The 57,671-nt window shown below is 62.2% G+C and carries 54 protein-coding genes and 2 pseudogenes (1 of these 56 only partly in view); 21 read left to right on the top strand and 35 right to left on the bottom strand.

What is annotated here, in order from left to right; all coding sequences use genetic code 11:
• Window positions 1-105: 105 nt before the first annotated feature.
• The 6 genes from RA302_RS02365 to RA302_RS02340 all read right to left on the bottom strand — a co-directional run bounded on the left by RA302_RS02365 (window position 106) and on the right by RA302_RS02340 (window position 6,778).
• Window positions 106-1,557, bottom strand: a complete 1,452-nt coding sequence (locus tag RA302_RS02365) for a catalase (RefSeq protein ID WP_019746589.1) — start codon at window positions 1,555-1,557, stop codon at window positions 106-108.
• A gap of 31 nt (window positions 1,558-1,588) precedes the next feature.
• Window positions 1,589-2,143, bottom strand: coding sequence for a Fur family transcriptional regulator (locus tag RA302_RS02360; protein WP_019746588.1), 555 nt, complete (start codon window positions 2,141-2,143; stop codon window positions 1,589-1,591).
• Between the two features lie 286 nt (window positions 2,144-2,429).
• The gene (locus tag RA302_RS02355) at window positions 2,430-3,077 is read right to left on the bottom strand and encodes a hypothetical protein (RefSeq protein ID WP_020968243.1); all 648 of its coding nucleotides are present in this window, start codon (window positions 3,075-3,077) and stop codon (window positions 2,430-2,432) included.
• Window positions 3,061-4,776, bottom strand: coding sequence for a GMC family oxidoreductase (locus tag RA302_RS02350; protein WP_166501708.1), 1,716 nt, complete (start codon window positions 4,774-4,776; stop codon window positions 3,061-3,063). The genes RA302_RS02355 and RA302_RS02350 overlap by 17 nt, the downstream gene beginning before the upstream one ends.
• Window positions 4,773-6,257 carry an NAD(P)/FAD-dependent oxidoreductase gene (locus tag RA302_RS02345; protein WP_166501707.1) on the bottom strand — a complete coding sequence of 495 codons (1,485 nt, stop codon included), beginning with the start codon at window positions 6,255-6,257 and terminating at the stop codon, window positions 4,773-4,775. The genes RA302_RS02350 and RA302_RS02345 overlap by 4 nt, the downstream gene beginning before the upstream one ends.
• On the bottom strand, window positions 6,254-6,778 hold the full coding sequence (locus RA302_RS02340; protein WP_020968240.1) for a TetR/AcrR family transcriptional regulator: 525 nt from the start codon (window positions 6,776-6,778) through the stop codon (window positions 6,254-6,256). The genes RA302_RS02345 and RA302_RS02340 overlap by 4 nt, the downstream gene beginning before the upstream one ends.
• 183 nt (window positions 6,779-6,961) lie before the next feature.
• Here RA302_RS02340 and RA302_RS02335 point away from each other — a divergent pair, with 183 nt between their 5' ends.
• The 5 genes and pseudogenes from RA302_RS02335 to RA302_RS02315 all read left to right on the top strand — a co-directional run bounded on the left by RA302_RS02335 (window position 6,962) and on the right by RA302_RS02315 (window position 10,745).
• The gene (locus RA302_RS02335) at window positions 6,962-7,666 is read left to right on the top strand and encodes a response regulator transcription factor (RefSeq protein ID WP_019746583.1); all 705 of its coding nucleotides are present in this window, start codon (window positions 6,962-6,964) and stop codon (window positions 7,664-7,666) included.
• 211 nt (window positions 7,667-7,877) lie between these two features.
• Window positions 7,878-8,099: pseudogene (locus RA302_RS02330) on the top strand (helix-turn-helix transcriptional regulator); the annotation flags it as partial.
• Window positions 8,042-9,298, top strand: coding sequence for an ATP-binding protein (locus tag RA302_RS02325; RefSeq protein WP_230587471.1), 1,257 nt, complete (start codon window positions 8,042-8,044; stop codon window positions 9,296-9,298). The pseudogene RA302_RS02330 and the gene RA302_RS02325, both read left to right, overlap by 58 nt.
• Window positions 9,295-10,392 (top strand): hypothetical protein, encoded by a 1,098-nt coding sequence (locus RA302_RS02320; protein WP_021334222.1) that lies wholly within the window; start codon window positions 9,295-9,297, stop codon window positions 10,390-10,392. Before RA302_RS02325 ends, RA302_RS02320 begins: the two co-directional genes overlap by 4 nt.
• A 47-nt stretch (window positions 10,393-10,439) precedes the next feature.
• The gene (locus tag RA302_RS02315; protein ID WP_166501706.1) at window positions 10,440-10,745 is read left to right on the top strand and encodes a hypothetical protein; all 306 of its coding nucleotides are present in this window, start codon (window positions 10,440-10,442) and stop codon (window positions 10,743-10,745) included.
• Window positions 10,746-10,751: 6 nt separating this feature from the next.
• On the opposite strand, the gene RA302_RS02310 is transcribed toward RA302_RS02315, so the two are convergent.
• From RA302_RS02310 to RA302_RS02295, 4 genes are read right to left on the bottom strand one after another with little or no spacing between them, the layout of a single operon-like run.
• Window positions 10,752-11,663 (bottom strand): hydroxymethylglutaryl-CoA lyase, encoded by a 912-nt coding sequence (locus RA302_RS02310; protein WP_166501705.1) that lies wholly within the window; start codon window positions 11,661-11,663, stop codon window positions 10,752-10,754.
• Between the two features lies 1 nt (window position 11,664).
• Window positions 11,665-12,879, bottom strand: coding sequence for a CoA transferase (locus RA302_RS02305; RefSeq protein WP_166501704.1), 1,215 nt, complete (start codon window positions 12,877-12,879; stop codon window positions 11,665-11,667).
• 36 nt (window positions 12,880-12,915) lie between these two features.
• On the bottom strand, window positions 12,916-14,682 hold the full coding sequence (locus RA302_RS02300) for a multicopper oxidase domain-containing protein (protein ID WP_166501703.1): 1,767 nt from the start codon (window positions 14,680-14,682) through the stop codon (window positions 12,916-12,918).
• A 56-nt stretch (window positions 14,683-14,738) separates the two neighbouring features.
• The gene (locus RA302_RS02295; RefSeq protein WP_029537443.1) at window positions 14,739-15,578 is read right to left on the bottom strand and encodes an alpha/beta hydrolase; all 840 of its coding nucleotides are present in this window, start codon (window positions 15,576-15,578) and stop codon (window positions 14,739-14,741) included.
• A 65-nt stretch (window positions 15,579-15,643) separates the two neighbouring features.
• On the opposite strand from RA302_RS02295, the gene RA302_RS02290 reads away from it, so the two are divergent.
• The gene (locus tag RA302_RS02290) at window positions 15,644-16,420 is read left to right on the top strand and encodes a TetR/AcrR family transcriptional regulator (protein ID WP_092765724.1); all 777 of its coding nucleotides are present in this window, start codon (window positions 15,644-15,646) and stop codon (window positions 16,418-16,420) included.
• 49 nt (window positions 16,421-16,469) lie between these two features.
• Window positions 16,470-17,769: pseudogene (locus RA302_RS02285) on the top strand (DUF222 domain-containing protein).
• An 84-nt stretch (window positions 17,770-17,853) separates the two neighbouring features.
• On the opposite strand, the gene RA302_RS02280 reads toward RA302_RS02285, so the two are convergent.
• Together RA302_RS02280 and RA302_RS02275 are read right to left on the bottom strand one after the other, a co-directional pair.
• On the bottom strand, window positions 17,854-18,786 hold the full coding sequence (locus RA302_RS02280) for an oxygenase MpaB family protein (protein WP_238054112.1): 933 nt from the start codon (window positions 18,784-18,786) through the stop codon (window positions 17,854-17,856).
• A gap of 1 nt (window position 18,787) precedes the next feature.
• The gene (locus RA302_RS02275; RefSeq protein ID WP_166501702.1) at window positions 18,788-20,569 is read right to left on the bottom strand and encodes an acyl-CoA dehydrogenase; all 1,782 of its coding nucleotides are present in this window, start codon (window positions 20,567-20,569) and stop codon (window positions 18,788-18,790) included.
• Between the two features lie 159 nt (window positions 20,570-20,728).
• On the opposite strand from RA302_RS02275, the gene RA302_RS02270 reads away from it, so the two are divergent.
• Both RA302_RS02270 and RA302_RS02265 read left to right on the top strand, forming a co-directional pair.
• On the top strand, window positions 20,729-21,370 hold the full coding sequence (locus tag RA302_RS02270) for a TetR/AcrR family transcriptional regulator (protein WP_020905924.1): 642 nt from the start codon (window positions 20,729-20,731) through the stop codon (window positions 21,368-21,370).
• 43 nt (window positions 21,371-21,413) lie between these two features.
• Window positions 21,414-21,755, top strand: coding sequence for an Imm51 family immunity protein (locus tag RA302_RS02265; protein ID WP_021332919.1), 342 nt, complete (start codon window positions 21,414-21,416; stop codon window positions 21,753-21,755).
• Between the two features lie 62 nt (window positions 21,756-21,817).
• On the opposite strand, the gene RA302_RS02260 is transcribed toward RA302_RS02265, so the two are convergent.
• The 4 genes from RA302_RS02260 to RA302_RS02245 are packed head-to-tail and all read right to left on the bottom strand — an operon-like array spanning window position 21,818 to window position 25,492.
• Window positions 21,818-22,852: an aspartate-semialdehyde dehydrogenase gene (locus RA302_RS02260; protein ID WP_019746568.1), complete on the bottom strand. Its 1,035-nt coding sequence runs from the start codon at window positions 22,850-22,852 to the stop codon at window positions 21,818-21,820.
• A gap of 6 nt (window positions 22,853-22,858) precedes the next feature.
• Window positions 22,859-24,124 (bottom strand): aspartate kinase, encoded by a 1,266-nt coding sequence (locus RA302_RS02255; protein ID WP_019746567.1) that lies wholly within the window; start codon window positions 24,122-24,124, stop codon window positions 22,859-22,861.
• Between the two features lie 49 nt (window positions 24,125-24,173).
• Window positions 24,174-25,127, bottom strand: coding sequence for a hypothetical protein (locus RA302_RS02250; protein WP_166501701.1), 954 nt, complete (start codon window positions 25,125-25,127; stop codon window positions 24,174-24,176).
• The gene (locus RA302_RS02245) at window positions 25,127-25,492 is read right to left on the bottom strand and encodes a hypothetical protein (RefSeq protein WP_338479228.1); all 366 of its coding nucleotides are present in this window, start codon (window positions 25,490-25,492) and stop codon (window positions 25,127-25,129) included. The genes RA302_RS02250 and RA302_RS02245 overlap by 1 nt, the downstream gene beginning before the upstream one ends.
• A gap of 270 nt (window positions 25,493-25,762) precedes the next feature.
• Here RA302_RS02245 and leuA point away from each other — a divergent pair, with 270 nt between their 5' ends.
• Complete coding sequence (leuA, locus tag RA302_RS02240; RefSeq protein ID WP_019746565.1) at window positions 25,763-27,571, top strand: 2-isopropylmalate synthase; 1,809 nt, start codon at window positions 25,763-25,765, stop codon at window positions 27,569-27,571.
• A gap of 248 nt (window positions 27,572-27,819) precedes the next feature.
• Window positions 27,820-28,197 (top strand): PLDc N-terminal domain-containing protein, encoded by a 378-nt coding sequence (locus RA302_RS02235; RefSeq protein WP_020968226.1) that lies wholly within the window; start codon window positions 27,820-27,822, stop codon window positions 28,195-28,197.
• Window positions 28,198-28,292: 95 nt separating this feature from the next.
• On the opposite strand, the gene RA302_RS02230 is transcribed toward RA302_RS02235, so the two are convergent.
• Window positions 28,293-29,186, bottom strand: a complete 894-nt coding sequence (locus RA302_RS02230; RefSeq protein WP_069147130.1) for a LysR family transcriptional regulator — start codon at window positions 29,184-29,186, stop codon at window positions 28,293-28,295.
• Between the two features lie 90 nt (window positions 29,187-29,276).
• On the opposite strand from RA302_RS02230, the gene RA302_RS02225 reads away from it, so the two are divergent.
• Genes RA302_RS02225 through RA302_RS02210 form a run of 4 tightly spaced genes read left to right on the top strand, consistent with a single transcriptional unit; the run spans window position 29,277 to window position 33,979 of the window.
• Window positions 29,277-30,218, top strand: coding sequence for an EamA family transporter (locus RA302_RS02225; RefSeq protein ID WP_058038234.1), 942 nt, complete (start codon window positions 29,277-29,279; stop codon window positions 30,216-30,218).
• Between the two features lie 25 nt (window positions 30,219-30,243).
• Entirely contained in the window at window positions 30,244-31,497 is a 1,254-nt protein-coding gene (locus RA302_RS02220; protein WP_097387976.1) for a MurT ligase domain-containing protein, read from the top strand.
• Window positions 31,490-32,203, top strand: coding sequence for a hypothetical protein (locus RA302_RS02215; RefSeq protein ID WP_020968224.1), 714 nt, complete (start codon window positions 31,490-31,492; stop codon window positions 32,201-32,203). The genes RA302_RS02220 and RA302_RS02215 overlap by 8 nt, the downstream gene beginning before the upstream one ends.
• A 57-nt stretch (window positions 32,204-32,260) precedes the next feature.
• Entirely contained in the window at window positions 32,261-33,979 is a 1,719-nt protein-coding gene (locus RA302_RS02210; RefSeq protein ID WP_166501700.1) for a VWA domain-containing protein, read from the top strand.
• A 4-nt stretch (window positions 33,980-33,983) separates the two neighbouring features.
• On the opposite strand, the gene RA302_RS02205 is transcribed toward RA302_RS02210, so the two are convergent.
• The 11 genes from RA302_RS02205 to RA302_RS02155 form a co-directional block, all read right to left on the bottom strand.
• Complete coding sequence (locus RA302_RS02205; RefSeq protein WP_166501699.1) at window positions 33,984-35,147, bottom strand: low temperature requirement protein A; 1,164 nt, start codon at window positions 35,145-35,147, stop codon at window positions 33,984-33,986.
• 66 nt (window positions 35,148-35,213) lie between these two features.
• On the bottom strand, window positions 35,214-36,341 hold the full coding sequence (locus RA302_RS02200; RefSeq protein ID WP_097387977.1) for an acyl-CoA dehydrogenase family protein: 1,128 nt from the start codon (window positions 36,339-36,341) through the stop codon (window positions 35,214-35,216).
• 1 nt (window position 36,342) lies between these two features.
• Window positions 36,343-37,548 (bottom strand): acyl-CoA dehydrogenase family protein, encoded by a 1,206-nt coding sequence (locus RA302_RS02195; protein WP_166501698.1) that lies wholly within the window; start codon window positions 37,546-37,548, stop codon window positions 36,343-36,345.
• 17 nt (window positions 37,549-37,565) lie between these two features.
• Complete coding sequence (locus RA302_RS02190) at window positions 37,566-39,776, bottom strand: acyl-CoA dehydrogenase (protein ID WP_166501697.1); 2,211 nt, start codon at window positions 39,774-39,776, stop codon at window positions 37,566-37,568.
• Window positions 39,777-39,803: 27 nt separating this feature from the next.
• On the bottom strand, window positions 39,804-40,934 hold the full coding sequence (locus RA302_RS02185) for a steroid 3-ketoacyl-CoA thiolase (RefSeq protein ID WP_166501696.1): 1,131 nt from the start codon (window positions 40,932-40,934) through the stop codon (window positions 39,804-39,806).
• A complete protein-coding gene (locus tag RA302_RS02180) occupies window positions 40,931-41,767 on the bottom strand; it encodes an SDR family NAD(P)-dependent oxidoreductase (RefSeq protein WP_166501695.1) in 837 nt (278 codons plus the stop codon). The genes RA302_RS02185 and RA302_RS02180 overlap by 4 nt, the downstream gene beginning before the upstream one ends.
• A gap of 1 nt (window position 41,768) precedes the next feature.
• Window positions 41,769-42,977, bottom strand: coding sequence for a DegT/DnrJ/EryC1/StrS aminotransferase family protein (locus tag RA302_RS02175; protein WP_019746553.1), 1,209 nt, complete (start codon window positions 42,975-42,977; stop codon window positions 41,769-41,771).
• 32 nt (window positions 42,978-43,009) lie between these two features.
• Window positions 43,010-44,191: a lipid-transfer protein gene (locus tag RA302_RS02170; RefSeq protein WP_020905910.1), complete on the bottom strand. Its 1,182-nt coding sequence runs from the start codon at window positions 44,189-44,191 to the stop codon at window positions 43,010-43,012.
• Entirely contained in the window at window positions 44,188-44,601 is a 414-nt protein-coding gene (locus RA302_RS02165; protein WP_021332909.1) for a beta-hydroxyacyl-ACP dehydratase, read from the bottom strand. The genes RA302_RS02170 and RA302_RS02165 overlap by 4 nt, the downstream gene beginning before the upstream one ends.
• A complete protein-coding gene (locus tag RA302_RS02160) occupies window positions 44,598-45,026 on the bottom strand; it encodes an OB-fold domain-containing protein (protein ID WP_003943933.1) in 429 nt (142 codons plus the stop codon). The genes RA302_RS02165 and RA302_RS02160 overlap by 4 nt, the downstream gene beginning before the upstream one ends.
• Complete coding sequence (locus tag RA302_RS02155) at window positions 45,023-45,601, bottom strand: MaoC family dehydratase N-terminal domain-containing protein (RefSeq protein WP_031331173.1); 579 nt, start codon at window positions 45,599-45,601, stop codon at window positions 45,023-45,025. The genes RA302_RS02160 and RA302_RS02155 overlap by 4 nt, the downstream gene beginning before the upstream one ends.
• 65 nt (window positions 45,602-45,666) lie before the next feature.
• Here RA302_RS02155 and RA302_RS02150 point away from each other — a divergent pair, with 65 nt between their 5' ends.
• Window positions 45,667-46,380 carry a TetR/AcrR family transcriptional regulator gene (locus tag RA302_RS02150; RefSeq protein ID WP_175413859.1) on the top strand — a complete coding sequence of 238 codons (714 nt, stop codon included), beginning with the start codon at window positions 45,667-45,669 and terminating at the stop codon, window positions 46,378-46,380.
• Here the strand turns inward: RA302_RS02150 and RA302_RS02145 are convergent.
• From RA302_RS02145 to RA302_RS02130, 4 genes are all read right to left on the bottom strand, one after another.
• Entirely contained in the window at window positions 46,367-47,839 is a 1,473-nt protein-coding gene (locus tag RA302_RS02145) for an MFS transporter (protein ID WP_166501694.1), read from the bottom strand. The genes RA302_RS02150 and RA302_RS02145 overlap by 14 nt on opposite strands.
• A gap of 86 nt (window positions 47,840-47,925) precedes the next feature.
• Complete coding sequence (locus RA302_RS02140) at window positions 47,926-48,495, bottom strand: TetR family transcriptional regulator (RefSeq protein ID WP_020905905.1); 570 nt, start codon at window positions 48,493-48,495, stop codon at window positions 47,926-47,928.
• Entirely contained in the window at window positions 48,495-49,115 is a 621-nt protein-coding gene (recR, locus tag RA302_RS02135; protein ID WP_003943917.1) for a recombination mediator RecR, read from the bottom strand. Before recR ends, RA302_RS02140 begins: the two co-directional genes overlap by 1 nt.
• 12 nt (window positions 49,116-49,127) lie before the next feature.
• The gene (locus RA302_RS02130) at window positions 49,128-49,466 is read right to left on the bottom strand and encodes a YbaB/EbfC family nucleoid-associated protein (RefSeq protein WP_003943929.1); all 339 of its coding nucleotides are present in this window, start codon (window positions 49,464-49,466) and stop codon (window positions 49,128-49,130) included.
• 109 nt (window positions 49,467-49,575) lie between these two features.
• Between RA302_RS02130 and RA302_RS02125 the strand changes: the two genes are divergently transcribed.
• The 3 genes from RA302_RS02125 (at window position 49,576) to RA302_RS02115 (ending at window position 52,268) form a co-directional block, all read left to right on the top strand.
• Entirely contained in the window at window positions 49,576-50,376 is an 801-nt protein-coding gene (locus RA302_RS02125; protein ID WP_047888073.1) for an Rv3717 family N-acetylmuramoyl-L-alanine amidase, read from the top strand.
• An 84-nt stretch (window positions 50,377-50,460) separates the two neighbouring features.
• A complete protein-coding gene (locus RA302_RS02120; RefSeq protein ID WP_020905903.1) occupies window positions 50,461-50,757 on the top strand; it encodes a hypothetical protein in 297 nt (98 codons plus the stop codon).
• Window positions 50,757-52,268, top strand: a complete 1,512-nt coding sequence (locus RA302_RS02115; RefSeq protein ID WP_166501693.1) for an alpha/beta hydrolase — start codon at window positions 50,757-50,759, stop codon at window positions 52,266-52,268. The genes RA302_RS02120 and RA302_RS02115 overlap by 1 nt, the downstream gene beginning before the upstream one ends.
• A gap of 54 nt (window positions 52,269-52,322) precedes the next feature.
• Here the strand turns inward: RA302_RS02115 and RA302_RS02110 are convergent, their stop codons facing one another.
• Window positions 52,323-52,757, bottom strand: coding sequence for an SRPBCC family protein (locus RA302_RS02110; protein WP_019746544.1), 435 nt, complete (start codon window positions 52,755-52,757; stop codon window positions 52,323-52,325).
• A gap of 338 nt (window positions 52,758-53,095) precedes the next feature.
• Here RA302_RS02110 and RA302_RS02105 point away from each other — a divergent pair, with 338 nt between their 5' ends.
• Together RA302_RS02105 and RA302_RS02100 are read left to right on the top strand one after the other, a co-directional pair.
• Window positions 53,096-54,499: an FAD-binding oxidoreductase gene (locus tag RA302_RS02105; RefSeq protein WP_019746543.1), complete on the top strand. Its 1,404-nt coding sequence runs from the start codon at window positions 53,096-53,098 to the stop codon at window positions 54,497-54,499.
• Window positions 54,496-55,797, top strand: coding sequence for a class I SAM-dependent methyltransferase (locus tag RA302_RS02100; RefSeq protein WP_003943932.1), 1,302 nt, complete (start codon window positions 54,496-54,498; stop codon window positions 55,795-55,797). Before RA302_RS02105 ends, RA302_RS02100 begins: the two co-directional genes overlap by 4 nt.
• Window positions 55,798-55,820: 23 nt before the next feature.
• Here the strand turns inward: RA302_RS02100 and RA302_RS02095 are convergent, their stop codons facing one another.
• Together RA302_RS02095 and RA302_RS02090 are read right to left on the bottom strand one after the other, a co-directional pair.
• Window positions 55,821-56,873: a hypothetical protein gene (locus RA302_RS02095; RefSeq protein WP_166501692.1), complete on the bottom strand. Its 1,053-nt coding sequence runs from the start codon at window positions 56,871-56,873 to the stop codon at window positions 55,821-55,823.
• Between the two features lie 108 nt (window positions 56,874-56,981).
• Window positions 56,982-57,671, bottom strand: the 3' portion of a protein-coding gene (locus tag RA302_RS02090; RefSeq protein WP_003943799.1) for a 3-hydroxyacyl-CoA dehydrogenase NAD-binding domain-containing protein. Its footprint extends 1,452 nt past the window's final position; the window shows 690 of its 2,142 coding nt (coding positions 1,453-2,142); its start codon lies beyond the right edge, outside the window; its stop codon occupies window positions 56,982-56,984.

Here is a 57,671-nt window from a genome sequence, read left to right as displayed (position 1 = left end):
TCGCACTGCTGTAGTTGGGCAGACAAAAACGGACCGCTGCCGGGAAGTGATTTCCCTTGCAGCGGTCCGCATTCGGTAAACCTAGGCGATGCTCATGTCAGCGGGTCACTGACCTGCGCGTACACCTTCTTCGACGCGCTTACCCAAATCTGCGTCGACGTTCTTCCAGTACTCGAAGACACGCAGTAGAACTTCTTCGCTGACGCCGGCAAGGGCGTGGCCGACGATGTTGCTCACCAGGCGCTCACGAGCTGCGTCGTCGAGAACTTCACGGACCAGCGTTCCGGCCTGCGTGAAGTCGCCGTCCTCGGCGTGCTCGATGTATCCGGCGCGCACTGCCTTGCCGTCGAACGACCACAGGCCTTCGTCACCGGCAACAGACGGATCGGCGTGAGGTCCGCCGTACGAGTTGGGTGCATACACCGGCGTCGACGGGGAATTGAAGCTGTAACGCATGGCGCCCTCCTTGGAGTAGGAGTTCACCTCGTTCTTCGGGGCGTTGACCGGCAGGTCGGCGTAGTTGGTGCCGATGCGGTAACGATGTGCGTCGGCGTAGGAGAAGACGCGACCCAGAAGCATCTTGTCCGGGCTGAATCCGATGCCGGGCACCACGTTCGACGGCTCGAAGGATGCCTGCTCGATCTGCGCGAAGAAGTTCTCCGGGTTACGGTTCAGCGTCCACTTACCGACCTCGATCAGCGGGTAGTCCTTCTGGGACCAGACCTTGGTGAGGTCGAACGGGTTGAAGCGGTAGCCTTCGGCCTCGTCGACCGGCATGATCTGAACCTTGAGGGTCCAGCTCGGGAAATTACCGGCTTCGATGGCGTTGTACAGATCCGCGCGGTGGTAGTCGGGATCGCTACCGGCGAGGCTGTCTGCTTCTGCCTGCGTCAGGAACTCGATGCCCTGATCGGTCTTGAAGTGGTACTTCACCCAGAAGCGTTCGCCCGCAGCGTTGACCCACTGATAGGTGTGCGATCCGAAGCCGTCCATGTTGCGCCAGGTCTTCGGGATACCGCGGTCACCCATCAACCAGGTCACCTGGTGAGCCGTTTCGGGACGCAGAGTCCAGAAGTCCCACTGCATGTCGTGGTCACGAAGACCGGAGCCTGGCAGTCGCTTCTGCGAACGGATGAAGTCGGGGAACTTGATGGCGTCCTTGATGAAGAACACCGGGGTGTTGTTGCCGACGAGGTCGTAGTTTCCCTCTTCGGTGTAGAACTTCATCGCGAAACCGCGCGGATCGCGCCAGGTGTCCGGGCTGCCCTGCTCACCGGCGACGGTGGAGAAGCGGACGAGCGACTCGGTCTTCTTACCCGGCTGCAGGAACGCGGCCTTGGTGTACTTGCTGACGTCGTGTGTGATGACGAGTTCACCGAAAGCGCCGCCGCCCTTGGCGTGGACGATGCGCTCCGGGACACGCTCGCGGTTGAACTGCGCGAGCTTCTCGATCAGGTAGTGGTCGTGAAGGAGCACCGGCCCCTGAATACCCGCGGTCAGCGATTCGTCATCACTTGCGACCGCGATACCGAAATTGTTGGTGGTGGGCTTGGTCATGGCGAAGCCTCCTAGCGTTGTGGGCTGGGCGTCAGAGGAGCGGGGCTGCATCCGAGCCGAACGCATGGGCTGCATGCGAAGGGGCTGGCTCGGAGGTTCTGGACGCATCAATTCGATTCTGCGAGACCGTGTCCGACGCGGTGTCGGATTCGGCAGAATTCTTCAGGCAATCTTCGCAACGGCCCCAGAACACGACCTCGGCTTCGTCGATTTCGAAGCCGTGATTATCGGAAGGTTCGAGGCAGGGAGCTTGGCCGACAACACAATCGACGTCGACGACCTTGCCGCAGCCGCGACAGACGAGGTGATGGTGGTTGTCACCAGTTCTCGTCTCGAACCGTGCGGGTGAACCCGCCGGCTCGATGCGTCGCAGCAAACCTGCGTTCACGCATGCCTTGAGCACGTCGTAAACGGCCTGTGTGGATACCGATCCGAGCTGCTGCCGCACGAGTGCTGCAACAGAATCGGCGTCTGAATGCGGTTGGGCTGTAACCGCATCCAGCACGGCGAGGCGCGGAGCAGTGATCCTCAACCCGACGGCGCGAAGTTGCGCTCGGGGGTCGAAGTCATGCTCTCCGTCTCGCATGTTTCCCAGTATGCCGCTTTTCTGGAATTAGTCAAGAAAAGGATTGCCTAAGTTGAATCGAGACCGGCGTCACATACCCGGGACGGGAACAAATGCGGGGCGACCACCGTTGAACACCCTGTCGGCGTCCGAACAAGCCCCGGGCCCCACCCCTTTTGTCGCTGCGAGCGACCACCCGCCGAGAGGCGCCTGTGGGACGTCGACACCTAACTTTTTACACAACACGAGCAAGGCCGCCCAATCACTGAGGGCGGCCTTGCTCGTTCTTTCGCAGGTCAACCCCCTGCTATCGGTGCTTGGCTGCTCCCGTAGTCATTTTTCCGCCCAGAATCACGACGCCGTGATGAGTGCCCGATGCCAACCAGTTCGGCAGTGTCGGCCCCTCTGCCTCGACGCTCACGCGCGCATATCGGAACGACCCCGTCAGCCTGGCCGACGCGATCGCCAGACCTCCACCGGATTCCGGCTGCGCAAATCCCAACGCCCCGACAATCGGCAGACGCGGCCCGAGCATCCGCGTGTCCGAACGCACCCGCCATCCGTCGCCGGTTGCAATGAATTTCTGCTGCACGTCTCCGTCGAACTCGGCCAGGACCTTGGGTAGTTGCCAGTGGAACCGTCCGCCGTGCACCGACGGTTCCGAATCCACCGCGATGAAAGGGACCGCCATCCGCGGCATAGGCCCGATCCGTTTCCCTGGCGCATGCAAGACCGGACTGGCGAGGATCTCGCGATACGGGCCGACCGGCGAATCGAGGTAGTCCACCATCATTGCTACCGTCACCGGAATCGTTCGACCGTCTGGCCCGAGTTCCCGCGCCGCCGGCGTACTGCGGTGCCACCACAGTGTTGCGCGAACGGAAGCGGGCCACGGCGGCGGATCGCTCACCGGCCAGTCGACGCGGTCACTTGTCGATTCAGGCACGCTCCACATCGGACACCTTCTCAGCTCGAACGGTCAGGGGAAGCCGCAAAGCACCTGGTGCATGCGTCGGCACCACCGGGTTGGACGGCAACGTCGGATCGATACGTACGTATGGTTCGCCGGTCTTCGGGCGGGCGTCTGCGGCACCTCTGTTCGGCCACATCGCGCACGCTCGTTCCGCCTGCGCAGTGATGGTCAGGGAAGGATTCACGCCGAGATTCGCGCTCACCACCGAACCGTCCATGACGTGCAGGCCGGCATGTCCGTAAGCACGGAGATACGGATCCACGACGCCACTCGCCGCGCTGTCACCGATTGCGCAGCCACCCAGAAAGTGCGCCGTCATCGGGATATTCACGATCTCGGCGATGGAGCCGCCCGGGTCACCGTCGATCTTCTCGGCGACCTTGCGAATAGCTGTATGGCCCTGCGGAATCCACTGGGGAGGCGGATCACCCGGTCCCGGCCTACTGGTGAGGGAACGCCCGAATCGTTTGGTGTTCTTGGAAAGCTCGAGGGAGTTGTCGTCGGTCTGCATCACCAGCGCGATGACGGTTCGCTCGGACCAGTTCCGTACCGACAAGGACCGGAAGAACGCACCTGGGTGCCGTGCCGCGACCGCCAGAGTCTTCAGCACCCGGGGAGTTCGCCCACCGCCGTCACTCAGGACGGTCTGCAGAAGTCCTATTGCATTGCTGCCCTTGCCGTATCGCACCGGCTCGATGTGCGTGTGATCATCCGGGTGAAAGGACGATGTGATCGCTACGCCCTGCGTGAAGTTCCGTCGACGCGACTTCGACGTTGCGGCCAGTACGGCTTCGGAATTGGTACGTACAACGGTGCCCAGAGTGTCCGACAGGTCAGGCAGGGCACCGGATTCCTTCATACCGAGCAGCAGTCTCGCCGTTCCGTACGTTCCGGCGGCTACCACCACCTGATCGGCGGTGAACCGAACTTCTCGCCGGCGGACGCCGTCCGTTCGCCTCGCGAGCAGGTGATAACCACCGCTTGCGCTCGGCCGAAGTTCGGTGACGGTCGTGAGCGGATGAACCCTGGCGCCCGCTTGCTCGGCGAGATGGAGGTAGTTCTTGACCAGCGTGTTCTTCGCCCCGACTCGGCACCCGGTCATGCATCCCCCGCATTCGGTGCAACCGGTGCGTTCGGGCCCTTTTCCGCCGAAGAACGGGTCCGGCACGGAAACTCCTGCCTCCCCGAAGAAAACACCGACGGGGGTGGACGTGAAGGTCTCCCCCACGCCCATCTCTTCGGCTACGTCTTTCATCACCGCATCGGCCGGAGTGAAGGACGGATTGGTGCGAACACCCAACATCCGTTTGGCCTGGTCGTAGTACGGCGCCAGTTCGTCGTGCCAGTCCGTGATGTGCGCCCACTGACGGTCTTCGAAGAACCGCTTGGGTGGCTGATACAACGTGTTGGCGTAGTTCAACGATCCGCCCCCGACGCCGGCTCCCGCCATCACGAGTACGTCCGGAAGAAGGTGGATACGCTGAACCCCATAACATCCGATCCACGGCGCCCACAGGTACTTTCGCATCCGCCAACTGGTTTCGGGCAACTCGTCGTCGGCAAACCGTCGACCGGCTTCGAGCACCCCGACACGGTAGCCCTTCTCCGTCAGGCGAAGAGCGGCGACACTGCCACCGAATCCCGATCCGATTACCACCACGTCGTAGTGCGTCGTGGTCATGCCTGGACGCTTTCGATCTTGCGAGCGGAGTAGTTCTCACGATCGAAATGCTCCAGCAGCGAACGGAATTTGAATGTGAACGTCGGCCACTGCACCGAGTTGCGCCCCTCCGGATCGATGTACCAACTCGAGCATCCGCCCTTGTTCCACACCGTGTGCTGCAACTCGTGCTGAATTCCCTTGTTGTAGTGCACCTGTACCGACTCGTTGACATCAAGAGCGTCCAGTCGCTCACGTTTCATGGTGTTCAACGCGTCGTTGACGTACTCGGCCTGGGACTCGAGCATGTACACGATCGAACTGTGTCCGAGGTTGGTGTTCGGACCGTACATGAGGAACAGATTCGGGAACCCGCTGACCGCAGTGCCCTTGTAGGCATTGGGGCTACCGTTCCAATGCGCGGCCAGCGTTTCGCCACGTTTTCCGGTGATCAGATGCGCCACAGGCGGTTCCGTCGGCGTGAACCCCGTGGCGAAGATGATGGTGTCGACCTTGTGCTCGACTCCGTGCCCGTCGACCACCCCGCCCTCGGTGACCGAGACGAGCCCGCTGTCGACCAGGCTCACGTCCGCGCGGTCGAGGGTGCGCAACCAGTCGTTGGACAGAAGCATGCGCTTGCAACCGATCGTGAAATCGGGAGTCAGTTTCCGGCGCAACTCCGGATCTTTCACCTGTCTGCGCAGATGGAGGCGCGCGGCCGCCTCGAAGGCCGGCAGGACCCACGTCGCATGTGACATCGCGGCACCGAGCAACTCGCGAAAACCGTAAACCGCTCCGCGAACAACTTTCTGCGTAGCGGGAATCCGCGAGTAGACGGCCTTCTGCGCCGCAGGCAGGGTGCGATCCATTCGCGGAATCACCCAGGCCGGAGTTCTCTGGAACACGGTGACATGGGCAGCAGGGTCGGCAATTTCGGGAACGAACTGAACCGCCGACGCTCCCGTTCCGATCACGGCTACGCGCTCACCACGCAGTTCGTGTTCGTGGTTCCACGTCGCCGAATGGAAAGTGGTACCGGAGAATTGGTCGAGACCGGGAAAATCCGGGATCTTGGGTGTCGACAACGCCCCGGTCGCAGCGACCAGCGCTTTGGCTGTCAACGACCCCAGGGATGTCCGGACACGCCACAGCGCCGCATCCTCGTCCCACACAGCGGCTTCGAGTTCGCAGTTCAGGATTACGCGATCCCCGATGCCGGTGTCTGCGGCCACTTTCTTCAGATAGTCGTAGATCTCGGGCTGACGAGCAAAGGTATGACTCCAATCAGCGCTCGGCGCAAAAGAATACGAGTACAGCGCCGTCGGCACGTCACAGGCACAACCTGGGTAGGTGTTGTCTCGCCAGGTGCCACCGATATCAGCTCCGCGCTCGATCAACACGACGTCCGCCGTTCGGTTGTCACGAAGCATTCTGGCCGCCAAGCCCATACCGGCGAATCCGGCACCGACGATCAATGTTTCGACATGTTCGGGAAGCTTCACTTCTTCTCCACTCGGGATTGCCAGGCCGGCAACAGTCGCGCTCTGAGCGCGTCGTCGGCTTCGGGTGTACGGAAAAGGGCTGAGACTGCAAGACCGCGGACGAGTTCGATAGTGAGTTCGACCGACTCGGAATCGAATCGATCGCCGAACAACTCGGCGCTACCGAACTCGAGTGCCTCACTGACCTTGCGTTCGAGGGGCACCGTCGCCGCATGCAGAACAGGATCGGTTCGCGCCGCGACCCACAATTCGAGGGCGGCGTAGAACAGTGGCCCGGAGAACGCGTCCGCCAGGACCTCGAGACCTCGGCCGCGATCCACTTCAGCGGTGAGGATTTCTTCCAGTCGCTTGTCGACCAGATACTCGACGGCCGCAACGACCAGCGATTCCTTGGTCGGAAAATGATGCAGTTGCGTACCTCGCGAGACCCCTGCGCGGCGGGCGATCTCCTGGGTGCTGGTCCGGGCGTAGCCCAGTTCGACAAGCGATTCGACAGCGGCGTCGAGCAGGCGCCCACGCATCGCGGCAGTTCGTTCGGCCTGCGTACGGCTTACTTTCGCATCGGAAGTGGTCTCGGTCACAAGACAACTGTAGAGCCGAAACGTAAAACAGTCCAGGCTGACTTCAAATCTTGATACGTAACATACCGATCAGTCAGCTCGCCCTGATAACGTCCTCGCATCGAGCGGAGGGAAACAATCGCTATGCCAGAGCAAACTGCATTTCCACACCGCCGTGTCGGACTGGTGGAAGACCACGAGTCGGTGGCTATCGGCTTGTCCGTGATGCTGAAGGACGAGCCAGATATCGAGTTGGTGTGCATCGCGACCACTGTGTCCGAGATGCTCGCTCAGAACGTCAGCTTGGATCTGGCAATTCTCGACCTCCGACTGGCCGACGGTTCATCGCCCAAGAGCAACGTCGAGGAACTGCGGGCCGCGGGGCTCGAGACATTGATCTTCACCGGGGCGGAAAACCCGTTCCTCGTTCGCTCGGCCGCCCGTGCCGGCGTACTGGGCGTCGTGCGCAAGTCCGAACCGACTGCCGTCGTGATTGATGCAATACGCGCCGCCGCGTCGGGAAGGCAGGTTGTGACGACAGAGTGGGCTGCCGCAATCGACGGGGATCCAGGTCTCGACGAGGTGGGTCTGAGCCCTCGACAACTCGAGGTCCTCGAACTTTACGCATCCGGGGAGAAGGCAGATCGGGTTGCGCGACTCACCGGTTTGGCGCCGCAGACGGTCAACGATTACCTCCAACGCATCAGGCAGAAATATGCGGCTGCCGGACGGCCGGCCCCCACAAAGACAGATCTGTACAAACGCGCGGTCGAGGACGGGGTGCTACCGATTCCGGAACGCAGAAATCTCGGTAGAAATCTGACCTTGACTAACAATGACCTTCAGTAATGAAAAAGTTCGGTAACGATTGCTTTCGCTAAGGCTGCCCCTGGAAATATGGGCAGAGGAATTGATGTCTGGGAAAAATGGCCAACTTCGACTTACATTCACCTGGTAAGAAGACGGCACTGTCGGGGAGTCTGTCATTCCGCTAGACGAAAGAAAGACGAAACTCATGACCGTCACTGTGGAAAACTGCATGACACAAGAGCCTGTCGGACCGCACCTTTCGGAGCGCGAAGTCGAGGTTCTCAGGGAATGGCTACTGAGTGATTCGAAGTCACGCGTCGCTCAAAACCTCTACATAAGCGTGGGAACGGTGGGAACCCACCTGTCCCGGATTCGCGAGAAGTATGCCGACGTTGGAAGGAACGCACCGACGAAATGCGAACTACTCGTGCGAGCGATACAAGATCAGATAGTGACGATCGACGAACTCTGATCGACAAAGTTGCTTTCGACAAAACAGCCACTGCTTCTGACGAAATTCTCAGGCTCTTCGGCCGTTTCATCGGCGCAGGCTATGTCTGCTATCTGATATTGCTCGCCCCTGCCATTGCCGAAGCCACTGCGATGTCCGCGTCTTGGTGGACCCCGCTGGCAGTGGTCGCAACTTTCGGTAGTGGACTGGCATTAGGAGCATCGACGTTTCACGCAGACACCCGGTGGGTGAAACGAGCCGCGAGTGCAAATGCGCTCCTCTACGTCGTGGTCATCCTCCTGTGGTGGCCGGCCTGGAATGGTGAGCACGTCACGGATTTCACCTTGTGGATTTCCAATTTCCCCGGCGTCGCCAGCCTTGCGGCAGCTGCGGCTTGGCGACCGGCCGCTGCCGTCGTGCACCTTTTCGTGGCGGCAACACTCGCACAGTTGACCAATCACATAATCCGGACGAGTCCCACGACGCACCTGCTTGTTCCCGACCTCGCCTTCGCCTGGACATTTTGCGCGGTATTCGTCGCAGCGGCCGTCATGGCCTTGCGCACCGGTCGCGTGCTGGATGCAACTATCGCCACCACTCATGCCGCCGCGGCAGGCGCCGCAGCGGCCGAGGCCAAGTCCGTCGAACGCGAGAGATTCGACGCACTCATCCACGACACCGTGATGTCCACCCTGCTCGCTGCTTCGAGAAACGATGCCGATCCCTCGGTCATCGCTCAGGCACGAAGGACTGTCGAGAGGCTTGACGAACTCCGCTCCGGAACCGATCACGAGACGAGTTTCGACTTCGACGGAATCCTCGCTCAGTTGCGTTCAGCCGCTTCGGAAGTAGACGAAAACATCACGTTCGAGACCGCCCTCTCAGTCGGGTCCGATCCGAGCGGATACGCGCCCGACTCGATTCGTGCGATGGCCGGTGCGATGGCCGAGGCGCTGCGCAACAGCGTCAAGCACGCCGGAAGCAGTGCACGGCGTTCGGTCACGGTCACGGCAACCACCACCCACCTCGAAGTAGTCGTCGCGGACGACGGCGTCGGCTTCGATCCGAGCTCCGTCGAGACGCATCGCCTCGGAATCACTGTCAGCATCCGCGGCAGAATGCGCCAACTCGACGGCGGATCGGCAACCATTCGATCGTCACCCGGCCGCGGCACTTCGGTGACTCTGACCCTGAGCTTGCCCGCAGCGGTGATGACATGACCAGACCGGACGGACGAGATGTCCGCGATCTCCTCGGCATGCACAGCCGTGCTGCTCGATTCATGGCTGCATGCTTCGCGCTCACCTGCGTGATCTCGGTCGCGTACACCTCCTCCGACGTCCGCGCAGTCTGGCCGATGGTCTTGGCAATTATCGTGTGCTCAACTGCGGCTTTCACACTCGTTCTGAGCCGAGGCGACCCGATGCCGCTGGGGCAGAGCGTTCTGGTGTCTCTGACTGGCGCCGTCACGAGTGGCCTCGTGTTGTCAGTGGTTCCAGTGCCCGTCAACGACATGACTCAATTGTGGATGTTCGGGATGTCTACGGCCGTTTTCACCTTCATGTGCGTTCGTGGGCGTACAGCACTCGCGTGGCTCGGGCTTGGGCTCATGGTGTTGGTGACCGCCATCTGGTCCTCCACTACCGGCCAGGGGGCCATGTACGGAGTGTCGTTGACGGTCATCAACGCGGGCCCTGTTCTGATGTCGACCTTCTTCGCGTACACCATCCGTCCTCAAGCCAGGGTTATCTACGAACTTCGGGAGCAGTCCACCCAACGAATTGCCTCCGCATCCGCTAGCGCTGCGATTCTCGAGGAACGCGACGCGCAACTCGACAGGCTCGATCTCCTTGCGCGCCCACTCCTCGAACGGGTCGCTTCCGGGATTCCGCTGACAACCGCCGAGCGGCAAGAATGCGAACTCCTCGAGGCGCAACTCCGAGATTCGCTGAGGGCGCCTGGCTTACAACAGACAGATGTCATCGATGCTGTGCATGCCACTCGAAACCGCGGCGTCGAGGTAGTCCTGCTCGACGACCACGGAATGGATGGCGCTGACCCCGCCGTGCGCGACCGAATCCACGCGAGCATTGTCCGGGAACTCACCGCGATCACGCGAGGCAAAGTGACCATTCGGATCCTTCCACCTCGGCGCACCGCAATGGCCACGATGCTGGTCGACACTGAAGACGTTCGACGAATCGAGTTCGATCACAACGGAATGCAGCTGTTACGGCAGGGAGATCAGAGGGAACTCGGCGCCTCGTCGATGTCCGTCGATCCGACTACAGACAGCGCCGTCTATCCCGAATAGCTTTCGAGGAGAGTGAGATTCACCGCGTCGATCACCAGGAGAAATGAATGATCTTCGAACTGCGTCCAGCACATGTTGCACGCACCCTTGCCGCACTGTGTGCCCTTCCGATTCTGTGGACCTTCGCAGTCGAGGGAATCACCACGACAACGGAATACGACTACAGCACGGGCGAAGTATCCTCATCGAGCGACCTGGGCTCTCAGATCGGAAGCGTAGCGATCTGGATCGTCCTCGCGATCGCATGTGCCGCCGGTGCATGGTATCTGGAGAAACAGCGCATCGGTTGGCCGCCGGCGGCACACGAGCAGCTGGTCAAACTGCAGCTGGCATCACCCCACCGAGAAGAGTAAAGGTCCCTATCGCTTCCGATCGCCGGCGCGGAGAAGATTACTGGGAACCGTATGGCCCACTATCTCCTCAGCAACGGCAGCGGCACGAATGCTCGCATCCAGGTCGATACCTGTCGCAATGCCCATGTCTTCGAGCATGTAGACCAGTTCCTCAGTCGCGATATTGCCACTGGCACCAGGAGCAAACGGGCAACCGCCCAGGCCACCGGTGGACGCATCCAGGTTTCGAACTCCGTGCTGCACAGCCGCCAACGCACTGGCAAGACCAGCGCCACGCGTGTTGTGGAAGTGCACACCCAAGCCGAAGTCACCCACTCTTTCGCCGACAGCGTCGATCAACCGTCCGACGCGTCCCGGTGTGGCAGTGCCGATGGTATCCGCGATCGAGAACTGATCAGCGCCGAACTCTTTGGCCTGCTCCGCAATCCGCAGAACACGGTCCGGATCGGTTGGACCGTCGAACGGACAGTCCCAGGCCGTGGCCACGATGACCTCCACCCGTCCACCAGCCTCGTGGACGATCCGGACGACCTCTCCGATACGTTCGGTCGCTTGCTCCGTCGTCGACCGAGTATTGGCCTCGCTGTGGCTATTCGATGCCGACACCACATATTCGACGGTTTTCATTCCTGCAGCAACGGCCCGTTTCGCTCCACCAATTCCGGCGACCAATGCCGAGAACTCGATGCCTGGCCACTGGTACAACTCTGCGGCCAACAACTCCGCGTCGGCCAGTGCCGGCACCGCACGCGGCGACACGAACGACGTCGCCTCGATGCGCGAAACACCTGTCGCAGCCAGAGCTTCGACAAGACGAAGTTTCTCCGCCAGCGAGACCGGGTCTTCGATCTGCAACCCATCCCGTGGCCCGACTTCACGAATGCTGACCGCGGGAACACCTGCTTCAGGTACCGACACGTCAGATCACGCCCTTCTTCTTCAGTTCTGTCTGCTCGTCGCCCGAGAGTCCGAGGAGCCCACCCCAGACCGAAGCGTTGTCGTACCCCGGCGACGCTGCTCCCGCGTTGCGCACGGATCCGGGTGTCTCACTGAATGTAGGCACGACGCCCAGGCCGAGGACGTTTTCCCCGATCCGCTCGTCGTAGTGGTCGACGAGCATCCCCCGTTCGATCAGCTGCGGATCCTTGACCACATCTTCAACCGTATTGATCGGCCCGGCAACAACTCCCACTTCGGTGAGGCGTTCCACGAGACTGGTGGGATCTTGGAGCGCAACCCAGGTGCTGATCAATTCGTCGAGCTCGTCCTGATGTTTGCCACGCGCAACATGATTGGAGAATCGGTCGTCTTGCGCTAGTTCCGGTCGACCCATGATGGTGCACAGACGCACGAAGAGCGTGTCCTGATTGGCCGCGATCACCACCCAGTTTCCTTCAGAGGTCTGGTAGATGTTGGACGGTGCGATACCCTCCAACCTCGTTCCCGAGGGCTGCCGGATGATCCCGCCCCGATCGTAGTCCGGGATCGTGGATTCCTGCACCGCCAGACAGGATTCCGTGAGGGCAACGTCGACCACCTGGCCACGGCCGGTCCGCTCTCGCGAGAGCAACGCCGCCAGCACTCCCTGAACGGCGAACATCCCACCGAGAGAATCTCCGAGTGAAAGGGCAATACGCGGGGGTGCCTGCCCTGGATAACCGTTCAGATGCCGAAATCCGCTGACTGCTTCGGCAACCGAGGCGTAGCCGGCGCTCTTGGCTTGCGGTCCGCTCTGCCCGTAGCCGGATACCCTGGCCAACACCAACTTCGGATTGCGCGCGCTCAGCACGTCGAATCCCAGACCCCACTTCTCGAGGGTGCCCGGCCGGAAGTTCTCGACCACCACGTCGGCATGTTCGATCAGATTCAGAAACAGGTCGCGGCCCGCGTCGACGCGAAGGTCCAACGTCACACACCGCTTGTTGCGGGCGTGAACCGTCCAGAAGAATCGATGACCGTCCTGCTCTGCCTGACCCCAGGTACGAAGCGGGTCTGGACGGTCCGGTGATTCGATCTTGATCACGTCGGCTCCCATGTCGCCGAGCAATTTCCCGGCGAAGGGCCCGGCGATCAAGGTTCCGAGTTCAATCACCCGATATCCGTCCAGGGGCCCGGTGGGCGCACCTTCCGACACAGCTGCCTCCTCTGGGAACTTTTCTCCCTTTGAAGGCTACGTCACCACCCGGTATCGCAACATCATGTCGTGGTCTTCGTGATCGAGCATGTGGCAGTGCCAGACGTACCCCTGCAAGTCCCCCATGCCAGCTTCTCCGTGCGCCGAGTGATCTGCCATGGAACCTCTCGCGAAAGTTGCATCCGGATCGAAGCCCAACTCGTCGGCCATCGGAAAGCGCACGATCACGCGAGTGATCGAGTTGGCATCCACGATGACCGTGTCCTTCTCCCCCGTTTCCCACACTTCGGGAGGCCGCAGCGAAGAGGTCACGAATTCCTCCGCCGACGGCGTCCACCGGACCCCCAAGTCAGGCACCGGATACCGCTGCATCAGTGCTGCAGTGTCGAGGCTCTGGCGTCCCACAACGCGGAACGCCACCAGGTGCAGATGAATCGGATGTGGTTCCGTGGTGATGTTGATCAGATTCCATTGCTCGACGGCCCCCTGACGTGGCAGTTCGATATCCGAATCGGTGAACCTCAAATTGTTGAGCGACATAGTGATCGACGGGTAATCCGACGGACGCGACAGCTGCATGATCGTGAGATTTCGCACCACATCCGGGGACGCCGGTTCGGCGGCAACGGAATTCAGCTGCTGCGGGATCGAGCCGGTGAATCCCTTTGCGCTGCCCACGTCGAACCGACAGAACACCGGCATCACCTGCGTGCCGCGTTGAGCCACCGCAAGGGGTACCGGTTCGTCGTTGCGCAATTCCACCGTTGTGCCCGGCTCGAGCATACTGAAGTCGACCAGCAGATCAGCGCGTTCACCCGGACTCAACCGGACGTGATCCGTCGGCGCCGGAGCGGCCAGTAAACCGCCTTCGGACCCGATCACCCAGAACCGCATACGATTTGCGAAATGCAGATTCCACACCGAATAGGTTGCGGCGTTGAGCAGTCGCAATCGATACAGGCCGCGGGCAACCTCCACTTTCGGCCACACGACGCCGTTCACCACGCCAACGTCACCGGGGGTCGCCGGATCCCATGAACCTTGCGGAGTGAGCCACGTGGAACGGACACTCTGTTGACCGTCGGAGGTGAAGACCTTGTCCTGCAGAATCATCGGGAGTTCGAACTCACCGGACGGCAGGCCGAGAGAATTCCCGGCGGCGCCCGTGTCAACGTCGTCACGGAGAAAATACATCCCGACCAATCCGGCGTAGACGTTGAGGCGCGTCATTCCCATGGCGTGATCGTGGTACCAGAGATTGCCGGCGGCACGACCATTCGTGTATTCGTGGACCAAACCTTCGCCCGGACGCTGGATCAACTCCGGATGTCCGTCGAACTGTGGTGCAGTAACTCCTCCGTGCAGGTGAAGCGAGGTGGGGACCTGTGTGCGGTCGAGGTCGCTGACGCCGTGCAGACCCGGATCGACATCCGCGGCAAGCGGATACGCAGAAATGTCATTGGCATATCGGACTGTGACGAGCTGATCGACGTGAGCTTCGATGGTGGGGCCCAGATAATCCATTCCGCCGTAACCCAGCGACGGCGACGACGGTAGGTCCGGATGGAAACGGTGCATCGACGAAGCCGCGCGAAGCTCCAGGTTGCCACCCGAAATGCCCGGCAGGACAGGAAGGGTCTCCCGAAACGGTTCCAGCCGGGGTGACGGAAGTTGGAATGGGCGTAGCGGATCGATGTCAGGGGGTCGAGCTGTCGCTGATCCAGCGGACAATGCACTCAGGCCGGCCAGCAAGCCAAGCCCTTGAACAAACGATCGTCGACGGATCTTGTGTGACTCGTCCACTCACGGCCCCCTCACGCTGACGGCATCCGGAGCGGGTTACCCGTGTGCTCGCACGGTCAAACACCGACCACCTTCTCCAACCAACGTTTGAGAATGGGTAGAACATGAGCCGGTTGCATTGCCTGCGTGTGATCCAGACCGTCTAGTACCTCGATATCCCACCCTGCTGACCGAGCGGCGTCGAGGTCGAGATCGGCCGGCGCGACCCGTACCCCACCCCATCGGTCACCGTATTCGATGACGTCTTGCGAACCGACGAAACACATTCGCGGACAAAGGATGCGTCCTTGAATCGTTCGATCGTCGAATTCACCAAGTGCGAGGTACAGCGTCACGAACTGCCGGGTCTGCGCTCCGGTCAACGCAATGTCGATGGAGTTCCAATCGAACTCGTCCGGCGATGCCGTGGGCTGCGATGTGCGCCGGGGCGGTTCACTCGTCATGCGGTGTGTAGCTTCGGTAACCTGGAGCATCGCCTTGTACGGCCCATCCACCGGCGGGAAACCACCCATGACCAGTGCGGTCAGACGATCGGTGCGCAGCGCCAACTGCAATCCGCACAGAGCCAGCCAGGAGTATCCGTAGTAGGCGAACTGGTCGATCCCAGCCGAATTCGCCACAGCCAGAATGTCGGACGTGATGTTGTCGGGAGTGAGCGTGTCCGGAGCGGGCGACGCCATCCGGTGCCCTTCGTAGTCGAAGGCAACCACAGTGAAGTTCGACGCCAACCCTTCCATGAACGTTCGACCGAGCGAGGGGTCAACGCCCCAGGCGCGCAGTTCGTCAGCCTTGATGCCGGTAGCCGAAATCGGATTCACGGGCATCAGCACGGCGGGGCCATGTCCGAGAACCTCGACATCGATAGTTGTCCCGTCGTGAAGTCTTGCCTCAACCATGCCCACTCCCAAATCTTTACACTGTAAAGTAATTAAGAATAGCGCGACTCCACGAAAGCGACAAGATGAACAAACAGGCAGGCCGACGCGATATCGCACGCACGATTTCACTTCTGTGGCGTCAACCCGATACGCCTTCCGGCCGCCGAGGACCGAAGCCCGCGCTGTCCACGGACACAGTCGTTGACGCCGCGATCGAAGTCGCCGACGCCAACCCCACGACACCGTTGTCGATGCGCATGATCGGCGACCACCTCGGCCGCACTGCGATGTCGTTGTACACCTACATACCGGGAAAGGACGAACTACTGGACCTGATGTACGACCGGGCGCATGCCGAGCTACCGCCGATCGCAGACACCGGCGACTGGCGCATGGCACTGTCCGACTGGGCCGCCGCACTCTTCGCCCTACATACACGACATCCGTGGACATTGGATGTCTCGTTGGCGCGCCCCGTCCTGGGTCCGCACGAGCAGGCAGGACTCGAATCACTCCTGTCCATTCTCTACTCCACAGGTCTCGATGCTCCGACCATCCGCCGATCGGTGAGCATGCTTTTCCATTTCATCCGGGGGTCCGCGCGGACCCTAGCTGAGGTCCGGAGCGCCTCGACCATCGGAGATTCCGAATCTCATTGGTGGGCAGAGTCTTCTGCTGCACTGGCCGATGCTGCACCGGATTTCGCGGACGACTTCCCCCACACGATGCGGTTGGGTCGGGAGGCCCCACCGGTACCGGGCGGCGACTTCTATCTTGAACGAGAAACCGAAGAGTCATTTACTCAGGGCCTACAGATCCTCCTTGACGGGATCGAATCGAGGATTCGAAAACACTCTTGACTCGAACGCATGTTCGAGTATTCTTGTGTGTAGGGGATCGGGGGATTCAATGAGTGTCTTGTTGTCGGAAGTGGTTTCGGGTTCTGCGGTGGGGTTGCGCGGACGCCTGTGGCAGCTGTCTGCTTCTGAGTTGCGTGCTGCCGCTATCGAGGCGAGTGCGGAGATTCTTCGTCTCGAGGCTGTGCGGGTGGCGGTGGTGGACGAGTTGTCGATGCGGCCGGATGATCAGGTGATTGCCAGCCGCGGGGTGGGTTGCTGGTTGGCGGCAAACACGATGCTGCAAATCCGGGACGGGAAGAAGATCGCCGCCCTCGGTGCAGCGCTACGCCCGTTTCCGGCAGTGGCGGCCCGATTCGATGACGGGGACTGCTCGTTCGATCATGCCGTGTTGATCGTGGCGTTCTGCGAATCACCACCGAAGGGGATGCCGGAGGAAGCGCTCCCTCGCTGTATCGACTTGTTGCTGGCTGCCGCTTCCGGAGTGGAGGCCACGACCACGAAAGTGCGAAACGTCATCGCGACCTTGGAGCGCATTTTCGAATCGGATGAGATTCCACCCGCCGAAGATGTGGATCGGAACGAGTTGCGAATCGCGTCGACGTTGAATGGTCGGGTGGTGGTGCGCGGGGATTTCGACGCCCTCACCGGTGAAATGCTGCTATCGGCGTTGTCGAATCTGACGATGCCCACCCCGGCACCGGATGGAACCCCCCGATGCCCGGTCGGCGGCGAAGCGGACCGCGGACGGGTTCACCGAACTGATCCGCCGCTACCTCGACTGCGCCAAAACCGGCACCGACGGTGGCCAGCGTCCGCACGTGAACGTGCACATCAATGCTCGTGATTTGGCGGAGCATCGGGACTGCGCCGCAACACCAACTGATGACGGAATGGCTGTGTCGGATCTCGATGTCGGGCACATGCCCTGGCTCGGGCCACTGTCGGTATCGCAGACCAGACTCCTCGGGTGCGATTGTTTCCTCTCGACTGTGCTGCTCGACGGTCACGGGGCGCCGCTCGATGCGAAACCCGGGAAACGGTTGGTCACCGCGGAGCAGCGAGTGGCGCTGATCGCCCGAGACAAAGGCTGCTCCTTCCCCGGCTGCACATGTGTGCCCGCGTGGACCGATGCACACCACATCCGGCACTGGGCCAACGGCGGCCCGACCGTGATGAACAACCTTGTCCTACTGTGCCGTTCACATCACCGGCTGATGCACCGAAAAGCCGAGTTCGTCGGGAAATGGGAAATCCGCATCGGGGTCGACAACAAACCCTGGTTCATCCCACCACCCTCGATCGACCCGCAGCAGCACCCGCGACCGGCCAACACCACATTCAAAACCTGAGGTAGTACTCCTCGGGCACAACAGAACACGTGCCAGCACCGCATCGAGCAGATCTCGATGCGGTGCCGAAAGCCGTGACTTCCGTCAGACCACCTGCGGAACTTTGGTGGCGCGTGGGAATCGCTCCCGAATCTCCGCCGGGGTGACAACTCTCGGGTCGAGGGGTTGCTCGTCACGCAGGTGGCGCTCCAACACCTTGCCAGTCATCGGCGCGATGACCTTCAGAGCAGTGGTCATGTTCTTCGGTGAACTGCCGACCCGGACCGCAGTTCGCACCGCGGGCGCAATTGCCCTGTCCAACAAAGCGGGTTGATCGAAGCCGCCCATGGTTCGCATCCAGCCCGGCAATGTTGCAATAGTGGCCGGCGCGACCAATCGGCTGAACGCCGCGAACTTCGTCTTCCCCTGCGCCCTTGGCGTTCTCAACAAGTAGTGCATCGCCCGGTTGGCACGCTCGGAGGTACACAATCTGGGCCTGACTTCAGCGAAGTACTCCCGTACCTCGTCTCGCGAGCGCGGAACGTCGGACGCTTTGCATGTCTGCAGTTCGGCAGCGATCACGCATTCTTCCCAGTACCGCTGCTCTTCGACGGCGGAGAGTGGGCCCGGCCCGTACATCTCGTAGCACTTGAGCACCGAATGCCAACCGGTCACGTGGATCCACAGTTGTGACGCCGGATTGTTTGCACTGTAACGAGTTCCGGTGATCGGTTCGATACCCGTGGCCTGGGCGTGAACCGTCATGAGATGGTCGGACAACGCCAGTGCCGTCCGCCCGTCGGCAGTGGCGACGGTCAGGAAGTACGCCAAGGTTCGGTCGAGTCGCCCGGCGGGATCGCTGTAGATCCCGCTCATATCTGCCACCGCGGCAGCAAGGAAGGGGTCGAAGTGCTCGAGCACCACTGACCGCTGGAAACCGATCAATGCTGTCGGAGCCGCCCAGATCTTCCAACTGGGTGATCCTGGGCCGAAGAAGCCGTAATCCTCACGCGGTCGATTCATCGTCAGTTCAGACATTTCATTCCTCCCCGTTCGTTGACCCTGCACAGTTCATTTCGTAGGCACCAGACAAGGCGACTACTTGCTGCCAGACGTACTCGAATCGCTCGGCCGCGAACGCGGGGCGCCGAATAGATGCGAGAGCCAACCGCTGCTGATCTTCACTGGCGCTGGGTTTTCCGTACAACTCCACCGCTGCAGCACTGAAGTCGCGGACCAGGACGTCGAAGATCTGATCCAGCACCCCATCGCTCCGCTGCCCCTCGTCCAATCCCAAGATCTCGGCTTGTTCGAGGATCAACTGACCGTAGACGACGAGGGTGAAGAGTTCGGTGATCGCCAGGCCGAAGTCCAAGTCGACCTGCTGCGCCGCATCCGGTGCAGCTTCGGCAAGGAGGGTCACGAGAGCTTCGGCCTGCTCCACGAACAGTGCGACGTTGGGAACATCCGCAAACTTCGCGTACACCGCTCGCCAGTCGTCGAATCGAACCTTGGACAACCCCCGTGCCGGGCCCTGACGGAACAGGAACTCGTCGTCGGCTGCGTCGTTACGCGTCGGAACCGCCGGAAATGACTCGGGGGCAAAGAGGTACGCCGGCATGAACTTGGCGATCAGGGCGAGATTGACGGCGACGGTCCCCTCGAGCTTGGGCAGCCCGTCGACATCCATCTTGGCCACCGCGAGGTAGCTGTCCTTCTCGAAGCCCTTTGCCGCAGCGATGTCGGAGAGCAGTCCGATCACCTTCTGTGCCTCGGTTGTCACCTTCATCTTGGTGACGGGATTGAACAAGAGGTAGCGGCGGTCCTCGGGCGATGCGGTGCGGAAGTAGTCCACCGCACGATCCGAGAAGAGCCTCATCGCCAGCAGGCGCGCGTACGCGTCGACGAATTCACGTCGTACGTGTGGGAACGCCGTGACGGGATTGCCGAACAGGATTCGATTGTGCGCGTGGGTAATCGTCTCGTACAAGGCATGAGTCGACATACCGATTCCGCCGAAACACAGGTTGAATTTTCCGATGTTCACGGTGTTGAGCGCGGCACTGAATGCTGCCTCGCCGGTATGCAGGATATCCTCTGCCACAACGGGATATTCGGCGAGTGAGAACTCCGCTACGTACATCTGGGCCGGAACGATGTTCTTCACCACGGTGAATGCCGGATGGTCCGAGTCGGCGTAGAAGAAGACGTACTGATCGGCGCCCTCCACTCCGTCGACACGACCGAAGACAGAGACCGTGTTGGCGCAGTTGCCATTTCCGATGTAGTACTTCGAACCGCTGGCCAGGTACCCGCCGCTGCCGTTCGACGTCAAGACCATGTCGGTGGAGTAGACGTCGGCGCCGTGCTCTTTCTCGGACAATCCGAATGCCGCAACGCCTCCGGAAGCCAAAGCGGAAGCTGCTCGCGCCCTTGCAGTCTCGTTGTCACTCTGCCACACCGGCCCGAGGCCGAGAATGGTCACCTGCCACGGGTACCAGTAGTTGAGTCCGTAGAAGCCGAGGATCTCGGACAGCGCGGCGATACGGCTGGTATCCCAGCGCTTGTCGGAGTCACCGCCGCTGTCGCGGGCGGGGGTCAGGAAAGTCGCGAACAGGCCTTCCTTTGCCGCGAAGTCGAGGAAGTCGGAGTAAAAGGTGTTGTCGTGATAGTCGGCCAGAAGTCGATTCTTTCCACGCGCCTCGAACCAGTCGACGGTCGCGCCCAGCAGTCTCCGCGTGGTCGCGTCGAATTCCGGCCGATCGTAAGTGGAGGGATGGAGCAACAGATCATTCGGCACCAAAGAGGTCGACGCTGTCATCGCGGTTGTTCTCCTAGAGATCTCGGCAGAGGCGCCTCACTGACCGCCTCTTCGAATACAACGCCACCGTAACAATTGATGACGACGAATACAACGGTTGCGTATGATTCACGAAGAATTGGCAGGCAGATTAGGGTGGGAGCGGAGGTGAGGCACACGATGACCAGGTCACAAGCTGACGCAACGGATACACCGCGACGCAAATACGCCCCTCGCATGGCGCCCGAGCAACGACGCGAACAGCTGCTCGACGCAGCATTCGAGGTCACCGGCCGCGTAGGCCTGCACAACCTCAGCATGGAATCCGTCGCCGCCGAAGCCGGCGTCGGCAAGCCCGTCCTCTACACAATTTTCGATACCAGGACCGATCTCGTCGCTGCACTCCTGCGCCGCGAGCACGAGCGAGCCATCGCTCAGGTGCTCGAAACCATGCCGACGGATCTGAGCGAACTCGGCCCAGCGGCGTCATACACCGGAACCGTTGGCGCCTTCGTCGACGCCGTACTGGAGAACCCGACGCGCTGGCGCCTGATTCTGACGTCTGTCGAGAACGCCCCCAGCGAGTATCACGGCTTGCTGAAGCTCTCTCGCGGAGCTGTCTTCGCCCGCGCCGAAGAACTGGCGCGTGCCGGGATTGCCCTCGAACCGAAGCTCGAAGGCCTTGATCCGGTTCTCCTCGCACACACCATGATGTCGTTTGCCGAAATGCTCGGACGACTGGCCGTCAGCGACCCCGAAACCTATACCCGAGAAAGACTTTCCAGTTTTGCCGTGGCCCTCGCCCAATCGGTCGGACGTTAGCTGCCGACTGAAACCTGTCGGTCGGATCTGCTTCAATACACGCATGACATCACCATCGATCGAACCGCTACAGCTTTTCGAAACGTCTCCGGGCAACTGGTCACTGATGCTCACCGACCAGCATTTCGGCAAGGTAGCAGCGGTATTCGAGCAGGTAGAGGGTTTCGAAGGCTCCGGCTACGACTGGGCGTCGGTCGCCCACGCAGTGGTAGGCCGCGATGCACCGCATCTGGAGGGCCGCTTCGGCACCGATCCCGAAGCGGGCATGTTTGTTGCGTACGGCAGCGACAACGAAGCTCTTGGTGAACTCGGAGTGCTTCTCGCCAAAGCGTATTCGGATGCCGAGTACCTCGGCGGCCTGGTCGCCATTTCCGAACTCGACTAGAGCTCCTGCTGAAACGACACCGGCCCCACACCTAGGTGCGGGGCCGGTACCGAAGGAAAGATCTAGCCGACCAACAGCTCGGCAATCTGAATCGTGTTGAGAGCGGCGCCCTTACGGAGGTTGTCACCCGAAACGAAGAGCGCGAGTCCGCGTCCCTCCGGGACACCCGGATCCTGACGGATACGACCGACCAGCGACGCGTTGCCGCCGGCAGCGGCCAGCGGCGTCGGAACCTCGACCAACTCCACTCCGGGAGCGTCGGCGAGGATTTCCTTCGCACGAGCGACCGAGAGCGGGTTCGCGAACTCTGCGTTGATCGCGAGCGAGTGTCCGGTCACGACGGGAACGCGCACGCAGGTGCCCGAAACCAGCAGATCCGGAAGTCCGAGGATCTTGCGGCTCTCGTTACGGAGCTTCTGATCCTCGTCGGTCTCGCCGCTTCCGTCGTCGACCAGCGAACCTGCCAGCGGCAGGACGTTGAACGCGATGGGGGCGACGTAGTTGTTCGGAGCCGGGAAGTCGACGGCGCTGCCGTCGTGAACCAGCTTCTCGGCGTCACCGACAACGGCGCGCACCTGGCCGAGGAGTTCCTCGACGCCGGCGATGCCGCTACCGGACACAGCCTGGTAGCTGGAGACGATCAGACGCTGCAGACCGGCTTCGTCGTGCAGAACCTTGAGCACCGGCATCGCTGCCATGGTGGTGCAGTTGGGGTTCGCGATGATGCCCTTGACCAGGTTCTTCGTGTCCTGCGGGTTGACCTCGCTGACCACGAGGGGAACCTCGGGGTCCTTGCGCCATGCGGAAGAGTTGTCGACAACCGTCGCACCGGCCGCGGCAAAGCGCGGAGCCTGCGCACGAGACAGCGTCGCACCGGCGGAGAAGAGGGCGATGTCGATGCCCTTCAGATCCTCGTCGGACGTTGCTTCGGCATCCTCGACAACGATCTCTTCGCCGCGGAACGTCAGCTTCTTACCGGCGGAGCGTGCCGATGCAAAGAACCGCACCTTGTCCGCGGGGAAGTTACGTTCTTCGAGCAGAGTGCGCATGACGATGCCGACCTGACCGGTCGCACCGACAACAGCGATTGTTGTCATCAGAAATTACCGTCCTGTTCCTGCGTGTACTACAGCTTCTTCGTCGCCGCCGAGACCGAAAGCGGCGTGGATAACGCGCACGGCGTCGTCGAGTTCGGTGTCCTTGACCAGCACGGAGATGCGGATCTCGGAGGTCGAGATGAGATCGATGTTGATGTCGGCCTTGGCCAGTGCCTCACAGAACGTGGCCGTGACGCCCGGGTGGCTCCGCATTCCGGCACCGACCAGGGAAACCTTGCCGATGTGGTCGTCGAACAAGATCTGTGTGAAGCCGATGTCTTCCTGACGCTTGGTCAGGATCTCGACGGCGCGGGGGCCGTCGGCGGTCGGCAGCGTGAAGGTGATGTCCGTCTTGTTGGTCTCCACCTTGGAGATGTTCTGCAGCACCATGTCGATGTTGATCTCGGCATCGGAGACAGCGCGGAACACCTTGGCAGCATGTCCCGGTGTGTCCGGCAATCCGACAACGGTGATCTTGGCTTCGCCGCGATCGTGCGCGACTCCGGTGATCAGGGCCTCTTCCACAGGAATGTCCTCCATCGATCCGGACACGATTGTTCCGGGCTTGGTGGTGTATGACGAACGGACGTGCACAGGCACGTTGTAACGACGGGCGTACTCGACGCACCGGAGCATGAGCACCTTGGCACCACACGCTGCGAGTTCGAGCATTTCCTCGAAGGAAACCGTCTCGAGGCGGTGAGCGTCGGGGACGATGCGAGGATCGGCGGAGAAGACGCCGTCGACGTCGGTGTAGATCTCGCAGACGTCGGCGTTGAGTGCAGCTGCCAACGCCACGGCGGTGGTGTCGGAGCCACCGCGTCCGAGCGTCGTGATGTCCTTGCTGTCCTGGCTGACGCCTTGGAATCCGGCGACCAGAACGATCGAGCCTTCGTCGAGGGCGGTGCGAACACGGCCCGGCGTGACGTCGATGATCTTGGCGTTTCCGTGGCTGCCGGTCGTGATGACTCCGGCTTGTGAGCCCGAGAACGAACGAGCTTCGGCGCCGAGGGAGTGAATTGCCATCGCTACCAAGGAGTTGGAGATGCGCTCACCCGAGGTCAGCAGCATGTCCATTTCACGGGCCGGCGGGGAAGGGCACACCTGCTGAGCCAGGTCGAGCAGCTCATCGGTGGTATCGCCCATCGCTGACACCACGACGACGACATCATTGCCGGCCTTCTTGGTCTCGACGATCCGTTCAGCGACTCGTCGGATGCGCTCGGCGGTTGCCACCGAGGATCCGCCGTACTTCTGGACGACGAGAGCCACGCGTTTCTACCTCCAGGTCGAAATTGTTTACAGATACCAGAGGTCGAGCTTACCGAGGTGGTCCTGGGACTTCCCGATGCGTACTGCTGTTCGCCTCAGATCCGCGCGGGATCAGTTGCGAGATCCGCGCTCGCATCAACGTCGCAGAACGCGAACCACCGGCAACGTAACCGACCACCGCGACGGCAACTCCGCAGGCGAGAAGCACGCGGATACTGCTGACCAGGGAAACTGCCAGCGCGTCGTACACCGCCACAGCCGCCTCGGACGACGGTATGTCTGAATTCTGTAAATAGACCCGGCGCACGACGGCCAGCGCCACCAGCAGGGCGATCATCGCCACCGCCGTCGCCAGCCCGACCAGGGACAGCGCGCGCATTCGCCCCGGTGCAACTGCGACGGCCGTAATCGCGCAGGCCACCGACGCCCACGGCAACCAGGCTGCTGCTCGGTCGAGAGTGTTCGAGAAATCCTGGGCCCGCACCAACTCGTCGGATTGCAGGATCTCGAACTGCGGATCGAGCGCCGGGAGGCGATCGATCACGGTGAATCCGCGATCGCGGAGGTTCGTCCTCAGTTCTGTCATGACCGGTGCGAGGGAGACGGTGACCGTTCCGCTGTCGTCGGCCCGAACTATGCCGTCGGCGGCTCGGCCGGTCACCATCGCGGCAAGTTGCGCGTGCGCTCGACGGTTGGCCGCGGTCCAGAGCGTCGCAAACTGGTCGCTCGAGACCAACGACTGAGCGGCCTCACGAACAAGTCTCTCGGCCTGTCTCGTCACCACCTGCGGAAACCCGTCCAACCGCTGCGTCAATTCCTCGGTCAGCCGATCAACGACCGCCGATTGGACAGCGGGGTCGGCAGCCAGCGGGGCAACGGACTCGACATAGCTGTCGGTGTCGTTCACCTGGGTGTGGACGAACAGCGCGAGCACCGAGCCGGCAAAACCGAGACCAGCGAGAACGATCAGCAGTGAACAGACGATCCAGCGGATCGAGCGCATCACGTGTGCTTGGCGCGCGCCGGTCGAATCTTCGCGGTGATGTGGTGAATGCGGTGATCGTCAGCGGGTATCCGGAAGGTCTCGGTAACCCGAACGGTCATCAGGTTGCGCCCGAACAACCCGGCGTCAAGGAGGTAGCCCGCCGTCAGGTCGTCCCCGTCGACCGTCCACTCCACCTCACGAATGTCGCGGATCACGCGATACTGAGGACCTCCGGAAAGGCTGCGCCGCAAATGATTCCCCGAAAATCCGGTCTTCAACCCGACCTCGTGACGTACCGCGTCCGGAGCCAGCGGTACGGAACTGCCATCGTGGCTACGGAGCGCGTCGAGGTACGTGCTCGCCACGGCGATTCGGGGATCCATGGACGACAGTCCACCATTTTCGAGGCCGAAACGGCAGCACAATTCGGCGACAAATTGGACATGAGGGCGAACCCCACCGATTTCTCGCGAAATCCAGGAGTAGAGTGCTGTGCATGCAGCGCGCACTCCTTCTTGGTTGCCGCGACGGGGTCTGATCCAGACTGGCCTCCCGCCGCGGGGTTTTTGTGCGCCGGTCGACCAAGCCTTCCGGACTCATGGTCTTGACCAACAGGTCATCAGGCCAGGTCCACAATCCTGGAGATCACACCAATGTCCCCCGCTGACGCATTCACCACCGGCACTCGCACCATTACCCCGCCCACGAAGCCGGCACCTTCCGACCAGCCTGCGTGGAACACGCAGAAGAACTCGTCGATGCCGACGTTCCGCTACCGCCCGTTCGCCGAAGAGGTCGAGACGGTCACGCTGCCCGACCGCACCTGGCCGGACAAGATCATCGACCGAGCACCCCAGTGGTGTGCCGTTGACCTGCGCGACGGCAACCAGGCGCTGATCGATCCGATGAGCCCGGCGCGCAAGCGTCGCATGTTCGATCTCCTGGTCCGTATGGGCTACAAGGAGATCGAGGTCGGATTCCCGTCCGCGAGCCAGACCGACTTCGACTTCGTTCGCGAGATCATCGAGGACGGCGCGATCCCATCCGATGTCACCATCCAGGTGCTGACGCAGTCGCGTCCCGAACTGATCAAGCGCACATTCGAGGCGTGCGAAGGTGCCGAGAACGCGATCGTGCACTTCTACAACTCCACCTCGATTCTGCAGCGCCGCGTCGTGTTCCGCGCCGACAAGGACACGATCAAGAAGATCGCCACCGACGCCGCCGAACTGGTCCTGGCCGAGTCGAAGAAGTACCCGGACACCAACTGGCGCTGGGAATACTCGCCCGAGTCCTACACCGGCACCGAGCTCGAGTACGCCAAGGAAGTATGTGACGCCGTCACCGAAACCCTGGGTGCGACGCCTGCCAACCCGGTCATCCTGAACCTGCCCGCCACCGTCGAGATGGCGACACCCAACGTGTACGCCGACTCCATCGAGTGGATGCACCGCAACCTGGCCCGCCGCGATTCGGTCATCCTGTCGCTGCACCCCCACAACGACCGCGGCACCGGCGTCGCGGCAGCCGAGCTGGGCTACCAGGCCGGCGCAGACCGCATCGAAGGCTGCCTGTTCGGTAACGGTGAGCGCACCGGCAACGTCTGCCTGGTCACCCTCGCACTGAACATGTTCACGCGCGGCGTCGACCCGCAGATCGATTTCTCGAACATCGACGAGATCCGTCGCACGGTCGAGTACTGCAACCAACTGCCCGTCCACGAGCGTCATCCGTACGGCGGCGACCTGGTCTACACCGCGTTCTCCGGCAGCCACCAGGACGCCATCAACAAGGGCCTCGACGCCATGAAGGTCGACGCCGACAACCAGGACTCGGACGTCGACGACATTCTCTGGCAGGTCCCCTACCTGCCGATCGACCCCAAGGACGTCGGCCGCAGCTACGAGGCCGTCATCCGCGTGAACTCGCAGTCCGGCAAGGGCGGCGTCGCGTACATCATGAAGGCCGATCACGGTCTGGTGCTGCCGCGTCGTCTGCAGGTCGAGTTCTCGCAGTCGGTCCAGAAGATCACCGACGGCGAAGGCGGCGAGGTCTCGCCGAAGGAAATGTGGGACGTCTTCCACGAGGAGTACCTCGCCCCCGTCACCCCGCTCGAGCGCATGAAGCAGAAGGTCACCGCCTCCGAGGAGGACGGCGGCACCGACGCCATCACCGCCATCGTCAAGGTGAACGGCAAGGAGCAGGAGATCTCGGGAACCGGTAACGGCCCGCTCGCTGCCTTCGTCGACGCGCTGGGAAGCATCAACTTCGACGTTCGTGTCCTCGACTACTCCGAGCACGCAATGTCCGCCGGCGACGACGCCCAAGCCGCGGCCTACGTCGAGTGCGCAGTGACTGGCCCGGACGGTCAGAGCACCGTCGTCTGGGGTGTGGGTATCGCCACGTCGATCACGACGGCGTCGCTGCGCGCCGTGGTTTCGGCAGTGAACCGCGCGAGCTGACACTCACGCAATACGAATCCGGCTCTTCAACAAACCCTGGTCTCACCCGATTTTCGGGTGAGACCAGGGTTGTTTTCACGGCACAGAAGTTCTTCGGTCCGCGTTTTCGCTTCGGCATGACATAGGTCCCGAAAGAGTCGCTTAGCGAAGTTAACAAACAGGATTCACCCATCGAGGATGATGCAGCCGACCCCGGCACGTGAGATAGTCACCTCAGACAAATCCGACTTGTGAAATGGGGCTCGACAATGGATTCCTTTTGGGACTTCCTCTGGCTGATCATCATCAGCTTCGCGTTCATCGCGTACCTGATCCTGCTCTTCTCGATCATCACCGACCTATTCCGTGATCACAAGACTTCCGGCTGGGTAAAGGCAATCTGGATCGTCTTCCTGTTCTTCATTCCGCTGCTCACCTCGCTCGTCTATCTGATCGTCCGAAGCGACGGAATGGCCCAGCGCTCCATGGAGGCTGCTCAGCAGGTCAAGAATGCACAGGACAGCTACATCCGTGAGGTTGCCGGAAAGTCCCCGGCCGAGTCCATCGCAGATGCAAAGGCGCTTCTCGACGCCGGCACCATCAGCGAAGAAGAATTCGCAGCGCTGAAGGCCAAGGCCCTCGCCTGATTCAGGCCCTCACTAATCAGTGAGGATTGCACTACCGAAACGGGAGCGACACTAATCGTGTCGCTCCCGTTTCGTATTCATTCACCAACAGCCGTTCATTCACCGACCGCCCGGGCGACGTCGCGAAAAGCGTCGAGAACCACTCCGATAGCCGGGCTGCGGTCGATGTGTAATCGAGTTGCCAATTCATAAACGCGTGCAGCGCGCACGCCTGCCACCGGTTTCCTCGACACTCCAGGATGTGTGATCGCGTAACGCGGCATCAAAGCCACACCGTGGCCCGCCGCCACCAACTCTTCGATAACTCGGAAATCGTTTATCCGATGAGCGACTCGAGGTTGGACCCCGGTGACGGACGCAACCGACAACAGAACGTCGTCGACCGGAAACCCGCCGCGCACGCTGATCCAGTTCTCGTCGGCCAATTGCTCCAACCGGACCGAATCCTGCTCGGCGAGTGGATGATCAGGCCGCAGCACCAGATCGATCGGTTCACGCATCAGCGGTTGCACGCTGACCCGGGGAAACGAGGTCTCGGCGCCGCGTTCGTCACGGTGAGTGAGGATCACGTCGTGATCGGCCAACAGTCCAGGGACGGCCGACGCCGGTTTGTCGACGTCGTGTGCGTCGATGTCCACGTCCGAGTTCTTCAGCGCCGTCAGAACGCCGGGCAGCAGGAGAGCTGCTCCGGAGGGAAAGAACGCGACTCGCACCTTGCCGCGCGGCGAGCCTCGGTACGACGCCATCTCGTCCGCTGCCCGGTCGAGCGCCGCCACCACGTCGTCGGCGCGGAGCACCAGCGCTCGACCAGCGTCGGTGAGGCGCAGCGTGCGCCCGTCCGGTTCGAGGAGCGAGACCCCCGCCTCTCGGCCGAGGATCTTGAGTTGTTGCGAGACGGCGGACGGTGTCATCGAGAGAGCGAGAGCAGTAGCGCCGACGGTTCTTCGGTCGGCGAGCTCACGGAGGATCCGCAAGCGCGTGGCATCCATACGGTGACGAATATCCATGTAGCAAAACTACATGGATAGTGCATCTATATTCGCTTGTTCTGATGCTTCGTACGGCTCACGATTAACGTCATGACTCCCCGCGACCGTCTCCTCGGCCTGACCGTGATCGTCTTGTGGGGTCTGAACTTCCTGGCCATTCGCGTCGGCCTGGATCATTTCCCGCCGTTCTTCTTCGCGGCGCTGCGGTTCCTGATCATCGCGATTCCGGTGGTCATCTTCGTGCCGCGTCCGCAGGTACCGCTCCGTTGGTTGCTGCTCTACGGATTCGGTTTCGGATTCGGCCAGTTCGTCTTCCTCTTCTGGGCGATGCATTCGGGGATGCCGACGGGTCTCGCATCACTGGTCCTGCAGTCGTCCGCGCCGTTCACCGTCCTACTCGGCGCGTTCCTACTCCGCGAGAAGCTCAGCGTCTGGCAGGTCTCCGGGATCGCCGTCGCCGTAGCCGGTATGTCGTTGATCGGCTGGGACCGTTCACACCACGCGGCACTGTTGCCCGTGATCCTCACGCTCCTCGGCGGTCTGTCCTGGGCGTTCGGCAATCTCGGCAGCCGCTTGGCCGCGGCGAACACCGTCGGTGAGCCCGCACCGATGCGCTTGATGCTGTGGATGTGCGTCATCCCGCCGTTGCCGATGCTCGCCCTGTCAGCGGTGGTCGAAGGCCCCACCGTCGGATGGCACGCGCTCGGCACCGCGTTCAGCGCCGACGCCTGGCCGTCACTGGTCGGGCTGGCCTACATCATCCTGCTAGGCACCATCGCCGGATCCGGACTCTGGACGATGCTCATGGGCCGCTATCCCGCCGGCATGGTGGCGCCGCTCTCCTTGCTGGTACCGGTAGTGGGAATCGGCGCGTCCTGGCTGTTCCTGCACGAGGATCCGAGCCCGTTGTCACTGGTCGGGGCAGTCATCGTGATCGCCGGAGCGAGTGCCGCACAGATGAGGCGCAAGCCCGCGAACACTGTTTTCTCGGACACACCTGCAGCCTCACCACCGGCGCGACTCGGCGTCTGACGACGCCCTGTGCCAAACTCGGGCCGTGGGAACTGGACTATCGATCACAGCGCGCGGAAAGCTCGCCATGCGAGCTGCCGCAGCAGCATCTTGGGCATCGCAGAAGGCCGGGCGCGGCAAGGGCTCGATGATCGGCGGGTTGATCGCCCTCAAGATCGACCCGACGCTCATGACTCAGCTCGGACGCGGCAAGCGCACTGTCGTGGTCACGGGCACCAACGGCAAGTCGACGACCACGCGTATGACCGCCGCAGCGCTCGCGACACTAGGTGACGTCGCCACGCAGGCCGACGGCGCCAACATGGATGCCGGGATCGTGGCTGCTCTGGCCGCGCGTACGGACGCAACGCTGGCAGCACTCGAGGTCGACGAACTGCACGTCCCCCACGTAGCCGACGCCGTGAATCCGGAAGTGATCGTGCTGCTCAATCTCAGCCGCGATCAGCTCGACCGGGTCGGCGAGATCAACATGATCGAGCGGAAGCTCCGCGCGTGCGTCAATGCGCATCCGAACGCGGTGATCGTCGCCAACTGCGACGACGTACTGGTCACCTCCGTGGCATACGACGCCGCCAACGTCGTGTGGGTTGCTGCCGGCGGCGGCTGGGCCGGCGATTCCGTCAGCTGCCCGCGCACCGGTGAACCCATCGTGTGGGAGGGAAAGCACTGGCGCAGTACCGGTTCCGACTTCGCGCGGCCCGAGCCGACCTGGTGGCTCGACGACGACAATCTCTACGGCCCCGACGGCCTGAAGATTCCGATGACGTTGACTCTCCCCGGAAAAGCCAACCGCGGTAACGCCGCTCAGGCCGTAGCTGCTGCGGCTGCTTTGGGCGCAGATCCGGTCGGGGCAGTTGCCGCCGCGTCGACGGTCCAGGAAGTCGCCGGCCGCTACAGCACCGTCGAGGTCGGACCGCACTCCGTCCACATGCTGCTCGCGAAGAATCCCGCCGGTTGGCAGGAAGCGCTGTCGATGATCGATCCCACGGTGGACGGACTCGTGATCGCGGTGAACGGTCAGGTGCCGGACGGCGAGGACCTCTCCTGGCTGTGGGACGTGAAGTTCGAACACTTCGAAGGCGTCAAGGTAGTGGCCGCCGGCGAACGCGGAACCGATCTCGCCGTTCGCCTCACGTACGCAGGCGTCGAGCACACCCTCGATCCGGATCCGTTGCGCGCCATCGCTTCCTGCCCTCCCGGACGCGTGGAGGTACTGGCGAACTACACAGCCTTCCGTGACCTCAACACCGCCATCGCGAAGGAATCTCGCAATGTCTGACTCGACAATTCGCATCGGACTGGTTCTCCCCGACGTCATGGGCACCTACGGCGACGGCGGCAACGCCCTGATCCTGCGTCAGCGTCTGCGGATGCGCGGCTACGACGCCGAAATCGTGGACATCACCTTGAGCGATCCGGTCCCCGATTCGCTCGACGTGTACACATTGGGTGGCGCCGAGGATTCCGCTCAGCGACTCGCAACGCGCCATCTCGCGAAATACCCTGGCCTGCAACGCGCCGCCGAGCGTGGCGCACCGGTTCTGGCGATCTGCGCTGCAATTCAGGTGCTCGGCAACTGGTACGAAACCTCCAGCGGCGAACGCGTCGACGGTGTCTCGATGCTCGACGTCACGACCTCTCCGCAGGAGAAGCGTTCCATCGGCGAGGTCATCACGAAGCCCTTGATCGACGGGCTCACCGCGCCTCTCTCAGGTTTCGAGAATCACCGCGGCGGAACAACTCTGGGTACCTCAGCCTCTGGATTCGCACGTGTCACCCATGGTGTCGGAAACGGCGTCGGCGACGGATTCGAAGGCGTCGTGCAGGGTTCGGTGATCGGGACGTACATGCACGGACCCGCCTTGGCCCGGAATCCGGAACTCGCGGACCTCCTGCTCATGCGGGCCTTGGGCGTCAACGAGCTCGAACCCCTGCATCTGCCCGAGGTCGACAAGCTCCGCAAGGAGCGGCTCGCGATTCGCTGAGCCTGTCGTCCGTTCGGACGACTGTTGGTGGGCGGCGGCACCTCGTAGCCTCATTCCATGCGTCTTCGTGTGGCGATCTGTATTGCGGCGACTGCGATCATTGCCGTCGGGTGTTCGACGCAGGGCAGTGGCGGGCCCAAAGAAGCAGGTGGGACCCAGGAAGTAGGCGGGCCCCAGCAGGCAAGTGTCACTGCTGATCCGGTTTCAGAGGCGAGCGCAACGGTGCCTAGCATCATCGTCCTGGACGCCTCGGGGTCGATGAAGCAGGACGACGCTCCCGGTCCTCGAATCGATGCCGCCAAGAACGCGATTCACACTCTTGTCAGTGGTCTTCCAGACGACACAGCGCTCGGTCTGATCGCGTACGGCACCGCCACAGGTAGCAGCGACGCCGAGAAGGACGCGGGTTGCCGCGACATCAAGACCGTCGTGCCACTCGGACCACTCGATCGAAATGCATTCGCAGCGGGAATCGACGGGTTGTCCGCGTCGGGATACACGCCGATCATGGCTGCGCTTCAACAAGCCGCCGCCGCACTCCCGACCGATGGCGAGCGCACGATCATCCTCGTCTCCGACGGAGAGGACACCTGCTCAACCGAACCTACATGTGAGTCCACGGAAGCGATACCTCACGATCCTGACCTGACTATCCACACAATCGGATTCAAGCTCGACGCCGCTGCGTCCGGCCAGTTGAAGTGCATCGCCGACGCGACCGGGGGCATGGCGATCGACGCCGCCAACGCAGCGCAACTCACCGCACGGCTGGCGGTTGCCTCGAATCCCGAATCCGCACGGGAGCGACTCTCCACCAGCGGCTTCCGTAACCTTCGGATCGGCATGACGGTGGAGGACGCACGGAAAGCGGCCGGCGATCTGGCGTCGGTATCGAAGACCGGAACGGTGGTGGTCGAATGGCAAGACTGCGAATTGACCTTTACCGATGGCGTTCTCGTCGAAATTGCACCCCGGACCGGTGCTGTCACACTGGACGGACTGGCTGTCGGCCAGAAGATGCAGCGCGCCGCCGAACTGTACGGTCCCTTCACTGCCACAACCAATTCCGACGGCGAATCGGTTGCAGTCTTTCCGGCCGACTCCGAAGCAGGAACCGGGTATCGCATCACCTTCACACCCGAAGGCAAGAAAGCGGATGAGGGAACTATCACCCGCATAGTCCTCTGCCGGTGCTTGCCCGCGACTGCGGGATCATCGGCGGGCGGTACACCCACCGAGATCGTGAATCTTGTTGCCGTCGACGGTTCCGGCAAACCCAAATCCGGTTGGAGTGTCAAGACACCGGCCATGAAGATCAGCGAGTGCTACGGAGCATCTCAGTCGGCCGTCACGCCGGGAGTCATCACCTGCGGAAGCACCGCAGACGGGGCGGACGCGTGTTGGGTCGGCCCGGAGCCCGATTCGATTCTCTGCCTGCAATTTCCCTGGGGAACAGAACTGATCACCGCTCGAGGCGTGGACGGCGTCGAGGCCTATCCGCCGCCCGCCGACCCGACTCCCTTCGGGCTCGAACTCGAGAACGGCCTTCTCTGCCGCGTCCGGCACGGCGGTTCGTGGCCCTCTGCCGAATCCGGCCCCCGTCTGGCGGGCGCCTACTCCTGCCGAGGGCAAGGGACGGATACACCCATCGTATGGGCCGAAAGCACCTATCCGATCGATCGTTCCGAAGATCGGTGGACCGTGCTGGTCGGACCGTCGAAGGGACCGCTGGAGACCGTCGCCGTCACCAAGGCGATATTCCTTGCCGCCGAATGAGCGCTCAGACGGTTTCGGATTTCCCCTCGGTCAGAACCAGTTCCACGGCCAACAGCGCGGCGCAGGCCAGCCCCGCGACCAGTTCGGGCACCGCGGTGTAGGTACCACCGAGCACGACGACGATCGCGACCGAGAACGGCATGAGGGTGCGTACCGAGGAGTCATGTAGTCGAATGTGGATGAACCACAGGGCGGCAAGGATGACCGCGACCGGAACGGTGACGGCAGCACCCGTCACCAACGCGCTGCCGTCACCGTGATGAGTCCAGAAGTCGACGCGCGAAGCCAACCCCGCACCGATGGCGGCAGCGGCGGCGAAGATGAAGTAGTGACCGAACCCCCAGACGAAGGGTGAGACGTTGTCAGCGCCGATCACTTCGCCTGCATTGCGTTGGAAGTAGAGCCACCACAGGCTGAAGACAATCAGAATGCCGCCGATCACGACGTAGGTGACCTGCGCTGCCGGATGCTCACCGTCGACCGCGTCCTGAATCGCGATGGTGGTCGAGAGGATCGTCTCGCCCAGAACGATGATGAAGAACAACGAGTACCGCTCCGCGATGTGATGCGGGTGCCACGGCGTCATGCCCGGCTTCTCCGACCAGATCGGTACCGCGAATTCGCACAGAACCAACACCAGGAACGTCGGGACGTAAATGGCGGATGGAACGAAGTAGAAACCGATCCAACCGATCTGGACCAACACGATTCCGAGAGCGTATCGACGAGCCGTGAGCGCATGTTCGGGGTCGTTCCGCGACACCCTGAGCCATTGGATGACCAGGGCTATTCGCATGATGACGTAGCCGACGATGATGAGCAGGGCGTCGTCGTTGAAGAAGCGGACGATGCCGGCTGCAAGGACCAGCGATCCGAGGATCTGGAAGATGGTCAGCAGCCGGGCGATTCCGTCGTCGTTGTCGTACGCCGAGGTGAACCACGTGAAGTTCAGCCACGTCCACCAGATCGCGAAGAATGCCATCGCGAAGTGCCCGACGCCCGAAGCCGCGTGCCCTTCGCTGATCGCGTGGTGCAGACCGGTGGCCGCTTGAGCGACCGCCACGACGAAGCAGAGGTCGGTGAGCAGCTCGAGCGGCGTCGCCACCCGATGCGGCTCGTGCGGATCCCGCGGAACCAACGGCCGGATGAACGAACTGGTGCGATTCACGAAGGGCAGAGTAGCGCGATGATTGCCGACGCGCTGCCCGTGACTGCAACCTGTCGTCTCAGATATTCACGCCGACGCCCCGATCTGGGCTCGGATTTCCAACTGATCGGCGAGTTCGGCGCCTATCGCCCCCGCGCTCCCCAAGGTGAAGGCGATCTGCCGTCCCCACAGGAAATAGCGGTGAATCGGATAGTCGACATCCGCGCCGATTCCGCCGTGCAGGTGCTGGGTCGCGTGCACCACGCGCAAACCGCCGCGCGAGGCCCACCATTTGGCGACCAGCGCCGCTGCTTCCGCTTCACTCTCGACTCCGCTGTCCATCAGCCAGGCAGCGCGGTGCGTGGTCAACCTTGTGCTCTCGGTGTCGAGGTACGCGTCGGCGGCCCGGACGGCAACTGCCTGGTTGGTCGAGAGTGGACGACCGAATTGCACTCGCTCGGAGGTGTATTTCGCCGTCATCCCCAGCGCTTCATCGCAGACGCCGGTAGCCAGGGCCGCAAGAGCCACCCGTGCACGCCGCAACGTCCAGTCTCGAACCACCGCGCCGTCTGCGGGAAGTGCGTCAGCTGCAGTAACCGCAACCCCGTCGAACTGCACAGCGCTGTTGCTCTCGCGGTTCGTCACCGCAAGCGGTGTACGCACCAGCGCGTCCCGATCCGTGGGCACGATCATGACGCTGACACTGCCGTCCGGCATCGTCACCGGAACGACCAGCGCGGCCGCGAACTCCGCGGCAGGCACGGAGTCGACGTGGCCTGACAGAACCCAACCGTCAGGCGCCGGTTCGGCGCGAACCGCCGTCTCGGCGTTGTAGCCGGTGTCGAATGCGCCGGTGACGATCACCGAGCCGTCGAGCAGTCCCGGAAGCCACGACGCTTTCTGCTCCGTGCTGCCGAACTCGGAAATCGGCAGCGCCGCCGTGGAAATCACCGACCAGAGCGGCACCTGGGCGACCCGGCGGCCCTGTTGTTCGAGCACCGCAGCCAGGCCGAGCATTCCGAGTCCTGCTCCCCCGACCTCTTCCGGCAGGGCGATTCCCAGAACGTCGGAGTCAGCGAGGAGCTTCCACAGTTCGGCGTCGAAACCGCTGGTGCTCTCCACTTCCCGCAGTCGGTCCACTCCGGACTTCGCCGAGAAGATCGATTCACTCAGATCCCGCACGGCGGACAAGTTGTCGTCGAATTCGAATTCCATGTCAGCTCTTTTCGTTCTGTGCAGCGGGCCGACGACGCGCAGCAAGCGCCATGCCCAGGCATTTTGCGGCGACAATTTCACGCATCACTTCGTTGGTACCACCACCGAAGGTGTTGTTCTGGGCGCGCCGACCCAGGTTCTCGACCCGCCCTTCCAGTACCGCTCCGGGTGTACCGGGGCGCAGTAAGCCCTTGGCACCCAGCACTTCCTGCAGCATGCCGTACGCACTGACGACGGCTTCGGTACCGAAGATCTTGGCCGCGGCCGAATCCCCGCCGCCCAAGGTGTTGGCGGCGACGTCCGCCACCAGTCGCAGGTTCATCAGGTCGGCGGCGCTGAGCAGCGCGTAGACTTCCGCCAATTTCTCACGTACCCAGCCGATGTCGTAGACGTGGCCGTCACCGGCGGGTTCTGTCTTTGCCCACTCGACCACCTCGGCGAAGAGCTCGTTGGCGATGCCACCGCGTGCTGCCAGGGCAACACGTTCGTGGTTGAGCTGGTTGGTGATGAGCTTCCACCCCTGATTGAGCTCACCGACGACATTGCTGATCGGCACCCGAACATCTTCGTAATAGGTTGCCGAAGTGCTGATTCCGCCCACGGTGTGAATTTCGGTGACCGAGAACCCCGGCGAATTGGTCGGTACCAGGACCACGGAAATGCCCTGATGCGTCGGCGCGTCAGGATCGGTGCGAACGGCAAGCCAGACCCAGTCGGCAAACACACCCGCGCTGGTGAAGATCTTGTTGCCGTTGATGACAAGCTCGTCGCCCTCGATGCGGGCGCGTGTTTCGAGTGCCGCGAGATCGGTGCCCGCATTGGGTTCGGTGTAGCCGATGGCAAAGATCAATTCACCCGCCAGGATCGGACGCAGGAAGAAGTCCTTCTGCGCTTGCGTCCCGTGCTTGATCAGAGCGGGTCCGACGGTGTTCAGCGTGACCAGTGACAGCGGCGCATTCGCGCGAATCACTTCGTCGTAGAACACATACAGAGCTTCGGGGTTCTCACCCCGACCGCCGAATTCCTCCGGCCACCCCAAGCCCAGCCAACCGTCTTTACCCATCCGGCGCAGGATGCGATCGAAGACGGGGCCGCCTTCGGTCTGATCCACGAGAGCACGGCGGTCTTCGTCGTTGATGATCTCTGCGAAGTATTCGCGCAATTCCTTGCGCAGAGTCTTCGACTCCTCCGACAAATCCAAGTACATGGTGAAGCTCCTAAGATCTACGAACGCGGCAGGCCGAGTACGCGCTGCGCGATGACGTTGAGTTGGATTTCGACGGTTCCGCCGCCGAACAGAATCGAGGGAAGTCCGATGTGGTCTATCGCGTAATTCGCCGACGGGTCGACAACTGCGGCGCGCGGTCCGAGCAGTCGCAACAGGTCCCGCGAGCCCTCGCGCTGCGCCAGGGCGTTGTACACCTTCGACACGCTGATCTCGGCGCCCGGTTCCTGACCCGCCAGTCGCGCCGACACTCCGCGCAGATTCATCGCGGACAGTGCCAACTCACGAGAGATACTGCGGCCGAGGCCTTCCACTGCATCTTCGCGGGGGCAGTCGTGGCTCGCGTCGGCAATCACCTGACGGAACAATCGACTCGAACCGTGGTGCAGCGTGCTGCCCATGCTCAAGCGTTCGTTGGACAGCGTTGTCGCAGCCAGTTTCCACCCTTGCCCCGGTTCGGCCACCAGGCAGTCGTCCGGGACGAAGACGTCGTCGAGGAATACCTCGTTGAATTCCGACTTGCCGGTGGCTTGCTTCAGCGGACGTACGTCGACGCCCTTCGAGGTCATGTCGACCAGGAAGTACGACAGCCCACGATGTTTCGGAGCGTCCGCGTCGGAACGCGCCAGGCATACTCCCCAATCTGCCTCGTGCGCACCCGAGTTCCACACTTTCTGACCTGACAGGACCCAGCCACCGTCGACCTTGCGCGCTTTCGTGCTCAGACCGGCCAGGTCTGATCCCGCGCCCGGCTCACTGAACAGCTGGCACCAGATGATGTCGGCGCGCAGCGAAGGCTCGACGAACCTGTCCTGCTGCTCGGCGTTGCCGTGTTCGAGAATCGTGGGCAGCACCCATTCCCCGATCACCGTGGACGGTTGAGCCCAACCTCGCATCGCGAATTCATGTGCGATGACGGCCTGTTCCCTCGGTCCCGCTCCCAGCCCGTACGGCGCCCGATAGTGCGGGGCAACCAGTTTGGCGTCGGCAAATCGGGCGCGTCGAGCGCTCCCCTTGGCCGGCGCCCAACTGGCGCTGGTGGTTCCGTCGTCGGGCAGCAGCGCAACCTCGTCCAGAACCCTACGAACCTGCTCTCGTAACTCCGGCAGCATTTGCGGGTCGACAAAGGAGAAATCCCGTTCCGACTCGGCAGACCGGTCTCCCAACGTGTGTGCCCACTTCACCTCGGAACCCGCCACTGCCGCGATACTTATCGCCCGGCGCCAGTACAGGTGCGCGTCATGCTCCCAGGTGAATCCGATTCCGCCGAGCAAAGTTACACATTCGAGGGCGTTCTCGATGCCGACGGGCAAAGCGGCCAACGCAGCTTGAGCCGAGACAAGTTTCTGCTGATCCTCGTCGTGGTCTTCGGATCGAGCGGCGTCCCACGCTGCGGCACAGGCAATCTCGGAGCGGACCAGCATCATGGCCGCCTTGTGCTGAACTGCCTGGAAGCTTCCGACCGGACGGCCGAACTGCTGCCGGGACTTCACATAGTCGACTGCGGTCCGTAGCGCCCACCCGGCGATACCGCTCGCCTCCGCAGCCAACACCGTGTTGACGATCAGTTCGACTCGGTGCGCCTGGAGGCCGTCGACGATCAGCCCAGCCTCGACCTGGTGATCGGTCAACGTCAGTGTTCCGATCGACCGTGTCAGATCCACCCCGTCTTCGATCACCACCGCAGCGGAAGTCGACGGTTCGAGCCGGAACCACAACTCTCCGTCTTCGCTGTTCGCCCGCACGAGAACGACATCAGCTCCGGGCAGACCTAGAGCTGGGTCGGCAGAACCGCTCACTGTCCACCCAGCGTCGCTTCGAGCCGCGCGCAATCCCGCGCCTGTACAGACTGCTCCGGTTGCACCGGTGGCTAATTCGGTCAGCATAGTTTCCGCAGCCGGGCCCGCGGCTGTTGCGAGAATCCCACTCGCGATGACCGTCGGAACGTACGGTCCCGGATAGAGCGCATCACCCAATTGCTCGACTACCACTGCAAGTTCGGCAAGACCCGCCCCGTCACCGCCGTACTGCTCCGGCAGGTGCACTGCGTGCAGGCCCTGACGGACCAACCCATCCCACGAGTCCGGCCGATCACCGGCGGCGTACCTCTTGACGTTGCTCCGCGTATCGGCGATTCCACCGAAGCGGTTCGCGAATGCGGCTACCGCTTCCGCCAGGTCACGGTGATCTTCGAGCAGGGGTAGTGCCATGGCAGGTTCCTCAATCTTCGGTTCTTGTCAGATGCGTTCGAGAATCAGGCAGGTGGTTGCGGCGGACGCGCAGATCGCGATCAGTGCGATGGACTTGTTCCGGCGCTCCAATTCGTCGATGACATTGGCCAACAGTCTGATTCCGGTTGCACCGGCCGGGTGGCCCAGTGCGATTGCGCCGCCGTTGACGTTCAGCAATTCGGGATCGACGCCGTGAACCTGCGCGAACGACATCGGTACCGAAGCAAATGCCTCGTTGACCTCGAACAGATCGATGTCGTCGATCGTCAGACCAGTGCGTCCGAGCACGATGTTTGCCGCGTCGACGGGACCGTCGAGCATGAACTCGGTGTCACCGCCGATGACGCACTGCGCCAGTATCTTTGCGCGCGGCCGCACGCCGAGGGCCTTGGCTCGATCCTCGGACATCAGCAGAGCTGCACTCGCACCGTCCGAGACCTGCGAAGACGTTCCAGCGGTGTGCAATCCGTCCTCTTGAACGGTGCGCAGCTTCGCGAGCCCTTCGAGAGTCGATTCGCGCAGACCCTGATCACGGTGAACCGGAACGTCAGAGCCCGGAGCGACCACATCGATGATGTGCGAGTCGAAGCGTCCTGCCTCCCAGGCTGCTGCGGCTCGCTGCTGCGAGCGCAGCCCGAAGGCGTCGAGATCCTCGCGGCTGAAACCGCGTTTGACAGCAATCCGATCGGCCGCGGTGTACTGGTCGACGGTATCGAGTGACCACGACTCCGGACGCGGCGTTCCCAGGCCGGTACCCACCTTGTACGTCAACGGAGCGCGGGACATCAACTCGACACCGCACGCCACACCCACGTCGACTGCACCGATGGCAATCTGCCCGGCGATCAACTGCACCGATTGCTGCGCTGTGCCGCACTGCGCGTCGATCGTGGTGCAGCCCGCTTTCAACGGAAGGCCCGCATGCATCCAGGACGTACGCACGATGTTTCCGAACTGCTCACCGAGAGGCGTCACACAGCCGCCGATGACCTGGTCGACCGCGTCAGGATCCACACCCACCCGATCCAGCACACCACTCTGCGCATAACCCAACAGTTCCGCCGCGTGGACTCCGGACAGCCAACCCTCACGCTTGCCGAACGGCGTTCGTGCTGCGTCCACGATGACGGGCTTCATGCCAACTCCTCGGTTCGTAGTGCCGTTCCGTCCAGACCGCGTACGGTCAGGGACCACTCGTCGATCAGGTCCAAGCTGACGCTCGAGCGCGCGGTGAACTCGGTGTCGCAATCACACAGCGCTGTGACCGCTTCCACCATTTCTTCCATAGATTCGACCTGATCCGGCCGGATAGTCTCACCGACCAGGACTTTGGCGCCCTCACTGAGCACCGCTGCCCGCGGTTGAACCGTGTTGACGCGAACCCCCTGGCCGTAGAGTTCCACGCCCATGCCGTTGCTCATCCTGTTGAGCGCTGCTTTGGAGGCGCCGTACACGGTCATGGCAGTTCCCGGTTCGACCCACGTGAACGGCGGGCCCTGCCACGGTTTGACGGTGCCACTGGACACGTTCACGATCCAGCCGTATCCGTTTGCCACCATCCCCGGCACCACGGCTTGCATCAGATCGAGCGGTGCATGGACATTTGCCTCGAACATCAAATGTCGTCGCCGCAGTGGGTAATCCGACAGCGGCTGATAGATCGCCGCTGCCGCGTTGTTCACCAGGATGTCGATCGTCCCGCCAAGCTTCTCGATCGCCAGCGGCACAACGGTGTCGCGCTGCTGCTCGTCCGTCAGATCTGCGACAACTATCTCGACTTTGGTTCCGTACTTGGCAATTCGAGCCGCAGTCTCTTCGAGACTGCCCGGCAGGGTTGCATGCGTGCCGAGCGTCCGAGCCACGAGGGCGACGTCGGCACCCTCGGCTGCCAGTCGCTCTGCGACGCCCGCACCGATTCCGCGACTGGAACCGGTGACAAGCGCTCGGCGGCCGTCAAAGCGCCTCGTCATGCTATTTGAACTTCGAGGCGAAGCGATTGATGCTCTCCGCAATCCGTGCAACTTCGTCTTCACGCAGGCCGTGACTCATGCCGAGTGTCATTCCTCGGGCAAATACCGCGTCGGCTTCCGGCAATCCTTCGGCCGGCTGACGGAACTCGATGTTGTTCATCATCGGGTGACGAGTGACGTTGCCGCTCCACACAGTTCGTGTGTCGATACCGTCGGCCTCGATGGCTTCCTGCAGGTCGCTGCGCGTGAAGGGGGCGTTCTCGTTGATCATCACCGGGTAACACAGCCACGCCGTATCGAGACCGTCGAGTTCTACCGGCGTCGTGAAGAATTCAGGATGGGCGCCGTATGCCGCCGTGAAGGCCGCAAACGTTGCCTTACGCGTCTTGTAGTTCTCTTCCAGCTTGTCGAGCTGCACGACACCGTAGGCTGCGCCGAGTTCGGAGGGCTCGAAGTTCCATGACATGAGCTCGAAGATGAAGTCGTTGTCGTAGTCGACGCCGTCGAGTTCTTCACGGAAGACTCGGCCGGACTTGGTACTACCGAACAGATTCGGCTCACTGCGACGGCCCCAGCGGCGAAGCAGGAGCGCCTTGTCGCGGCTGGCTTCGTCGTCGACGCACACCATTCCGCCGGTTCCCGCGCACGTGATGATGTGTGCCATCGAGAAACTGGTGACGACGATGTCCGCCCGGGAGCCGGTGGGAGTGCCGCGGAGCGTGGCACCGATCGCGTCACACGAATCCTCGATCACCTTGAGTCCGTGACGATCTGCGATGTCACGAATGACGTCCCAGTCCGGGCAGTTGCCGGCGAGGTTCGGCATGAGGATGGCACCGGTCTTTTCGGTGACCATTGCCTCGATCTTGGTGACGTCGACGTTGAACGTGTTGGGTTCCACGTCCACGAACACCGGCACCAGACCGGCACGCACGATCGGTGCGATGTCGGTGGAGAACGTCAACGGCGACGTGATGATCTCGCTTCCCGCAGGCAGTCCGAGCAGCTCGACTGCCAAGTACAAACCCGAGGATCCCGAGTTGCACATGACGCCGAACCTCTTGCCTGCCAAGGCCGCGATACGTTCTTCCATCTCGAAGACGTTCTTGCCGATGCGCAATCCTTGATGCCCGCTGCGCAAGACGTCGACAACCGCCTGTATTTCTTCCTCGCCGTGTGTAGCCCTGGCGTAGGTGATCCGCTCACTCATCTGGTTCCTGCTTTCTCGAATTGGCGGCAGATTCAGCGATCTGCCGAGAGGACGAGCGCACTGTGCGGGACGGGAGAGCCGCCGGTCACGAGCACGTTGTCCAGAGTTTTGGTGGGTTGATTGGTGGAAGTGCCGCGGATCAGGCGTACACCTTCGGCAATACCGTTGACGCCGTGGATGTATCCCTCACCGAGTTGACCGCCGTGGGTGTTGATCGGCAGGCGACCGTCCAGCTCGAGATTGCCGTCGGCGATGAAGTCTTTTGCCTCGCCTCGACCGCAGAATCCGTACTCCTCGAGTTGAAGCAGAACCATCGGGGTGAAGGCGTCGTAGAGAATTGCGGCATCGATGTCGTCCGGGCCGATACCGGCCTGGTCCCACAGTTGGCGCGCCACGAGTTCGACTTCCGGCATGCTGTCGATGTCTTCGCGGTAGTAGCTGCTCATCGAAATCTGTTGTGGACCTACACCTTGCGCAGCACCGCTGATGATCGCTGGTTTGTGCGGCAGGTCGCGGGCGCGCTCCGCGCTGACGATGACCAGCGCCTGTCCGCCGTCACTTTCCTGACAGCAGTCGAGCAGGCGGATGGGGTCGGCGATCATGCGCGAGTTCTGATGATCCTCGATGGTGATCGGGCGTTCGTAGAACCAGGCCTTCGGGTTGTTCGCGGCATGCTTGCGTGAGAGAACCGAGATCTGACCGAAGTCGGCGCTGGTTGCCCCGTACTTGTGCATGTAGAGCTTGGCGAGGAAGGCTTCCTGCTGCGCCGGCGTCAGAAGCCCGTACGGGTTGATCCAGTTCCGATACTCCTGGTCCGTCGACGCGTTGTACGCAAAGGGTGGTGGCCCGGCGCCGAATCGGTGACCTGATCTTTCGTTGAAGGCACGGTAGACGACCACAACGTCGGCGACACCACTGGCGACGGCAAGCGCTGCTTGTTGAACCGGTGCGCAGGCACCGCCGCCGCCGTGTGGAATACGACTGAAGAACGTCAGTTCCGGGATCCCGAGAGCGCGTGCGACCGCAATCTCGGGATTGTTCTCCATGGTGAACAGTGCAAATCCGTTCACCTCTTCTGCCTCGATGTGAGCGTCGTCGAGCGCGGCGATCACGGATTCGCACGCCAACTGCCATTCACTGCGGCCGGAGTTCTTGGAGAACTCGGTGGCGCCGATCCCGGCGATGGCGGCTTGCCTCGAAAATCCTCGTGTCATGCGATTACCCTTTCCGCCGGTTCGAGAGTCACGTCGGCTGTCACGTGCGTTCCGCGAGCGTTCTTGCCGAGAACCGTCACGGTGAGCGCCCGGCCGTCGGAGTCGATCACCTTGCCGGTCAATGTCATGGTGTCTCCGGGAAAGTTCGGAACACCAAGCCGTAGTGATGTTTTGACGATTCGCGATCCCGGGCCTGACCAGTCGGTGATGTAGCGGTCGATGAGCCCGTTGGTGGTGTTGATGCTCATGAAGATGTCGGGAGTTCCGCGATCCTGCGCCTTGCCCGGATCGTGATGCACGTCCTCGAAATCCTGAGAAGCGATCGCCGTGGCGACGATGAGCGTTCGGTCCAACGGCAGTTCGAGGCTGGGAAGGGCCGAACCTACCTCGTAATCAAAAAGATTCGTCATTGCGCCGATCCCCGTCGCCTCAGTTGCGGCAGCATCTCCCCGTGGGCGTGCTCGGAGAACGCCACTTCGAGTTCCATACCGAATTCGAGTTCCTCGTGATCGATGCCCGCGATGTCGGCAACCAGACGCGTCCCTTCTTCGAGATCGACGAGTCCGACGGCGAGCGGGTACTCGAAGGCAGGATCCTTCGGGTGATGAATGACCGTGAAGCTGTGCAACGTGCATCGCCGCGTGGATTCGACTGTGTCCCAACTGAACGAGCGGCATTCCGGGCAGGCGGGCGCTGGCGGGTGGCGCAGTGTCTTGCAATCCGCACACCGTTGGATCTCGAGGCGACCCTCTTTGGCCGCGGAGAAGAAGAAATCGTTGTCGTCGGTGACGGTGAGTCTCGGCACCGCGGTGTGGCGGGAGCCAGTCTCGCTCATGCGATTACCTCCTGGGCTTCGGGCTTGGTATCTGTCTGGGCATCTGGTTTGAATCTGAGCAGTCGGAAGCGCTCTTCGACCAGCGTCTTTCCGTCCTGGTCCACGTACTTCTTGAACAGAGTGATGAAGCACCCGTGACCGAGAGCCGTCTGTTTGAACGGTGAGATCGCTTCGATGGTGAAATATGCGGTGACGTGGTCTCCGGGACTCAACTCCGCGAAATACTCCTGCTCGACGTTGGTCGCGACTACGGACGTGTAGCCGGCCTCGTCCAACAGCCCGAGTAGTCGTGAATAGGCGAATTCCTCGGCGGCTCCGTCGGCGCGAAGTTGTTGGACCTGCCGATAGCGGCGGTAGCCCGCCATCACCCAGGTCGAGATCATGGCGGGTGGGCAGACGACGTCTCGACGACCGGTGCTGCGAGCAGCTTCGGCGTCGACGTAGATCGAGTTGCGGTCGTCGTGTGCCTCGACCCAGTTGCGGATCATCGCCTCGTTGACGGCGTAGCGGGCGACGCGGGGTGGTTCGGCCTCTGCGCCGATGAAATTCGGAAACTGCGTCTGCAGGCTCTGCACTGAAATCCTCCGTGAACGAAAGTTGAGCAAGCGCTTGATTTTGAAGCTAGCATAGGAATCCGGAAGTGGAAACACGCGATCTCACCGACGAATTGGTTCGAGCCGGAGCCATCAGGCAGGATTGCGCTACGTTCGACGCCGGCAGCCCGGCACCCGCGAAACCCTGCTCTGAGCAGGACCGACAACCAGTGGAGATTTCAGTGGCATCACCAGATCGTCGGGAGAAGATCCTGGAGAGCTCAGCCGAGCTGTTCGCCAGGAAGGGTGTCGCCACCACGACCGTTCGCGAGATCGGCGACGCCGCTGGAGTGTTCTCGGGCAGCCTTTACCACTACTTCAAGTCGAAGAATGCGATAGTCGCCGAGCTCATGCGCGGCTTCATCACCGACATTCAACTCCGCTTCGATCAGGTGGAGAAGACGGCGAACGACCCCGAGGACGTCCTACGCGGCCTGATCCGCGAGACCCTGGTCGTCATCGAACTGCACCCGCACCCGACGGCGATCTACCAGAACGATCGGGCGTATCTACGCGACAACGATCTCCTGCAATCCGTCGACGGGCCTTCACGCCAAGTCCGCGAGCATTGGATGAAAGCGATCGCCGAAGGCGTCGATCAGGGAATCTTCCGCAAAGACGTGGCCCCGGAGATTTTCTATCGATCGGTTCGCGACACCCTGTGGTCGACCACGCATTGGCCGGACCGCCAGAAGTACACCACCGAAGAGTTCGCGGATCTGATGATCACACTCTTCCTCTCGGGATTCAGGGTCGCCTGACGAGATCCGGCAGATCGACGTGTTTCGGGGTTCGCCCCTGCGGCAACAGGATCGACACCGCGAATACGACCACCGCGCAGCCCGCGCACACCAGGTAGGCGACGGAGAATCCGGTCCACGACGTGGAATGTTCCGAACCGCCGATCACGAACGCGGCGAGGATCGTTGCCACCGTCGCGCTGCAGATCGTGCTTCCGGACGTCCGCAGAAGTGAGTTCACCCCGTTGGCTGCCGCCAGTCGCTGACGGGGCACGGCAACCAGAATCAGCAGCGAGAGCGTGCTGTAGACGATGGCGGTCCCGACTGCTGTGATACCCAGTGCTGCAACCACTCCCCACAGCGGCTTACCGGCAACGGCGTGAATCCCGTACCCGCCGGCGAGGAACACGGCACCGGTCAACATCGCGGTCCGTGAACCGAAGCGGTCGGTGATCCGCACCGCAACCGGTGAGAACAGCACCATCGCGATACTCGCCGGAATCTGGCAGAGCGCTGCTGCGATGATCGACAGGCCGTACCCGGCGCCCGGCCCCTTCATCCCCTGCAGCAGTTGTGTAGTGATCAGTGTGTTCCCGAAAAATGCGAACCCGACCAGCAGAGCCGCCAGATGCGGGATCAACACCGCACGTTTCACGAGAGCGCGGACGTCGACCAGCGGATTGACGTTGCGCCGCTGTTGAATTACCCAGAGCGTGAACAGCACCGCCGACGCGGCCAGCATGGAGATCACCGCTCCGCTGGTCCATCCCCAACTCGACCCCTGAGTGATCGGCACGAGCAGAGCGATCATCGCGGCGCTCAGACCGACAGCCCCGACGCCGTCAAATCTTCCCGACGGATTCGGCTCGGACTCTCGAATGAACAGCACCGCAGCAAGAGTCACGGACAGTCCGATGGCGGTGGTTACCCAGAACAGGACGTGCCAGTTCGAGTACTGCGCGATCATCGCAGAAAACGGTATGCCCAAAGCGGTTCCGACGCCGAGCGTCGAACTCATCATGGCCACTGCGCCGTTGACCTTGTTGCGTGGCAATTCGTCACGCAGCATGGAGATTCCGATGGGGATGACCGCCGACCCGGCTCCCTGCAACGCTCTCGCGAAGATGAGGACAGCGATGTCCGACGACAGCGCACACAACATCGAGCCGAGAGTCATCATCGAGAAGGCAACCAGAAGCATCTTCTTCTTGCCGAACATGTCGGCGAGCCGGCCGAAGATGGGAGTGACGACGGCGCCGACCAGCAGCGTTACGGTCACCAGCCAGGACACGGCCGTGCGTCCAGCGCCGGTGAAGTGCGGCAACTCCGGCAGCAGTGGAACGATGACCGTCTGCAGAACAGCCTGGAACACGGCGGCGGCGACAACGATGGGGAAGAGAAAGCGGGAGCGCGACTGCGCGAGACTCGCGTCGGGGGTGGTGGCTGCAGGCGTGCCCGGCGGACGGTCGAGCGTCGTCACCCCACACCGCCTGTTCCCACTAGGTAAATATCCGTTCACCTACATTAGGTGAACGGATATTTACCAAGCAAGAATTGTGATGCCGCTCACCCGTCGAGCAGCTTTTGGACAAGTGGTGCGTACAGCGCAACCACTTCGTCCTGGGTGCCGGTGGCATGGCCGGCCATCATCCGTCGGCGCATGATCGCCACTCCGACCACCATCGACATCGCCAGTTCCGCGCGCAATCTCGCGTCGGGGCCGGACAGGCGAGCGGCGAGGGTGTCGATCATCTGCGTCGAATAGTTCTCGCGCAGCTTGCGGTTGCTCTCTTCACTGACGCCGCTCATGAACAACAAGCTCATGGACAGCGGCTTGTACGACTCCAACGGCTTGGTGAACAGCGAGACCATGCGCTCGCCGAGCGAGTCGTTCGGGGCGTCGAAGACCGTGACCGCTGCTGCCCGGAAGTCGACCAACTCGTCGTACAACTGCTCTTTGGAACCGAAGTACTTGATGATCAGAGGTGCGCTGACGCCTGCGTCTTCGGCGATGTCCTTGAGCGTGATTTCGCGGTACGGCCGAGTCGCGAATGCTTTCCCGGCCGACGCGATGATCTGCGCACGCGTCTGCTCGGACGTACGACGCACCTGCTGACCTTGCTCCGTGCCGCCCATCAAGCGTTCCGCGACAATTCACGACGGCCGGACAATGCCCGACCCAGCGTCAACTCGTCTGCGAATTCGAGATCGCCACCCATCGGAAGACCCGAAGCCAACCGAGACACCGTCAGCCCCGGAATGTCTCGCATCATGCGAACGAGATAGGTAGCTGTCGCCTCACCCTCCGTGTTGGGGTCGGTGGCGATGATGACCTCGGACACGTCGACGCCGTCCTCCTGATTTGCGATGCGAGCCAACAACTCCCGGATACGCAACTGGTCAGGCCCGATCCCCGAGAGCGGATTGAGCGCACCGCCGAGCACGTGGTAGCGACCCTTGAACTCACGGGTGCGTTCGACGGCCTGGACGTCCTTCGGTTCCTCCACGACGCAGATCACCGTGCGATCGCGACGTGCGTCGGCGCAGATGCGGCACTTCTCCTGATCGGACACAGTTCCGCACACCGTGCAGAACTGAACGCCGTCACGGATGCGCTGCAATGCATTTTTCAAACGGTCGATCTCGGGAGGCTCCACGGAGAGCAGGTGAAAAGCGATGCGTTGAGCGCTCTTCGGCCCGACTCCGGGAAGCTTCCCGAGTTCGTCGATCAGATCCTGAACCGGACCTTCGTACACGCGTTCTCGTTTCTAGAAGCCGGGGAGACCGGGAAGGCCTCCGCCGAGTCCGCCGGCCAACGGGCCGAGCTTCTCAGCAGCGACTTCCTGTGCTTTGCGCGAAGCGTCCTCGATCGCGCCGATCACCAGATCCTGCAGCGTCTCGACGTCTTCAGGGTCGACGACCTTGGGATCGATCTGCAGACCAACAACCTCGCCGGTGCCCTTGACCGTGGCGACAACCAGTCCGCCACCGGCCTGACCGGTCACTTCGGCCTGAGCCATTTCCTGCTGCGCCGCCATCAATTGCTGCTGCATCTGCTGAGCCTGAGCCAACAGAGCAGACATGTCGGGTGCTCCACCTGGTTGCACGAGCGGTCCTTTCTACAGAGTTATCCCCACCAGCGTAGTCGGTGCGCGCTACCGTGAGCGGGTGCGCCGGAACCAGTCAGACACCGTAAAACCGTCAGGTAGGTCAAACATGGCATCACGTGTGTTCCGCTCCACTGCCCTGATCGCCGTGGTCGGGGCTGGGCTTCTGAGCGCTGCGTGCACGATTCCGACCGAGACTGCCGAGGCCACGACTTCGGTCGAGGTGTCTCCGCTCAGCACTGTGGCCGCTGACGTCCCCGCTGCGCTCACCGGCAAGGTCGTCTTCCTCGATCCCGGGCACAGCGGGGCGAACGACGACAGCATCAACACCCAGGTCCCCACGGGCCGCGGCGGCACCAAGAACTGCCAGACCACCGGCACCAACACCGATGCCGGGTTCCCCGAGCACACCTTCAACTGGGAAGTCGCGAGCCTGGTCAAGAGCGAGCTCGAAGGCCAAGGCGCAACTGTCGTCCTGAGTCGACCCGATGACGTCAGCGTCGGATCATGCGTCGACGCACGTGCCGAAGCCGCCAATTCCTCCGGCGCCGACGTAGTGGTGAGCATTCACGCGGACGGCGCAGCGGCCGGGGCCGAGGGCTTCCACGTCTGCTACTCCGCGCCCCCGCTGAATACGGTGCAGGCCGGCCCGTCCGTCGCCTTTGCCGAAACCATGCGCGACTCACTCGTCACCGCCGGGCTCACCCCGTCGACCTACATCGGTGACGACGGGTTGGCGCCACGCGCCGATCTGACGGGTCTCAATCTGTCGCAGCGGCCGTCGATTCTGGTCGAACTCGGCAACATGCGAAATGCCGACGAGGCAGCGCGCATGACGAGTCCGGACGGTCAGCAGGAGTACGCAACCGCCGTCACCAGCGGAGTCACCGCCTTCCTGACAACCCCCTGACCTCGCTACTGTGGAGAAATCCCGATTGTCCACAGGAAACTCGGCACCGTCCCGCTAGCCAGCTCACCTGGATACGGTTCTGCCATGGGGCCGATACTTCAGGTAGATTTCGCTGCTCTGCAGCAACTTTCAGCTGATCTGTCTCGAATTGCGGATCAGATCTCGGGGATCGATTCCGCCGGCCCGATTTTCGAAGCCGCGGCGGCCCTGAACTCGTCCGCTGTCGCGGCTGTGTCGACTGGGAATGCCGGAGTCATCGCCGACGCGTACCGGTACCTGGCTACGCAATTGGGACTCATGGCGTCGGGAACCGCTGCCGCAGCACGTCTGTACGACGCTGCCGAGGGCGAAGTGGTGTCCGAACTGCGCGGAGCCTACTGATGCAGTCCACCGTCTCTCAGCTTCGAACGTGGTCACCGGAGAAATTGCGCACGAGCACTTCGGAACTGATCGACATCGACCGGCAGATCGAAGCTCTCGGCAATGACGCCGGACGCAGCATCGACGCCGTCCGCGAATTCTGGCAGGGACAAGCGTCGAGCGCGGCGGCAGTGCAGTGGTCTGGCATCTCGCTTTCCTCGTCGCGGCTGTCGATTGCGGTTCGCGTAGTTGCGGATCTGTATGGCGGGGCGGCCAATACGATCGGGGCGGCGCGAAAATCAGTTCTGGACCTGGTCGAGGAGGCGACTCTCGAACACGGATTGACGGTGTCAGACCGTGGAGCTGTATCGGCGCCTGAGACGAAGCAGCCGTGGAATCTGGCCGACGTCATGCAAGATTCCGAAAACGCCACGGCTGCAGAGATTTTTCAGCAGAGGATCTCCACTGCATTGACGGCACTCGACGATGAAGACAACCGGGCCGCGACTGCTCTGGGTGAGGCATTCCGGGAGATCGGATCACTCCTTGGCAATCAGACTGATCGCCTCAACCGCACTGTCGTCGACATCATCGATGGGAGGTCGACGCTCCCCGGGACACCAACGGAGTTACACCGACTGTGGGAATCGCTCACTCCCAACGAGAAAGACGCGTTGGCGAGGTGGGATCCGTCCATCGGTAGCCGCGACGGCCTTCCCGCTCTCGACCGGGACTACTACAACCGGCGGTACCTCTCTGCGCTCGAGCAGTTGCCGGATCGAACGGTAGCTGCCGGATACACGGCCGTGCGCGGCGAACTTCGACCGGACACGTTCCTTCTCTCGGTCACGGATGGGCACGCCGTCGTGGCAGTCGGTAATCCCGATGCCGCCGACAACGTCGCAACACTGGTTCCCGGAACCGGCTCCGGGCTGTCGGGCGTCGGCGGAGATCTGCAACGAACCAAGGCCATGTACGACTCGGCGGTGAGGGCGGCGCCAACGGAAGCCACATCAGTGATCCTGTGGTCCGGATACGACGCTCCCCCAGGCATTCCCGATGCAGCCTCGGATCAGTACGCCAACTCCGCGGCACCGAGGCTGGACAGCTTCCAGGACGGGTTACGAACCTCGCATGACGGTCAGCCGTCGCACAACGTGGTGATCGGTCATTCCTACGGCAGCACCGTCGTCGGTGCTGCGACTACCCGTGGCGCTTCTCTCGACGTCGACGAACTGGTTTTTGTCGCAAGCCCTGGCGTCGATGTCGAGCGCGTGAACGAACTGAGCCTGGACGGCGTCGACTCGGACGAGGTGGCGCGCCATGTTCATTCGACGACGGCCTTCTGGGATCCGGTCCAATTGATCCCCAAGATCCTCGGACTCCACGGGTTCGACCCGTCGGATCCGGAATTCGGCGCGCAGATATTCGCCGGATCACCCGGGCAGCCTGGGTTCGGAGTTCACAGCGACTACTGGGAAAGCGGAAACCCCGCACTCGCCGAATTGGGGCGGATCATTACCGGCCCATGAAAGAAGGCGCCGTACCGGTGAAGGTACGACGCCATCTCGGTGATGCAGGATCAGTTAGACGAGTTCGCGCTTGAGGTTGTCCAGGACCTGGGCCTGGATGCGCTGCAGACCCTTCGGGGCGAACGTGCGCTCGAAGAAACCGCCGATACCGGTGGCACCCTGCCACTGGGTGAGCGTCGTCACCGTCGTTCCGGTGCCGTTAGGGGCAACGGTCCAGGTGGTGACGAGACTGGAGTTCGCGTCCTTCTCGGTGATGACGTTGCCGTCGACCGTAACGGTGGCCTTGACGTTGCGCGAGCGCTTTTCCGTCGCCTTCAGCGTCCACTGCGCGACGGTGCCGTCACCCTGGCCGCCTTCGACGACCTTGTAGTCGAGGTACTGCTCGGACAGGATCCGCGGGCGAACCGTCTCGTAGTCCGCGAGCGCCGCGAGCACCTTGTCGGGTGCTGCTGTGACGACTATCGAACTCATTGCATTGACCTGACCCATATGCCCTACGTCTCCTTGCTCGACCAACGCGGCTCGATACCGCGAATGACTACCCGAATCCGCACCTCGAACTGCGCAGATATTCCTTTCCATACTGCCTGCTGCGCCCGGGTATCTCGACCATCTACCCATTCCGTGTGAGCTGGTTCACCACTCGGAGCATTTACCGAGTTCGATTGCAACAACTCGATCAAATTCGGGCATTAATACCCCTCCGGATAGCTTGCACACGCAACTACCGATAGCGTCAGGGTGTGACTCTCTCGTTCAATGGGGTAGTTCAGAAGTTAGATCGAATCCGGACAAAGCAAGGCCCGGGTTCCGATGCTGCGCGTGAAATGGGGTTCGAGCAGCACAGAGAAGGCGTCGAACGCCTACTCGCGTCATACCGCGCCATTCCCGCCGATGCTTCTGTACGCCTGGCAAAGAAGACATCCAATCTGTTCCGCGCTCGCGCCAAGACGTCGGCCCCCGGCCTCGACGTCAGCGGTCTGGCAGGTGTCATCGCCGTCGATGCGCAGGCGCACACAGCCGACGTCGCCGGCATGTGCACCTACGAAGACCTCGTCGACGCGACACTGCCCTACGGTCTGGCGCCACTGGTCGTACCTCAACTCAAGACCATCACCCTGGGCGGTGCGGTGACGGGCCTGGGCATCGAGTCCACCTCGTTCCGCAACGGCCTGCCACACGAGTCGGTGCTCGAAATCGACGTACTGACCGGGAGCGGCGAGATCATCACCGCTACGCCGGACGGCGAACATGCCGAACTGTTCTTTGGTTTCCCCAATTCCTACGGCACACTTGGCTATTCGACGCGATTGAAGATCGCACTCGAACCCGTCAAGAAGTACGTCGCCCTGCGTCACGTGCGCTTCGATTCGTTGAAGAAGCTCGAAGAAACGATGGATCGCATCGTCACCGAGCGCGAGTACGACGGGATCGCCGTCGACTACCTCGACGGGGTGGTCTTCACCGATTCCGAGAGCTACCTCACACTCGGCGTACAAACCGACGAGGAAGGCCCGGTCAGCGATTACACCGACCAGGACATCTTCTACCGGTCGATCCAGCATCCGTCACTCACACAGCCCAAGACGGATCGCTTGACCATTCGGGACTACCTGTGGCGCTGGGACACCGACTGGTTCTGGTGCTCACGGGCTTTCGGTGCACAGAACCCGAAGATTCGACGCTTCTGGCCCAAGCAGTACCTGCGCAGCAGCTTCTACTGGAAGCTGATCGCCCTCGACCACAAGTACGACATCGGAGATCGCCTCGAAAAGCGCAAGGGCAAGCCCCCGCGCGAACGCGTCGTCCAGGACGTCGAGGTACCCATCGAACGAACCGCGGACTTCGTCTCGTGGTTCCTCGAGGAAATTCCGATCGAACCACTGTGGTTGTGCCCGTTGCGTCTTCGTGAGCCCAGCCCGGCCGCTGCCTCAGCTTCTCGGCCGTGGCCCCTCTACCCCCTCGAACCCAAGCGCACCTACGTCAACATCGGCTTCTGGTCTTCGGTGCCGATCGTTCCCGGCGAGCGCGAGGGGGCAGCAAATCGACTGATCGAAGAAAAGGTCAGCGATTTCGACGGACACAAATCGCTCTACTCCGACTCCTACTACTCGAAGGAAGACTTCGAGGAGCTGTACTACGGCGGCGACCGGTACATCGGACTCAAGGAACGCTACGACCCGAAATCCCGTTTATTGGATCTATTCTCTAAGGCGGTGCAACGTAAATGACCACGTTCAAAGACTCCAAAAGCCAGGACAAGCTCTCTATTGCCGAGATTCTCGAGACGCTTTCCGACGGCATGCTGCCGCTTCGATTCACCGCGTACGACGGCAGCACCGCCGGCCCCGAAGATGCCGACTACGGACTGCACCTCAAGTCGACTCGCGGAACCACTTATCTCGCAACGGCGCCCGGCGATCTCGGCATGGCCCGCGCGTACGTCTCCGGCGATCTCGAAGCCGAGGGTGTTCACCCCGGTGATCCGTACGAGATCCTGCGCATCATGGGTGACGAACTCCACCTCAAGCGCCCGTCGGCACTGACACTCGCCAGCATCACCCGCTCACTGGGCTGGGATCTGTTGCGGCCCATCGCCCCGCCGCCCCAGGAACACCTTCCTCGCTGGCGTCGCGTCGCAGAAGGACTGCGTCACTCCAAGACTCGTGACGCCGAAGTCATCCATCACCATTACGACGTCTCCAACACCTTCTACGAGTACGTCCTCGGCCCGTCCATGACGTACACCTGTGCCGCCTACGACAATGCGGAACAGACGCTCGAAGAAGCCCAGGAGAACAAGTACCGCCTGGTGTTCGAGAAGCTCGGACTCCAGAAGGGTGATCGACTTCTCGACATCGGTTGCGGCTGGGGCTCGATGGTTCGCTACGCGGCCCGACGCGGCGTCAAGGTGATCGGCGTGACTCTCTCACGCGAGCAAGCGGATTGGGCACAGAAGGCCATCGAGGACGAGGGCCTCGCCGATCTCGCCCAGGTCCGTTTCTCCGACTACCGCGACGTGGCCGAAACCGGATTCGACGCAGTGTCCTCCATCGGCCTGACCGAGCACATCGGCGTCGGAAACTACCCGGCGTACTTCGAGTTCCTCAAGGGCAAGCTGCGTGAAGGTGGGCGCCTGCTCAACCACTGCATCACCCGTCCGGACAACCGAAGCAGTGCCAAGGCAGGCGGATTCATCGACCGGTACGTCTTCCCCGACGGGGAGCTCACCGGTTCGGGTCGCATCATCTCCGAGATCCAGAACGTCGGTCTCGAGGTGCGCCACGAGGAGAACCTGCGCGAGCACTACGCACTGACGCTCGCCGGATGGTGCCAGAACCTCGTCGACAACTGGGACGCCTGCGTCGCCGAGGTCGGCGAGGGAACCGCACGCGTCTGGGGCCTGTACATGGCCGGCTCACGACTCGGGTTCGAGCGCAATGTCGTTCAGCTGCACCAGGTTCTGGCCGTCAAGCTAGGCCCCAAGGGTGAGGCGCATGTGCCGCTTCGCCCGTGGTGGAAGGCCTAGGGAGCTCCGCTCCCTGTGAGTGGTTAAGGAGTCTCTGTACTCCTTAACCACTCACAGGCCCCGCAGGGGTTCTCCCCTCTTCTCTCCCAGCCTCCGCGCCGCAAGACCGTCTCCACTTCATGCGCAACCTGGCACGGGGTCTTCATAACCTCGTCGAATCCGTAGACCAACCGCGGACGACCTGCCAGCTCTGCCGCGTTGTCACGACGGCGATCACGGAATGCCACTTCGGCCATGGAATGCGCCCACCGACCGTCGAGACGCACGATCAGCGGCACACCCACTTCGCTGTAATCGCAGTCCTCGTACAGCGTGCGGCCGTCGACGCGGACCGGTGACTGGCGTCTGGCCGACGGCAACCCGTGTGCCTGCTCCACATCCACCGCGTAGTGATATTCGAGAGTCGATTGCACCCCGTCTGCCAAAAGCTTCACCGCACTTTCGAGGGCCTTCCGGTATCTACGGGGTGAGCGCTCCTCCATGCGTCGGCGGATGTCCGTCAAGCGGATGCGGCCGTTGGTGACTGTGGTGATGAGGCTGACATAGGCCTCGCGCGGAGTCGGTTCTGCGACGGCCAGATCGAGTGCTGTATCAGCCTTGCCGGTGCGCGGCATCTGCGCGTCGACGCCGATGTGACGATGAGCCCTCGAACGGTGGACCACAACGCCGGGATGGAGGACAGTGCCGATCAGGGGTGATGGATGTCGGTCGGCGCCGAGGCCACGAACGAAAGTGGCGGCCTGAGAGATCGCAGACTTCCCGTACGGAACGGTGATATGTACGGGTGCAGTGCTGTCCGGCCGACACATCGACCATTCCTCAGCGGCGGTGCGATGGCTGAGCATCGACGACCCGCCGCCGTACAAGAGCGCGGCCTCGAGTACGGCATACCTGGTCAATGGGCCCGTGGTGACGGAGTAGACGCCGCGAAGAACAGTTTGCCAGCGTCCGACCTCAACTCGTTGTTTCACGCGAGAGCGAGGAAATCCGAGCGTGTGAAGTTGAGTGTGAGTGACCAGTCCGTGCTGAGCATCGACGACGGTCTGCAATGCATCGATTTCTGTATGTGAAGGCATACGACGAGCCTGCAAATACATACAGAAGGATTTCGCCGAGAAAACCAATCTGTGGATAAAGCTGTGCGCGGTTAGGAAGTGTTGAGACTCCCTAACCGCGCACGGGGGCTATGCCCCTAGCGAAGCCGGCGGGGTGAACCGCGGGCCGTACTGCGCAGCGAGTTCCTTTGCGCGAGCGACGAAGCCGGCCGTGCCGCCCTCGTATCCGACGATGAACTGGTGAACGCCACCGGTCCAGGCCGGGAATCCGATGCCCATGATGGAGCCGATGTTGGCGTCCGCCGTGGTGATCAGGACGTTCTCGTCGAAGCACTTCTGCGTCTCGATCGCCTCGATGAACAGCATGCGGTCGATGAGGTCCTGGATCGGGGCGTCGGAGGTTCCGGAGTTGAAGTTCTCGCGGAGTCCGGACCACAGGCCGGTGCGCTTGCCCTCGGCGTAATCGTAGAAGCCGGCTCCACCGAGCTTGCCCTTACGATCGAACTTCTCGACGAGGGTGTTGATGACCTCGCCGGCCGGATCTGCCGGCAGTTCCTTGCCCTCGGCCTTGGCGGCGTCGGCAGATTCCTTGCGGATCTTCTGCATAAGGGTGAGGTTGAGCTCATCCGAAAGCTGAAGCGGCGCAGCCGGGTAACCGGCCTGCATACCGGCCTGCTCGATGGTGGCAGGCTCGACGCCCTCGGCGAGCATGCCGATGGCCTCGTTGATGAAGGTTCCGATGACACGCGAGGTGAAGAAGCCACGCGAGTCGTTGACCACGATCGGCGTCTTGCGGATCGCCTGGACGTAGTCGAACAC

The organism is Rhodococcus sp. DN22 (genome assembly GCF_036669995.1).
Lineage (GTDB): Bacteria > Actinomycetota > Actinomycetes > Mycobacteriales > Mycobacteriaceae > Rhodococcus_F > Rhodococcus_F erythropolis.
The sequence above is the reverse complement of the archived record's forward strand: the minus strand, read 5'-3'. Positions and strand labels throughout refer to the sequence as shown.

Coding starts and splice junctions, on each gene's coding strand:
- RA302_RS02165 (WP_021332909.1), bottom strand. CDS start 44,601: ATGACGAATCTTTTTGATTACGAGGTAGGTTCGGCCCTTCCCAGCCTC.
- RA302_RS02295 (WP_029537443.1), bottom strand. CDS start 15,578: ATGGTTGAGGCAAGACTTCACGACGGGACAACTATCGATGTCGAGGTT.
- RA302_RS02100 (WP_003943932.1), top strand. CDS start 54,496: ATGACCACGTTCAAAGACTCCAAAAGCCAGGACAAGCTCTCTATTGCC.
- RA302_RS02260 (WP_019746568.1), bottom strand. CDS start 22,852: ATGACAACAATCGCTGTTGTCGGTGCGACCGGTCAGGTCGGCATCGTC.
- RA302_RS02245 (WP_338479228.1), bottom strand. CDS start 25,492: ATGGATCCCCGAATCGCCGTGGCGAGCACGTACCTCGACGCGCTCCGT.
- RA302_RS02265 (WP_021332919.1), top strand. CDS start 21,414: ATGACATCACCATCGATCGAACCGCTACAGCTTTTCGAAACGTCTCCG.
- RA302_RS02210 (WP_166501700.1), top strand. CDS start 32,261: ATGCGTCTTCGTGTGGCGATCTGTATTGCGGCGACTGCGATCATTGCC.
- RA302_RS02105 (WP_019746543.1), top strand. CDS start 53,096: ATGGGGTTCGAGCAGCACAGAGAAGGCGTCGAACGCCTACTCGCGTCA.
- RA302_RS02335 (WP_019746583.1), top strand. CDS start 6,962: ATGCCAGAGCAAACTGCATTTCCACACCGCCGTGTCGGACTGGTGGAA.
- RA302_RS02115 (WP_166501693.1), top strand. CDS start 50,757: ATGCAGTCCACCGTCTCTCAGCTTCGAACGTGGTCACCGGAGAAATTG.
- RA302_RS02110 (WP_019746544.1), bottom strand. CDS start 52,757: ATGGGTCAGGTCAATGCAATGAGTTCGATAGTCGTCACAGCAGCACCC.
- RA302_RS02175 (WP_019746553.1), bottom strand. CDS start 42,977: ATGAGTGAGCGGATCACCTACGCCAGGGCTACACACGGCGAGGAAGAA.
- RA302_RS02215 (WP_020968224.1), top strand. CDS start 31,490: ATGTCTGACTCGACAATTCGCATCGGACTGGTTCTCCCCGACGTCATG.
- RA302_RS02120 (WP_020905903.1), top strand. CDS start 50,461: ATGGGGCCGATACTTCAGGTAGATTTCGCTGCTCTGCAGCAACTTTCA.
- RA302_RS02140 (WP_020905905.1), bottom strand. CDS start 48,495: ATGGGCGGCACGGAGCAAGGTCAGCAGGTGCGTCGTACGTCCGAGCAG.
- RA302_RS02235 (WP_020968226.1), top strand. CDS start 27,820: ATGGATTCCTTTTGGGACTTCCTCTGGCTGATCATCATCAGCTTCGCG.
- RA302_RS02365 (WP_019746589.1), bottom strand. CDS start 1,557: ATGACCAAGCCCACCACCAACAATTTCGGTATCGCGGTCGCAAGTGAT.
- RA302_RS02325 (WP_230587471.1), top strand. CDS start 8,042: ATGCGAACTACTCGTGCGAGCGATACAAGATCAGATAGTGACGATCGA.
- RA302_RS02350 (WP_166501708.1), bottom strand. CDS start 4,776: ATGACCACGACGCACTACGACGTGGTGGTAATCGGATCGGGATTCGGT.
- RA302_RS02280 (WP_238054112.1), bottom strand. CDS start 18,786: ATGTCTGAACTGACGATGAATCGACCGCGTGAGGATTACGGCTTCTTC.
- RA302_RS02160 (WP_003943933.1), bottom strand. CDS start 45,026: ATGAGCGAGACTGGCTCCCGCCACACCGCGGTGCCGAGACTCACCGTC.
- RA302_RS02190 (WP_166501697.1), bottom strand. CDS start 39,776: ATGGCACTACCCCTGCTCGAAGATCACCGTGACCTGGCGGAAGCGGTA.
- RA302_RS02200 (WP_097387977.1), bottom strand. CDS start 36,341: ATGGAATTCGAATTCGACGACAACTTGTCCGCCGTGCGGGATCTGAGT.
- RA302_RS02360 (WP_019746588.1), bottom strand. CDS start 2,143: ATGCGAGACGGAGAGCATGACTTCGACCCCCGAGCGCAACTTCGCGCC.
- RA302_RS02180 (WP_166501695.1), bottom strand. CDS start 41,767: ATGACGAGGCGCTTTGACGGCCGCCGAGCGCTTGTCACCGGTTCCAGT.
- RA302_RS02275 (WP_166501702.1), bottom strand. CDS start 20,569: ATGACAGCGTCGACCTCTTTGGTGCCGAATGATCTGTTGCTCCATCCC.
- RA302_RS02340 (WP_020968240.1), bottom strand. CDS start 6,778: ATGCGTGGGCGCCTGCTCGACGCCGCTGTCGAATCGCTTGTCGAACTG.
- RA302_RS02250 (WP_166501701.1), bottom strand. CDS start 25,127: ATGCGCTCGATCCGCTGGATCGTCTGTTCACTGCTGATCGTTCTCGCT.
- RA302_RS02195 (WP_166501698.1), bottom strand. CDS start 37,548: ATGTACTTGGATTTGTCGGAGGAGTCGAAGACTCTGCGCAAGGAATTG.
- RA302_RS02125 (WP_047888073.1), top strand. CDS start 49,576: ATGGCATCACGTGTGTTCCGCTCCACTGCCCTGATCGCCGTGGTCGGG.
- RA302_RS02290 (WP_092765724.1), top strand. CDS start 15,644: ATGAACAAACAGGCAGGCCGACGCGATATCGCACGCACGATTTCACTT.
- RA302_RS02095 (WP_166501692.1), bottom strand. CDS start 56,873: ATGCCTTCACATACAGAAATCGATGCATTGCAGACCGTCGTCGATGCT.
- RA302_RS02355 (WP_020968243.1), bottom strand. CDS start 3,077: ATGTGGAGCGTGCCTGAATCGACAAGTGACCGCGTCGACTGGCCGGTG.
- RA302_RS02170 (WP_020905910.1), bottom strand. CDS start 44,191: ATGACACGAGGATTTTCGAGGCAAGCCGCCATCGCCGGGATCGGCGCC.
- RA302_RS02230 (WP_069147130.1), bottom strand. CDS start 29,186: ATGGATGCCACGCGCTTGCGGATCCTCCGTGAGCTCGCCGACCGAAGA.
- RA302_RS02225 (WP_058038234.1), top strand. CDS start 29,277: ATGACTCCCCGCGACCGTCTCCTCGGCCTGACCGTGATCGTCTTGTGG.
- RA302_RS02320 (WP_021334222.1), top strand. CDS start 9,295: ATGACCAGACCGGACGGACGAGATGTCCGCGATCTCCTCGGCATGCAC.
- leuA (WP_019746565.1), top strand. CDS start 25,763: ATGTCCCCCGCTGACGCATTCACCACCGGCACTCGCACCATTACCCCG.
- RA302_RS02315 (WP_166501706.1), top strand. CDS start 10,440: ATGATCTTCGAACTGCGTCCAGCACATGTTGCACGCACCCTTGCCGCA.
- RA302_RS02270 (WP_020905924.1), top strand. CDS start 20,729: ATGACCAGGTCACAAGCTGACGCAACGGATACACCGCGACGCAAATAC.
- RA302_RS02185 (WP_166501696.1), bottom strand. CDS start 40,934: ATGAAGCCCGTCATCGTGGACGCAGCACGAACGCCGTTCGGCAAGCGT.